Raw genomic sequence first — 57,671 nt, 5'->3', positions numbered from 1 at the left:
ATCTACGAAGCGCCGCGGCAGCTGCTTCGGGCCCTGCCCGGCGTACAGCTCGTGGAGATGGAGCGCTCGCGCAGCCGCGGCATGTGCTGCGGCGCCGGCGGAGGTCTGATGTGGATGGAAGAACGGGCCGGCAAACGGATCAATGAAGCGCGGACCGAACAGGCCCTCAGCACGGATCCGACGATCATCAGCAGCGCCTGTCCTTACTGTTTGACGATGCTGGAGGACGGCGTCAAGCAGCTCGGCGCTGAGGATCGTACGGCGGCAAGGGATATCGCCGAGATCTTAGCAGAGGCGGTGCTGGGATGACGTTGGCAGCCGGGCGGCCGTTATAAGAGCGATCAATAACAGTCAGTGTGAATGATCGAAAGGCGATCAGCCATTAGCAGTCGAACGCGGACTGTTAAACACGGACCGTTGATCCCGACACAGCTGGAGTTATGAGCAGTTGAAATAAAGCATATGGACGTATGCAGTTGGACTTAAAGGAGGTCATGAAGGTGAATCTTCAGCGCACCACGATCCGCAAGGCCTGTATCATCGGCTCAGGCGTGATGGGAGCGGCCATCGCTGCACATCTGGCGAATGCTGGGCTTACTGTGCTGCTGCTGGATCGCGTACCCGAGCGGTTAACGGAGGAGGAGATGCGGCAGGAGCTGACCCTCGCGTCCCCGCAAGTGCGAAACCGATATGCAGCACAAGCCCTGCAGCGCCTTCGGAAGACGCAGCCCGCTCCGCTCTATGATGAATCCTTCATCACCCGCATTCACGCGGGCAATATGGAGGATGATCTCACCAAGATCCAAGATGCCGACTGGATCATCGAAGCCGTCACGGAACGACTGGATGTGAAACAGCAGGTGCTCAGCCAGATCGCCCGCTGGCGGCGGGAGGATGCGATCGTCAGCACGAATACGTCCGGCATCTCGATCGAGGCGATGTCGGCTCATCTGGACCGCTCCTTCCGCGAGCATTTCCTGGGGACGCATTTTTTTAACCCGCCGCGCTACATGAAACTGCTCGAGATCATCCCCGGAAGGCTGACGAAGCCGGAGGCAGTCGCCGCCGTGCGCAGCTTTGCCGAGCAGCGGCTCGGCAAGGGCGTGGTCCTCGCCAAGGATACGCCGAACTTCATCGCCAACCGCATCGGCACCTACGGCCTGCTTATCACCCTGCGCGAGATGATGAAGGCCCGGCTCAGCGTAGAAGAAGTCGATGCGATCACCGGCCCGGCGATGGGCCGGCCGAAGAGCGCCACCTTCCGCACCTTGGATCTGGTCGGTCTCGATACCTTCCTCCATGTAGCGGACAATGTCCGCAGGCACGCCGCTTCGCCGGAAGAACGGGAGGTGTTTACGCCGCCGGAGGTGCTCCACGAGATGGTGAAGCGCGGCTGGCTCGGCGAAAAATCGGGCAGCGGCTTCTACCGCAAGGTCAAAAGCGAGCAAGGCAGCACCATCCTCGCCTTGAATCTTGCTTCCATGGACTATGCCAAGGCGGGCAAGCCTTCTTACCCGGCGCTTGAAGCAGCGAGGGCGGCGAAGGGCGCCGCAGCGAAGATCCGGGCGCTGGTCGAGGGCGGCGACCGGAGCAGTGAGTTCTCCTGGAATGTGCTTAAACACGTACTGCTCTATGCCGCGGAGAAGGCAGGCGAGATCGCCGATTCGATCGTCGAGATCGACCGCGCGATGCGCTGGGGCTTCAACTGGCAGCTCGGCCCCTTTGAGACTTGGGATGCGCTTGGCTTAGCACGCACCGCTGCGCGCATGGAACAAGATGGGCTGGTCCTGCCGAAGTGGGTCCAAGATTGGCTCGCAGCGGGCAACGATTCCTTCTACAAGCAGGAAGGCGGCATGCGTAAAGTGGTGATAAACGGTGCCTGGCGCGAGGAAGAGACGGACAGTACCCATCTTTCTTTGCAGCGTTTCAAGGAGCAGGGCCGCATCATTGAACGCAACAACGGCGCCAGTCTCATCGACATCGGCGACGGCGCGGTCTGTTTGGAATTCCATTCCCCGAACCAGGCCATCGGCGGCGATATCCTGATGATGATCCAGCGAAGCGTGGAGATCGTCGAGGAGCGTTATGAGGCGCTGATCATCGCCAATGAGGCACGGCATTTCTGCGTCGGTGCCAATCTGATGCTGCTCCTGATGGAAGCGCAGGACGAGGAATGGGATGAGATCGATCGCATCATCCGCCTGTTCCAGGATACAATGATGCGGCTGAAATACTGCACAAAACCCGTGATCGCCGCGCCCCACAGCATGACGCTCGGCGGTGGTTTGGAAGTATGCTTGGCGGCAAGCCGCGTCTATGCGGCGGCGGAAACCTACTGCGGACTTGTGGAAGCCGGCGTCGGTCTGATCCCCGCCGGCGGCGGATGCAAGGAGCTGATCCTGCGGCTCAGCGAAACCTTAGCCGATGTACCGGCCGCAGACATGCAGCCCTATGTGAATCGCATCTTCGAGACGATCGGCATGGCCAAGGTATCGACGAGTGCGCATCATGCGAAGCGCTTAGGCCTGCTGCGGGAGCAGGACCGAATCACCGCAAGCCGCGACCGGCAGTTGTATGAAGCGAAGCGCCTGGCTTTGGAGCTGGCTGCATCCGGTTACCTGCCTCCTGAAGCAAGGCCGATCAAAGTCGTTGGCAGGGACGGCAAAGCCGTGCTGCAGCTCGGTGCGAGGCAGCTTCATCTAGGCGGTCAGATCAGCGACCATGACTTGACGATCGCCGATAAGCTGGCCCATGTGCTCGCCGGCGGCGATGTACCGCCGGGCACGCTGGTCAGCGAAGCCTATCTCCTCGACCTCGAGCGCGAAGCCTTCCTCAGTTTGTGCGGTGAGCCGAAGACACAGCAGCGGATGCAGGCGATGCTGGCCACGGGCAAGCCGCTGCGCAATTGACCGGAGAAATGGGGTGTTAGATATGAGAGAAGCTGTCATCGTTGCCGCAACACGCACCGCCGTGGGCAAAGCGCGGCGCGGCAGTCTGGCAGAGACACGAGCGGAAGACCTGGGCAAGGCTGTACTGAAGGCGGTGATCGAGCGGGCGCCGGGGGTAAGCCGCGAGGAGATCGATGACATCATCATCGGCTGTGCGATGCCCGAGGGCGAGCAAGGGCTGAACTTCGCGCGGATCATGGCCCTCTATGCGGGCTTTCCGGTCTCCGTACCGGCGATCACCGTCAACCGCTTCTGCGCATCGGGACTGCAGTCCATCGCTTACGCAGCCGAACGGATCATGAGCGGGGCAGCGGAGATGATCATCGCCGGCGGCGTGGAGAGCATGAGCCACGTACCGATGAGCGGATTCAAGCCCTCCCCCCATCCCCGCATCGTCAGCGAGATGCCAGAAGTGTACATGGGGATGGGCCTTACCGCGGAGAATGTCGCTGAGCAGTTCGGCATCTCGCGGGAAGATCAAGACGCCTTCGCCCTGTCCAGCCATCGGAAGGCAGCCGCGGCTTGGGCAGACGGGAAGTTCCGCGAGGAGATCACCCCGCTTCAGATCGTGCGCAGCGGGATTGGCGAGGACGGAAAGCGCTTCGAGCGAAGCTTCATCTTCCAACAAGATGAAGGATTCCGCACCGACACTTCGCTGGAAGCCCTTGCCCAGCTGCGGCCGGCCTTCAAACAAGGCGGCACGGTCACCGCCGGCAACTCCTCACAGATGAGCGACGGTGCGGCAGCCGTCCTCGTCATGAGCAAAGAGCGCGCGGCGGCCTTAGGGCTTAAACCGCTGGCGACCTTCCACGCCTATGCCCTGGCCGGCGTCAAACCGGAGATCATGGGCGTCGGCCCCGTCGAGGCGATCCCGAAGGCGCTCCGCATGACGGGAATCTCGCCGGATCAGGTTGCGCTGTACGAGATCAATGAAGCCTTCGCTTCCCAATGCCTGCATATCATCCGTGAGCTTCAGCTCGATGAGCAGCGGGTGAACGTCAACGGCGGCGCGATCGCCCTCGGTCATCCTCTTGGCTGCACAGGTACCAAGCTGACGGTCACTCTGCTGCACGAACTTAAGCGGCGCGGCGGCGGTTTCGGCGTCGTCTCCATGTGCATCGGCGGAGGGATGGGGGCAGCCGGCGTATTTGAAGTTCATGCTTGAACAAGAAGGAAGAATGCTGGCGATAAGGTCGATCAGGAAGTCAGCGAATAAGGAGTGATCCATCGATGAGCAATCAGCATAACAAGATGCCCGATAAGAAGATACCCGGCGGCGGCTTTGTGATCGAGGATGCGGACGATCGTGCCGTGGTCTTTCCCGAGGATCTGAGCGAAGAACAGCGGATGATCGGGATGACGACGGATGAATTCATCACCCAGGACGTGCTGACGCATGATGCAGCAATCGAGAGTCTGAATTACGAGCTGACCGTCCAGCTGCTGCGCAAGGCCGGCGAGCTGGGTCTGCTCGCTGCTGATGTGCCTGAGAGCTACGGCGGTCTCGGCCTCGATAAGATCAGCACGACGCTGATCAGCGAGCGCTTGGCCCGCGGCTCCTCCTTCTCCCTGTCCCTCGGCGCCCATGTCGGCATCGGCACCCTGCCCATCGTCTACTTCGGCAGCGATGAACAGAAACGACGTTATCTGCCGAAGCTGGCATCAGGGGAATGGATCGCCGCCTACTGCCTGACAGAACCGTCATCGGGTTCCGATGCCCTCGGCGCGAAGACGACGGCGAAGCTGGCGGAGGACGGTACGCACTACATCGTGACCGGGCAGAAACAATTCATCACCAATGCCGGCTTTGCCGATCTGTTCATCGTCTATGCGAAGGTGGACGGGGAGCGGTTCAGCACCTTCATCATCGAACGGGACCGCGAAGGCGTGATCATCGGACCCGAGGAGAAGAAGATGGGCATCAAGGGTTCCTCCACCTGTCCTCTCATCCTCGATCATGTCCGCGTCCCCGCCGAGAACTTGCTCTGGGAAGCCGGCAAAGGCCATCTCATCGCCTTCAACATCCTCAATATCGGCCGCTTCAAACTCGCTGCCGGCTGCCTCGGTGCCTGCAAGGAGGCGCTTGCCCTTGCGGCGGAATACGCGAACCTGCGCCAGCAGTTCGGTCAGCCGATCGCCTCCTTCCCGCTGATCCGGCGCAAGCTGGCGGATATGAATATCCGCACCTTCGTGCTGGAAAGCATGGTCTATCGGACCGCCGGGCTGCTCGATGCAGCGCTGTCAGCGATCGATTTGAAGGAAGAAGGCAGCGGATTAGCCGCAGCCAAGGCGATCTCCGAATATGCGATCGAATGCTCGATCAACAAGGTATTCGGTTCAGAGGCCTTGGACTATGTCGCCGATGAAGGCGTGCAGATCCACGGCGGATACGGCTATATCCAGGAATACAAGATCGAACGCATCTACCGCGATTCCCGCATCAATCGGATCTTCGAGGGGACGAATGAGATCAACCGCCTGCTCATCCCCGGAACCCTGCTCAAACGCGCGATGAAAGGCGAACTCCCCCTCATGCAGAACCTGCAGAACCTGCAGTCGGAGCTGCTCACATATATGCCCGCCCTCGACTTCGGTGATGAACCGCTGGCGGAAGAAACGCATCTTCTGACGATGGCGAAGAAGATCTTCCTCATGACCGGCGGCCTTGCAGTTCAGCGATATCAGCTGGCTCTAGAACAAGAGCAGGAGATCCTCGCCGACCTCGCCGATATGATGATCGCGATCTACGCCGCTGAAAGCGCTTTGCTGCGGGCGAAGAAGCTGCAAGAGCAAGGCGGTGAAGCGAAAGCTGCCTGCGCTGCTGCCATGGCCTCCGCCTATGTGCATGAATCCTTCGCCGCCGTCGAAGCTCTTGCCAGACGCTGCCTCAGTTCCATGGAGAGCGGGGATGCGCTGCGCACGCAGCTGTCGATCCTGAAGAAATTGAGCCGCAGAAATCCCGTTAATCTCACGCAGTTAAAACGGCAGATTGCAGAACGGGTGGTCAAGGAGGAATCCTATGTCGTGTAGCGGGAGATTTTCGCCCAAGGGGGGACGCCTGTGCATAAGCCTTGGTTAAAGCATTACCCCGCTGAGGTGCCGGTTACTTCCGAATATCCGAGGATGAATCTAGCGAAGTTCCTGCTCCAGACAACGGCCCGGCATCCCGATCATGCGGCGCTTTATTTTCTCGGCAAAACGATGACGTATCGCGAACTGCTCGACGCCTCCTTCCGTTTCGCAAACGCCCTGCGGCGAATCGGCATCACGCGGGGGGAGCGCGTGGCGATCATGCTGCCAAACTGTCCGCAGGCCGTGATCGCCTACTATGGCGCGCTCATGATCGGCGCCGTCGTCGTGCAGACGAATCCGCTCTATATGGAGCGGGAACTGCTCCATCAGCTGAAGGATTCCGGAGCGGTGAGCATCGTCACCCTCGATATCCTGTTCCGCCGCGTCGCGCAAGTGCGGGATCAGACGGATCTGCAGACGATCATCGTCACCTCGATCCAAGACTATCTGCCGTTCCCGAAGAACCTCCTCTACCCTGTCGCTGCCAGAAAGGATGGGATGGACCGCACCGTCACTTATGGAAGCGGCGTGCTGAACATGCAGGAGATGATGGCTTGCGCCTGTCCCGCTCCGATCCTCTGCGAAATTGACGCGGAGCGGGATCTCGCCCTCCTGCAGTACACCGGCGGCACAACGGGCCTGGCCAAGGGCTGCATGCTCACGCATTATAACCTGATAGCCAACACCATGCAGAGCAAGCTGTGGCAATATCGGAATGTGGACGGCCATGAGAAATATTTGGCGGCGCTGCCTTTCATCCATGTATTCGGCATGACCGTTCTGATGAATCTCTCCATCGCTGCCGCAGGCACCCTGTACCTTGTCCCCAAGTTCCAGATCACGGAGATCCTGAGGTTAATCGATGCCCACAAGATCACCGTCTTCCCCGGCGCGCCGACAATGTATGTTGCCTTGATCCATCATCCGCAGCGAAGCAAATACGATCTCTCCTCGATCAAAGTCTGCATCAGCGGCGCAGCCCCCCTGCCCGGCGAGGTACAGACGCAATTCGAGCGATTAACCGGAGGCAGGCTGATCGAAGGTTACGGGCTGACCGAAGCCTCCCCCGTCACCCATGCGAACAACATCTGGGAGAAGCGGAAACTGGGATCGATCGGCATCCCCTTCCCCGACACCGATGCCAAGATCGTTGATCCCGAGAGCGGGGAAGAACTGCCGCCGGGCGAGATCGGCGAGCTCGTCGTCAAAGGTCCGCAAGTGATGGCCGGGTACTGGAACCGTCCCGAAGAGACGGCGCAGGCCCTGCGCGGCGGCTGGCTCTATACCGGGGACATGGCGAAGATGGATGAGGACGGGTTCTTCTATATCCTTGACCGCAAGAAAGATATGATCATCGCCGGCGGTTTTAACATCTACCCTAGGGAAGTAGAGGAAGTGCTGTACGAACACCCGGCGGTCCAAGATGCTGTCGTCGTCGGCATTCCGGACGCCTACAGAGGCGAAACGGTAAAGGCATACATCGTCTGCAAGTCCGATGCCGCGGTCAGTGCAGAGGAGCTTGATGCCTGGTGCCGCACCCGCCTTGCATCCTTCAAAGTGCCGCGGCAGTATGAATTCCGTAAGGAGCTGCCGAAGTCGATCATCGGCAAAGTGCTGCGAAGGAAGCTGTTGGAGGAAGAGATGGGGAAAGCGAAACATGCACAAGGTGGGAACCATGAACCGCGGGGATAGGCAGGAGGCGAAGGATTCCCTGCAGCGCTTAGCTGAGGCTGCGCGAGGCACCTTCTGGGAATACCTCGGCTGCCGTTTCGTCGCCCGCACCGCATCCCGGATCGAGATCGCACTGGACGTGCAGGACCATCATCTGAATCTGCTGGGCATCCTGCACGGCGGCGTCCATGCCGCCTTGCTGGACAACGCCATGGGTCTGGCCGCCATGTCGGCCAGACCCGGGTATAAGGTCGTAACGACGAACCTGAATATCCACTACCTCGCGCCCGTCGGCAAATCCCCCCTTTCCGTCACCGCCGAAGTGATCCACCTGTCGCGCAAGCTGATCACCGTAAGCGGCACCGTTCGCACTGCGGGCACTGAACATGACCTGCTGCTAGCCTGCGGCACGGGTTCATTCCGCATCATCGAATAGGATGAACCCTTGCTACTGTTTTCCCCGCCTGCCTTCCCTCCTTTCTTTTTTGTTTTTCCATAACTCTCATAACCTAACCCCTGCAAACGCGTCCCTTCACTAAACATCTCCTTTCACAAACTCATCCCTTCACCGCCCCCGCCGTCATCCCATCGATAAAATACTTCTGAAACCCGAGGAATAGGATCAGGATCGGAATGATCGAGAAAAAGGATCCGACGATGAGCAGATCGTAGTTGTTGCCGTAGGGGGTGAGCAGGGTCTTCAGCCCGATCGGCAGCGTGTACTTCCGGGCATCGCTGATCACCATGAAGGGCCAAAGGATATTGTTCCAGCTGTTCACGCCGTTCAAGATCGCCATCGCCGCGAAGGAAGGCTTCATCAGAGGCAGAACGATACGCAGGAAGATACCGTATTCCGAGGCGCCGTCCACCCTTCCCGCCGCCGTCAGCTCCCGCGGGATCCCCTGCAGATATTGCCGGAAGAAGAAGATCGTCGCGGCATTCGCCGCCCCCGGCAGGATGATCGCACTGTAGGTGTTCATGAGCCCCATGTGATAGGTCATCGTGTACAGCGGCAGGAGCAGGATCTCGAAGGGCACCATCATGATCATCAGAACACAGATGAAGAGAGTGTTCTTGCCGCGGAATTCATAAGCAGCAAAGCCGTAGGCCACCGCAGCGCTCACCATGAGGGTGATGGCGACTTGCAGGACAGTGAGCAGGACGGAGTTGCCGAACCAGAGGAAATAGGAATGATCCCCCGTGAACAGGTAGATGAAGTTATCGAAGCTCATGATCGAGAGGTCAATATCCAGGTTCAATCCTTGGCGGATCAGCTCTTTTCCGGGTTTGAAGGCGGCGAGGGCAATCGCATAAAAAGGAATCAGGACGATCAAGCACAGGCATGTGAAAAAAACAACCAACAGTACCTTAAGGATGGTCTCACGCTTACGCATCCTTTAGTCCCCCCCTTCGGAACATCCCTGACCAGGTCAGCTGCGTCAGATTGATGATCATCGCAATCGCGAGCAGCACGATGCCGACCGCCGCCGCATAGCCGAGGTCATTGCGCTCGATGCCCTGGCGGTACAGGTAACCGACGATCGTCAGGCCGATGTTCTTCGGTGAATTGTTCCCGTTCCACAGCATCATGCTCTCGATAAACATCGCCAGACCCCCATAGATGCTGATGGTGATGACATAGATCGTGATCGGCTTTAAGAGGGGCAGGGTGATGCGGATCAACTTCTGCCAGGAAGAGGCCCCATCGATCTCTGCCGCCTCGTAGTATTCATCGGGGATATTCTTCAGTCCCGCTAGAAAATACAGCATATTCACGCCGGTCCAGCGCCAAGCAGCGAGCGAAAGCAAGGCGATGAACCCGGTAACCTGTCCCTTAAGAAACTTCACAGGTTCGATGCCGAACCAACCGAGCAGGGTATTCACCAGGGAGGTCTCCATCTCACCGAACATCAAGCGGAAGATCGTACCCGCTACGACGACGGAGGTTAGAGCCGGGAAGAAGAGCGCAGACTTAAAAAACTCCCTGCCGATCATCAAACGATGGTTGATCCATACAGCGATCAGAAGTGGAAAGGGGATGAGGATGACCAGGGTGAGCAGCATATAGACCACACTGTTCGTGACGGCCTTGAGGAAGATCCCGTCCGCGGCCAGCCGCTCATAGTTCGCGGTGCCGATGAACTGTGCCTCCTGCCCGAGCATCGTCTTCTGAAAGCTCATCCCAATCGAGCTGAACATCGGGTACACCCAGAACACAGCGAATACCAGCACGAAGGGCAGGACGAAGACGTAGGTGGCGATCTTCTGCGAATACGCGAAACGCTTCAGCATCATTCGTGCTCCTTTCACAGCGAAGGCTGCCGATGGGGACAGCCACTCGCAGGATTCATCAACCGTTCGTTTAGAGAGCGGTCAGGTGAACCGCCGAAGTTTTATGATGATATGATTATGCCGCCACTTCTCGCCCAGGGGAAGCCCGCGGATCAGCGCAGTTGAAGTTCCTGCTCGATCTGTGCCTGTGCGTCATCCAGCGCTTCTCTTACATCCCGGCCGTCTTCGTAGATCTCATTCAACGTTGTCGTGCCGAAGACGTTATTAATCGTCGGGCTGTACTCCGTTGAGCGGATCAGCTGAATCTCATCCTTGATCTCATTCAGGACATCGAAGGGATTGTTGACAAAATATCTCACGAAGGTGTTGTCCGGATTGTGCGTAATCTCTTCCATCTCCCAAACATCCATGTTCACCGGATCAAAGCCCAGCACATTCCAGATCTCGATATTGGCATCCAGGGACAATTTCGCAAAGGCGAGAAAATCCTTCGCCAGCTCGATATCCGCCGCGTTCTTCGTCACTACGGTGCCCGTGCCCCCTTGCCCCACCGAACGAGGCATGCCCTCTTCAATGACGGGAATCGGCGCGATCGCGATCTTCCCCTCGAGATCCGTCATATAGTTGGTGAAGCGGGACATCATCCAGAGCGGCATCATCGCTGAGGCATACTTGCCCGCCGTATATTCGCCATACGCTTCCTCCGTATCCGGCTGACCGCCGGCGATCGTGGCAATCGCATCTGCTTCCTGCAGATCGCGAAGCACCGTCAGACCGCGGATCATCTCCTCGGAGTTCACCTTCGGCAGCCCCGTTGCATCGACATAGTCCGCTCCCTGCTGGGCCAAAAGCATGGAGACTTGCCAGAGGGCACTGGTGTTGGCCGTACCCAAATAGCTGCCCGTCGCCTCATAGACCTTAATACCTGCTTGCTTGTAATCCTCCCAAGTGACGATATCCCGGTAGTCGACGCCCGCCTGCTCCAGGATCTCCACATTGTAGAAAGCCACGGAAGCGCCTACATGCGTTGGAATGCCGTAATACGTGCCATCCTTGCTGTACAGATCAAGACGCGAGGGCACGATTGTATCCCGATAAGGCTCGATGACATCGTTCAGCGGTACGAGCTGCGGCGTGCCTGCCATGAAATCCGGAAACTTGCCAAGCTCGATATCCGCGATATCCGGCGCCCCCGTTCCGGTCTGGACGGCGATGGATAATTTGTTGTGCATGTCATCATACGGCATCACGGTGACGTTCAGTTTGATCTGGCGCTCGGGATACTCGGCATTCCATTTCGTCAGCATCTTCTCAAAGTGCTGCCCGTGCAGTTCTACGAAGGTCCAGTATTCCATCGTAACTGCATCTTCCCCGGCTCCTCCTTCGATGACGGTGTTCTCCCCTTCCGACAGGTTTGACTGATTCCCGCAACCCCACAGAAAGACGATCATAGACAAAACCAGCCCGCATAACAGCCCTTTGCTCCAAATACGCAGCATCCTGCTCCTCCCCTTCATTTTCACTTCATCCTTTGGATCCTTGATTAGACCCTTTCGCTGATGTACCACCGATGTGATCCATCGTCTGCGTCTACATGATTCATATATTGTCAATATAATTAATGAAACGATGAATTATGCATAAAAAAGAACAACCTCTTCCGAAATCGTCCGAGGTTGTTCCGAGTTTGCCGGCCGCCGGGGCTGACCGGCTTGATTATTTTTTTCTAAGTTGTTTCATCTGTTCGATCATGGCGATCTCGTCCGGAGTTGCTTCTGCAAGGGGCTTTCTAACATAAGTGCCATGCTTTTCATCAATGATGACGAGTTCGCTATGGTTCATGATATAGCTTTTTTCCTTACCCACATAATAAGCCGTAACATTGGGCAGGATCACTCGGCTGGTCTTTCTTTCATACAGTTCGTAATTGCTTTCAGAGGTAGAGATGGCATATCTGTTACCATGGAATAAAGCAATATCATCCCTGCCCGGTCCCTTTGACACGACATACACAAAAACGATCTGCAGAATACTTACGATAAAAAACACAAATACAACCCCGAACATTGCCCATTTTAGAACTGTTTTTGTAAACTTTCTAAACCTTCCTTTTATTGATTTCATAGGCGGACGATTCATTCGACTATCCCCCTACATAAACAGTATTTTTACTTCTCTAATTTAGAGAACGACAAAAAACACTATATATCAAGTTTCCATTAATAACAACTTCATGGATACCACCCCTTTTTATACTATATAATGTTATAATATTCTACAAATTTAATGGTGAAATCTATTATGGTAAAGTTGCAAAAGCAATGCTGGAAAAAATCAAGGCTGATAGCCAAGCAGCGTACCAAAAACCAAACGGTTCCGAAACAGAATTGAAATATCAGCAATTGCTTGAACAATATAACGCTTCAAATCTTCTCGATGAAATCAATATGTACACTGATATTAAACCAATGGTCTTAACCAAAGAATGGTATCGGATTGTGCATTCGTCACCGTCACAGAATGAGATGAAAGCAGGTGCAAGATCGCTGAAAAGAAAGTATTTTAATCACGTAGGTTAAATGGATGCTCTCGAGTCCCGCCAAAGACGAACCGAGAGCATCTTCTTTTTTTGCCATAAGAATAGCCTAATCCTCCGTCAACAGAAGGAATTAGGCTATTGTCGGTGAAAGTATTGTTTGGCCCGAACCTTGAAAGAGTTCGACTTTTCCTTTCAACCCGGGTTAGACGAACGCCTGATTCAGGAGCTGGCATCCTTGACCTTCGTCGGGAGTCAAGAGAACGTGATATTCCTTGGTCCTCCCGGTGTGGGCAAAACCCACTTGGCTGTTGCGATCGCTATGGAGGCGATTGGCAAGGATTGCCGGTCTATTTCGTCGAGATGGTTGATTTGTGGCAACCGATCTCGTCTGCAATTGCCTAAAGGGTCTCCCCTTAATTCACCAGCTATTCCATGTACCAGATGCGGTTCGCCGCCACATCGATGACTTCGATGTGCGCACTCAATGCATCGTATGGAGTCAGCCGGCCGCTTTCCAAATCAAGCGTATACCACCCTCGCTCATAGAGGTGGAGCATAATCTGTCCGTCGGGATCCTGGATCAGCTGAGACAGCCATAAGTCCGTGAACAATCCCAGTTCCGTATCGAACAGATACTCGAAGCGATCTGCCGCCGGATCATACAGCGACCATCGCTCCCTAGGCGGAACGCCCGAATCCTGAGCAGCACCCATAGTGATATCCGCGATATACAGGACTTTGCCGCTATGCAGAGGATACAGCATATAATCCGTGTAGGCATCAAGACTGTTCAGCGGATTGAAACGTCTCGTCTGAAGATTCTCAAGATCCGTCATATAGAGGACGGGGACATAATCCCAACTGTCACCGGTGCTTTCCCACCGCGTGTAGACGATGTGCTGCTGATCGGTAAACAGCAGCTGCGGAACGCCGCATTCTCCTTCTACGCACTCATAGGATCCAAATTGTTCAATGCGGCCGGGCTCCGGATCGGCGAATGAGTCAAATATATAGAGATCATACATGAAGTTCCCGCCTTCATCGGTATACCCGACACTTACTGCCAGCGTGCCGTCTTGATGTGCGTAATCAAAGGAAACGATCCGTTCTTCATCTTTGTAGTTGGGCACTTGCCACACCGTCTTGGTCGTGTCCGTAGGCAAATCATAGATGTGCAGCTCCTGATCCGTCGCATAGGCCAGCTGATCTTCACTGATCCATTCCGGATCGCGGATCTCTTCGACCTCAAAGGTCTTCATGACATTGCCGAAGCGATCAAGCAGGATATATCGATACACGACATGAATGCCGTTATGGGCTTCCATGCCGGCCAAGAGGTAGCCGCCCAGCGGCGAAACATCGAGCACGGCATAGGGAACAACACTGGTAAAATACGCTTCCTTCGTATTCGTCGCCAGATCGATCGCCGTGAACACAAGGGGCTCTGTGGGTTGGATCGCCCATGTCTCCGCAGCCACCAGCGGATACCCCTGCTCGGTGCGGATGCCGTTCAAGGTAAAACTGATCCGTTCCGTCGTCCATTCATCCAGGACCAAAGAGAGCTGTACCTCATAATCATTGAACCACTGCAGCGACCAAGCGATCGTCTGATGATTCATCAGACTTTCATTCAGCTTCTCATAGACGCTTCCGCGGTCCACAGGATGGTTAAAGGTGAAGGTATAGCGATGGGTGCGTCCGTTCATGACATAATGGACCCCTTGATACCCTTGGCGCAGGAGATTCATATAGTCTTCCAAACCAGGGTCGGTATCGGAAGTCACGGAATAGGTGAACGGTTCGATGTATTGGATCGGGATCTCCAGTCCCTCCCCGCCCCGCGGATCTTGGATGCGCACGATCAGATCCTGCGGCGGTGCGTCGAATAATTTTAATACGATCGGCAGTTCTCTGACTTCCACATTGACCTCGCCCGTCGCAAAGGGAACTTCGCGGCCGCTCAGCTTGCGATGGATGCTGATGCCTTGTACGAAGCGGTTGTATTCGTCGATACTCACCTCGGTATCGAGGGGAACGAAGAAGCTGATCTTCACCTGCGGCGAATAGAAGAACAATCGATCCCCGGCATTGTACAGCCAGGTCTTGTATTGATCCTCTTCGATTCGAATGCTGTAGAGCTCGGACTGCATCGCATCGAAGATGCGTTCTGCACCGTCATGGGAGCTTGTCCGATCAGCTGACGGAGAGCCTTGTTCATCTGCCGGCGAAGCGGGTTCACGGCTCAACCATTCATAGATCCGCTCCATCGTATCGATATCGTCTGCATTTAAGATCAGGCTGCATTCATTCAACGGGATCTGCTCTTCGCCTGGTTGGGACATAGGCACTAAGAATAAGTATGAGTGCTGTTTACGGAAAGGATATGGACAGGACTTTTCAACGGTGAATTCGAGGAAGGGTTCCTCGATTGGATGACCTTTAAGGGTTTGTTCGGGCTTGACGATGACCTTATACGTTCCATCCAAGCTGCGGGAGATTCGCGTAACCCGCCCTTGATAGACGAGGGGCGCCTGCTTCACTTCCGATTCCAGATCAATCGGTGCGCATTGGCATTGGAGCGTTGATTTAATTCGGGTGATATCATACATCGTGTAATAATACCAAGCCCCTGCACCCAGCAAGACAAATGCTGCCAGACCTGAGATGATCCACCACTTCCACTCTTGCCAGATCTTCACGTCAAGCCTCCCTTCAACTTCTCATCCGATCCACTGACTGCTATGTACGCGATGTTGATCTTGCGCAGATCGTATGCGGATCGCGCGCGGATCATGTGCTTATCATATGCGCAGATCATGTTCGGATCATATACATGTACAGCTCACGTGATCGATGCGATCACTTGCTTTCAGCTGCTAATCATTACGGCAGATTGCCAACAATCAGCCATAAAATCGCAGTATATTTATTATACCTTTATCCCGATGTGAATGCGAGGTATAAGGTGCGGTGTGCATGGTACGGTGATCAGTTTGGATCTGCCCTTTTACGTGTTTTATTGATTCTCATTAATTCCGTTTCTGCACGTGCTGAGTCGATGCGTATTATTGTCTCATGTATGATTTGTGTTTGCGTGCACTGAGTCAATAAATATTGTCGTCTCACTTGCGACCCTGCCGCTGCACACACCAAATCGGCATTTTTTCAGATTTACAAGCGCAAATCGATTCCTCAAACCGTATGAACAGTACACGTAAAAATTGTAACGGAACTACAGAGCCTTATTTTGATACTTTTAAGCAGATCATGCATGGTAACGGAACTACGATCCGTTATTCTCTATTTTAGGATGGATTTTACATGTAAATCAAGGAAATAAGGAATCACTGTTCCGTTATCTCAGCCATATTGGACTAATTCTCACAAATAGCGCATCCAGGTTCCGTTAGCAATTCCATTCTCAATTCCATTCCTCATTTCATTCCAGGCCCATTCCCAACTCCATTCCCAGTACCGTCTCATTTCTGTTCCCCCGTTCCGTTCTACGATCCCCATCTAATTCAATTTACGACCTACTTAACGGAACATTCCGATCCCTTTAATCAACAAAGCGTACAAAAAACCCCGGCATCTATGCTGCCGGGGGCAAAATATTCATTCCTTCGTATTCCGAATCACCTCGTAGTAGATGTTTGGCAAGGGAACTTGATGCTGACGAGCAGCTTTAACCGCATCCTCATATTCAGGGGATGAATGGACGACGTTCCCATTGCGCAGCGCTTGTTTGACGCGAATCTCTCCGTACTTCGTCGACACGGTCACCCATCTGCGTCCCAGGGCTTGGCGCATCCAATGGCTGCGGCGAACACCCAGAGTCGATGTTTCCGTGAGAAGCAGTGATTCGCATACATCCGCGTCCTGCGGCCGGGCAAGTACAGTGACTAAGATGGCCGGGCGATTCTTCTTCATATAAACAGGTGTGTAATAGACGTCCAGCGCTCCAGCCTCGAAGAGACGCTCCATTAGATAGCCGAACTGTTCCCCGCTGTAATCATCCATCTGCGCTTCCATCACGATGAGCGGTTCGCGGGTTTCCTGTTCCCCATGGGCTTGTCCAGCAGTATGAGTATGCGGCTCTTCCAGCAAAACCGCACGCAGCACATTCGGATGCGCGAAATCCTTCTTGCCCGCCCCATACCCGATGCGTACAACCTGCATGGCTGGCAGCGGACCGAAACGGCTGCATAATGCTTGTAGAATTCCTGCTCCTGTCGGCGTCGTCAGCTCTCCCTCAGCTTGCAGTCCGGACAAAGGAATCCCTTTTAACAATTCGAGGGTTGCCGGCGCGGGGATGGGATACAAGCCGTGGGCGATCTTGATGCGGCCATAGCCTGTCGGTACAGGAGAGGCGATGATCTCATCGATCTCCAGAAGCTCAAGAGCGATGCATACTCCGATGATATCGATGATCGAATCCATCGCACCTACTTCATGAAAATGCACATCCTCAGGCGGCATGCCATGAATCTTGCCCTCGGCTTCAGCGATCACTCGGAAAATCTTCGTGCTGCGCTGCTTCACCCTTGGGGGAAGAGCACTGGCCTCGATCATCGCGATGATGTCAGCAGCCTTGCGATGGACATGGTCATGATGGTGAGCATGCATATGTGCATGGTCATGATGATGGTGTTCATGAGTATGCGTATGTCCATCATGGTGATGTTCATGCGTGTGCGTATGTCCATCATGATGATGCCCATGGCTGTGGTGGTGATGGTGTGATTCCGAAACATCGATCCTCAGATATTTTGCCGAGATCCCCTGCTTTACGACATGCTCAACTTTGATCTCGAAGGGGTCGATGGGCAGCTTATTCAGTTCCGCCGTGATGCGCTCGAGATCAGCCCCAAGATCGACCAGTGCTGCCAAGGTCATGTCGCCGGCGATGCCGGAGTAACAATCAAGATACAATGTCTTCGCCATGTCTTGCCTCCCAAACGAGCTGTTGAATGGACGCAGCATAATACCCGGCGCCGAAGCCGTTGTCGATATTCACCACCGTAACGCCAGCCGCGCATGACGTCATCATCGCCAGCATCGGCGTCAAACCTTGCAGATGGGCTCCATACCCAACGGATGTCGGAACGGCGATCACCGGACGGCGCACCATCCCTCCTACCACACTGGGCAACGCCCCTTCCATGCCCGCTGCTGCGATAACTACATTCGCCTTGCGAATCCGTTCACGCTGCGCGAGCAACCGATCGATCCCAGCAACGCCTACGTCATAGATGCGATCCACCTGACAGCCGAGCCACTCCGCAGTCTCCGCGGCTTCCTCAGCTACCGGAATATCCGATGTTCCGCCGCTTAACACCGCTACCATGCCGGGATATCGCCGGGGAGGTGTTCCATACCGGATAAGACGTGAAACGGGATTATACACCGCATCCGGATACTCCTTCAGGATCGCTTCGGCCAGTCTTTCATCCGCTCTGGTGACCAGTGCTCTGCCATGGTTTGCGGCGATTCTGGCGAATATCGCTGCCGCCTGCTCGGGTGTCTTACCCATGCCATATATGATCTCAGGCGCGCCGGTGCGCGCCTCGCGGTCGATATCTATTTTGCTGAAACCCAGATCTTCAAAACTCATGCGCCTGCTCCGTTCTATCCTAATCCGTTCTAACTTAGTTTCTATACCTTACTGTACCATGGTTATTCCATCATGACCACTGTACCATCGTAATTGGTAATGATTTTCCGCCGCAACTGTTGAACCATTAGAGTAACTGCATGTTTTGAATATTACAGCATACCCGCACTGTATTCCCGCACTGTATTCCCGCATTATAATTCCCGCATTATAATTCCTGCATTATAATTCCCGCATTATAATTCCCGCGTGCATTCCAGCGTGCATTCCGACATTGTAATCTTACACTTAGTATTGTTGCTGCATTACTGCGCTGTCATCGGTTGGGCCTGCTTCCCTAACATTTTGTTCAAATTTCCGCTCTTATAACCGCCGAGATCCAAGGTCACAAAGGTGTAGCCGTATGAAGTAAGAGCATTGATGATCTCTTCACGATGCTCCAACAGCTTCGCCATATCCCCGGCTTCGACCTCGATCCGCGCGATCTGGCCGTGGGTGCGTACGCGCACCTGACGGATGCCCAGGGACATGATGAAACTCTCCGCACGATCGACGCGCGTCAGCTTCTCCTGGGTGATCATCTCGCCGTAAGCGATCCGCGAGGAGAGACAAGCGAAGGAAGGCTTATCCCACGTCGGCAGACCGAGCTGTTTTGAGAGTTCGCGAATCTCGGACTTGTACAGTCCCGCTTCTTGCAGCGGTCCGCGCACTCCCTGCTCGATCGCCGCCTTGTAACCCGGCCGATGCTCGCCCATATCATCTGCGATCAATCCGTAGACGATGTGTTCATAACCTTCCTTCTCCAGATAGACCTGCAGATGTTGGAACAGATTCTGCTTGCAGAAGTAGCAGCGATTCGGAGTATTTTCCTTATAGCCTGGTATATTGAGTTCCGATGTTTGGATAATCCTGTGTTTTGCGCCCAGCTGTTCTGCGATACGAACGGCCTCTTGCATCTCGCGTGTCGGATAGGTCTCCGATGCGGCGGTCACAGCAAGCACGCGCTCTGGCCCAAGCGCATCCAATGCTGCCTTAAGCAGCAGCGTGCTGTCCACCCCTCCGGAGAAAGCCACAACGACCGATTTCATGCTGCGCAAGATGTCTTTGACTTTGTCATATTTCGCCTGCGGCACGGTTTCATCCCCTCTCATTCAATCTGCCGACTGCAGCAACCTGCTGCTAAGCTTCCATGCGCAGCACGTCACCTGTCAGCCGGCAGATCTGATCTCAACACAATTTCCTGCTCCCTGCTCCCTATAATCATCATATTGCATAACAGATGGATACAGTATCGTTATTTGATGTCTTGTCTAAGGTTTCAGCCCATGTTGGCAAGTTAAGATTTCGGCAAGTACCCTTCTTCGTCGAATTCCCACTCATAAGGCTCGCTGATGATCTCGATCTGCGGATGCTGCTTCGCCTCTTCCAGCATATTCACCGAGATCTCGATCTCACCGAGATGCAGGGTATCGCGGATGCGCACAAGGCGGCACTTGGTATAGTCCAAGATGTTGCAAGTCTTAATCGCCGCTTTGATGCAGTCGCGGTCATTGGCCAGCGTTGTCGCCTGCTTGGTTGGGGACACAACGGTGGACGTAAGCCCGTTGGCATAGGTTCCCGGCCAATCCGTCTTATCGACAAGCCGCTGCGTCGTAAAGTCCGCTGTGCCGACGCCGTTGGCATTGCCCTTGGATTCCTCCGTCAAGTCGAGCACCGCGATCTTCGTCACTTCCGGTCCGCCGTAAGCATATGGCGTCGGATAACGGCCGACAACGTTCGGATCAAAGCCGTCGCCGCTGATATTCTTGCCGATGTAATCGATCACGAGCACATCAATCTGATCGAACAGCAGCTTCGGCATGCGGTTCTTCGCTTCGACGAGCAGCGCCTTCTCCCGTTCTTCCATCTCCTCGGGACCGATGACTTCGATGTGGAAGATCTTATCATAGGCATTCTCGACGATGGCGACTCCGAAGATAATCGGCAGCTTAGCCATCATCCGCTTAGCCATGGCCGGCACGTTCTCTGCCATATACTTAAACCCAAGCTGATGGCAGGCCTCCGCGCCCTTCTGCTTACCGAGACCGATCGAGATCATCTTCATCAGTCCGCTCTCGATCTCCCCGCGGAAAGCGGTGTGCGGCTTCACACGGTTGATCACGACGATCGCATCCGCTTCCTCAGCGGCGATCTTGTCACAGTAGACCGGCAGACCGTTCGGCAGGCGGTCCAGCAGCACGACTTCCATCGAGGAGCGCACCGGCACGCCCATCGTCTCTTCCGAGATGCCGAGGTGTTCCAGCACCTTCGCTTGCCCTTCGGCGGTAGCCCCGCCGTGGCTGCCCATGCATGGGACGATGAAGGGTTCTGCTCCCTTCGCCTTCAGCGCATCGATCGTCGTCTTCGTGATCTCATCGATACGCGAGATGCCGCGGCTGCCCACGGCAACGGCGACTTTCTGTCCCGGCTGCACCGCTTGATATTTGGGATGATTCTGAAGCTGCTTCTGCAGCTCACCGAGCGGATCCTCCAGCTGTGTCGCATCGAATTTCTGACGGATGCGCACCATCTTCGGGATCGGAATATCCTTGACTAATTCGTGCAGCAGATCACTCATATCGTCATCGCTCCAAACCCGCCGTCGACGCGCAGAAGGGATCCTGTCACGAAAGAAGAAGCTTTCGAAGAAGCCAGATAGACGACGGCGCCTTGTAATTCTTCCGGTTCGCCGAAACGAGCCATCGGCGTATGGCGCATGATCGATTCGATGCGGCTCTCATCGAGAATCTTGCGGTTCTGTTCCGCCGGGAAGAAGCCCGGGATGATCGCATTCACTCTGACGCGGTGCGGCGCAAATTCACGCGCCAGGTACTGGGTAACGCTGTTCACACCGGCCTTAGATGTCGAGTAAGTGAAGACGCGGGACAGCGGCGGTCCAGACGATACGGAGGAGATATTGATGATCGATCCGCCTTCGCCCTGCTCAATCATTTGCTTGCCGAAGATCTGGCACGCAAGCACGACGCTCTTCAGGTTCGTATCCATGATGCGGTCCCATTCTTCCATATCCAGTTCGAAGAACGGTGTGGAGCTGTTCACGCCGGAGGCGTTGATCAGCGTGTCCACGCGGCCTGTCCACTTCAGCACCTCATCGAGAACGGCCTCGAGATCCGCCTTGCTCGTGGAATCCGCCTGTAAGCAGATCGCTTCGCCGCCGTCTTGTTCGATCTTCTGCTTGACGGCTTCAGCCTTCTCCATATTGCGCCCGACGATGACAACCTTCGAGCCGTATGCCGCCAGAGCAGAGGCCATGGCGCTGCCCAGCACGCCATTGCCGCCGATGACGACAGAAGTTGTTCCTTGCAGATTAAAGAGATCCATGTGACCCACCCTTTCAATTATATAAAAAAACTGCAACTTGACGTCGTCTTAACGCCGCTGATCCCAACGTTCCGAAAATACCAACGTTGTTATTTTATATTATAGATTATCTGTGGCGAAATGTCTGCGTTTTTTTGTGAGAATTTTAACGGTTTTGCAAATATGGTGCGGCTGCTTCGGTGTAAGCCTTTGCACGTTCGCTGATCAACCCGTAGTTTCCGGTCTTCTCCGCCTCGCTCGTCAGATCCGAACCGATGCCTACTGCGAACGCACCGGCCTTGAACCATTCTCCGATATTGTCCAGATTCACGCCGCCCGTCGGCATGATGTTCAGCTGCGGCAGCGGTCCTTTCAGCGTCTTGATGATGCTCGGTTTGAACATGCTGCCCGGGAACAGCTTCACGATGTCTGCACCGCTCTCCATCGCTGCCTGTGCTTCTGCGATCGTAACCACCCCTGGCATCACCGGCACACGGTAACGATGGCACATCTTTACCACTTCCGGTTGGAAAGCCGGACTGACGACGAATTCAGCGCCTTCCAGAATCGCTAATCGCGCCGTTACTTCATCCAATACCGTGCCGACGCCGATGATCGGCCGATGCTCGCTTTGATCTTGGCTGTACTTGTCAACGAGCATGCGGATCGCCTGCAGAGCGCCCGGCGTCGTCATCGTCACTTCGATGATCCGGACTCCGCCGGCGATGGATTGTTCAGCCATTGCTGCAACATCTTCCGTCGATTTCCCCCGCAGCACTGCAACAACTCCGGCTTTGTGGATGTGCTGAATCGTTTGGTATTTTCTCATTCTCCCATTCACCTTTCTACGATAGTTTCTTGACGCATCGCAAGTTCCAGCTGCTCCCAAGTCGGGACGAGTTCCCAATCACCGTGTCCCTGGATGACGAAGGACGCAGAGAGATTCCCCATGCGCACGGCCTCTTCCGGCGAATATCCCTTAACGATTCCTGCCAGCAGTCCAGCGGCGAAGGCGTCCCCGGCTCCAATCGTATCCACAACGTTGTCAATCTTCTCATACGGAACCGCCGTCATACGGCCTTGGTGAATGATGACGTTCGTGTTGTTCACGCCTTTCACCACACTCAAGGCGGAAAGTTCTTTGACCTTCTCAAGCACGCGCTCTTCATCCTGCTCGCCGTACAAGAGCTTCAGCTCATCCATCCCCGGCAGGTAATAATCCGCCTGTTGAGCCAGCGGCAGCAATACCTCGCGCGCTTCTTCGATGGCCCACAGCTTCAAGCGCAGGTTCGGATCGAAACTCACCTTGACACCGTGCTGTTTCGCCATCTCGACGGCACGCTGCACCGTCCTGCGGCAGCTGTCGCTGAGAGCTGGCGTGATGCCCGTAATATGTAGGATGCTCGCTTGTGCGATGAACGATTCATCGAGATCCTCGGGCTTCATCATGCTCGCAGCGGAATTCCGCCGATAATAGAATACCTCTTCACGGCCAGCTGCCTTATGTCGCATCATGAGTCCGGTGTTGGCCGACGGGATGAGGCGGGCTTGACTGACGTCAACATTCTCTCCGCGAATGCGCTTTAGGATATATCTGCCCTGCGGCTCATCGCCCAAGTGACCGAACCAGCTGACACGCACACCCAGTCTGGCCAAGCCAATCGCTACATTGCTCTCCGCCCCGCCAAAGGAGCGATTGACCAGATCGGCAAATTCCAGCGACTGCTCCCTCAGCGGCGTAAACAGTGCCATGGATTCCCCGAAGGTGATGACATCGAAAGTTTTTGCCATGTTTGCAATCCCCCAATCTTGTTCCATCGCGTTCATTGTAGTCCATGTACCGCTGTAAAGTCTATAATCTTTGTATCAGCATTTGTGTCATCATCCAAGGCAAATAAGAACAGTCCCGCTTATTCCGTAGGATAAGCAGGAATGCGCTCTTCGTCGCCATCATGCTGCTGCGATCCTGCACGCCACTTCAGCCTATTGCATCAATATTTTTTCGATCAGGGCGCAAATAAGGGAAGCAATACTTCCTTTATTTTGTGAATGTTGCGGGTATTGTGAAAATAGTGCAATCCAAACTTCCGCTATTTTCCATAAAACACCCGATTTCCCGTCGAACTTGCGTGCCTGGAAGAAATAAGAGAAGTTTGACTTCCACTAATTCGCCAAAATCGCCTCTTTTCGCAGAATAGTGGAGATTTGACTTCCGTTATTTTTGAGATGCTTCAATATGAATCTAGGGTTGGAGCAAGGAGAACCGAGCCAATAGACGCATGCTGAACACAAATAAGCCCACATCTGCCAATTGCCGTTTCCCGGTCACGTTCAGATATGGGCTTCTATCATGTTCATGCAAACGATATTAGCGCAAACGGATCAAGTAGCGTTCGCCGGCCTGAGTGACGAAGTTGCCGCTCGCATCCACAGGCACTTCTCTTCCATCCTCGCGGGTGATGGTCAGTGCTGCTGCGGCCTTGGCCTCGTCTACCATGTCCAACGTACCCGCATCTGCGGCATCGGCCCCTGCGGAACCTGCGCCCAGATAGCGCACACGGCATGCACCGCCTTTGAGCGATGTGATGCGCGCTTCGCTCAGACGCCCGTCCTGCCAAGCGATATCCACTTCGAAAGCCCCGCGGGCGCGAAGGCCGCGCACATAACCCGTACGCCACACGGCGGGCAGCGCCGGCAGCAGATCGATCGAGCCGAGGTGGCTCTGCAGCAGCATCTCCGCGATGCCGGCTGTGCCGCCGAAGTTGCCGTCGATCTGGAACGGCGGATGGGCGTCGAAGAGGTTGGAGTACGTCGACTGGGTCAGCAAAGTTTGTACGTATCGGTGCGCCGATGCGCTGTCGTGCAGGCGCGCGAACAAGCTGATAAGCCATGCACAGCTCCAGCCCGTATGACCGCTGCCATGTTCCAGTCTGCGTTTCAGCGTGTTGCGGGCAGCTTCCATGTATTCCGGCGTTCCCTCATGGATGAGCGTTCCCGGATACAGTCCGATCAGATGGGAAAAATGGCGATGCCCAGGCTCATGCTCAGGAAAGTCCTCGTACCATTCCTGCAGCTGACCATATTGACCAATCTTATAAGGCGGCAAGCGCTTCAGCGCTGCTTCTACTTCTGCGGTAAATTCCGCCTCATCGCCGGATTCGCCGCTTACGATGCGCGCCGCTTCCAGGCAGATCTGGAGCAGCTCGCGGATGATCGAGATATCGCTGGTTGTCGCCATGGATACGCTGCATGGCCGTCCTTCTTCATCGAGGAATTTGTTCTCCGGCGATGTTGCTGGATTCGTTACAAGATAGCCGTTCGGACCTTCCACCAGCCAGTCCAGGCAGAACAGCGCTGCTTCCTTAAGCAGCGGATAGGCGTATTCCTTTAGATACTGTTCTTCCCGCTGGAACAAATACCGTTCCCACAGATGGGTCGCAAGCCATGCTCCGCCCAGCGGCCAGAACGCCCAGCTTGCGTCGCCGGCGGTCGGCGTCGACATCCGCCAAAGGTCGACGTTATGATGCGCCGTCCAACCGCGGGCCCCATAATGGATGGCAGCAGTTCGTCTGCCAGTAACCGCCAGTTCGCCAAGCATCGTTAAGAGCGGTTCATGGCATTCACTCAGGTTGCACACCTCTGCCGGCCAATAGTTCATCTCGGTATTGATATTCGTTGTGTAGTCGCAGTTCCACGGCGGCTGCACGCGGTCGTTCCAGATCCCTTGGAGATTCGCCGGCTGCGTGCCCGGCCGGGAACTACCCATGAGCAAGTATCGCCCGTATTGGAAATATAACTCCTCCAGCGATGCGCATGCCGCGCAAGTATGATCAGCCTCCGTATGATGTTCCCGATACTGCGCCAGCAGCTCATCCGTCGCCAGTGCCGTCACCCGTTCTTCTGCCGAATTCTCTTCAGTCGCTGATTCTTCCTTGTACAGCCGGAGATCCACACGGTTGAACAGTTCCCGATGATCCTGCACATGACGCTCGCGCAGTTCCTCATAAGCATATCCCTCGGCTTGCTTGAGCCACTGAGCACTGCGCACGACGGCCAAGCCGTCCTTCGCATCGGGATGCTGATCGAAGCCGCGGAAATTTGTCGCTGCGGAGAGACGAATCGTCAGCTCTGTAGCCCCGCGTACTTGCAGCATGCCGTCCTCAGTGGAAGCAACCGTGCCTTGTTCCGCTTCCACATGAACTTGTACCGCAAAGCGCAATCCATGATCCTCTTCATAGAAGATCGGATTCGGGTGAGTATTGAAATAATTGTCCGCCACATGGCTCGGACTTTGCCCGGTCATGAGCAGTCCAGCTGCTCCCTTAGCTCCTTCGGTAACTTCCACCACATGGGGATGCGGGGTGCTGAGCCGAATGTTGAGATTCATAGCCTGTTCGCGATCCGCACGAATGCGGACGACCAGCAATTGATCCGGTGCACTCACCAGATACTCCCGCTCATAGCGGACCCCGTTCCATTCATAGGTTACGGCCGCGATCCCGTTCTCGATATCCAGTTCCCGGCGATAGCTGCTGAACGCCGTATCTTCGGATATGCCCTCTATCTCTATGTGCAGGTCGCCAAGCGGCTGATAGGGCTCTACATCCCGGCCCTGCATATGCTGCTCAATCAGCGCCTGTGCTTCCGCATACTTCCCTGCGAAGATCAGCTCGCGGGCTTTGCCGAGATATCTCTGCACTTCATAATTGATCGTATCCCGCGGAAAACCTGCCCAGAGCGTGTCCTCATTTAGCTGAATGCGTTCTTCCTGCACGCCGCCGAACACCATGCCGCCCAGCCGGCCGTTGCCGATCGGCAGTGCTTCTTCCCACTCCTGAGCCGGCTGCTTGTACCACAGCTTCCAACTCCGGCTAGCTGATGTCAATCTACTCATCTTGTCCCTCCTAGTTCGCGTGATATCGTATTCACGTAATCCAATGAGAAAGAGAGCCTGGTCAAGGCTCTCCTGTATCATAGTTCGCGAGCGGAATATGGACAACCCGGTCTTCTGCAACAGATATCAGATATTATTAGTGATTGTGTCGTTTGTGTCAGGGGTGGTGTCGGGCTGCTGAGCACGGGCTCCCTCCGCCACACCTGCGTTACGCTTCTATGCGAATTTCGGAAAACACTTTAAACGCGCGTCCCCCTACGCCAACACACTGCCCACGCAAATGCTAATGCTGCTAATAACGTTGTCATTGGTTGGATGACTTCTGTTTGTTCTGCCGGTAGGCGGAAGGTGCGGTTCCCGTATATCTTTTGAATTTGCTGTGGAAATAATCCACGTTCGTGTAACCGACACGTTCGGCCACTTGGTAGACCCTCAACCCTTCTTCGAGCAGCTGTTTTGCCTTCTCGATGCGCACCTTATCCAAATATGTGTTGAAGTATTCCCCGGTTTGGTTCTTGAACATCTTGCCGAGATATGCGCTGTTATAATTGAAGACTTCAGCCAGGGACTCCAGCTTAAGGTTCTCGTGATAATTGCGGTGGATGAGATCGATCATCCGCTTCACCAGCGTATCGCTGCCCATCGCATCGAGGCGGCCCGCGATCTCGAGGAGCCGCTCTTCGATCGCCGCGAACAGCTGATGGATCGAGTCGTAATGATACAAGTTAACGATCCAGCACGCTGCTTCTTGGTGTTCCGTCCGCAGGTCTTCATGCTGCTGTACCAGCCGATTCATGATGGAATGAATCATCTGCATGCATGCCGTCTTCACGTCGTGCTCTGACAGATCGAAGCGCATCATCTCAAGCAGCAATTGGCCTAAGAGATTATGGATGCTCTCCTTGCTGGCAACATCAATCGCATAATACAGCTTCTCCGCATAGATATCGATATCGAATGCCTCTTCCAGCGTTTCGCCTTCGATCATATCCACAAGTTCCGGCGCTGTTTCCCTGCTCAGGATGCATCTCGTCTGTGCGAAGAACTTACGCTTAAGAAGCTCAAAAGCATCCTCATAGGAACGGTGAATATCAACGAAACGATACACGGTCCGACCGATGGCTGCGTAGAATTTAAAGTTTTGGTCCTTCCATACATTGGAGATCTCTTCGTAGAGTCTAGCCAGCTGTGTGATGGAGGGATAGTTGCCGCGGAGCAGGAGGCCGATCTGCAGGTCGCGCATGAAGACAACGCCCCATTCGTTCTCTTCCGCCCATTCTTCAAGGGTTTGTCTTGCCTTGCTCAATACGTCGACCTGATGTTCGCTGTCGAATTGGATGAGGAGGAGCAGTACTTGATACTGTTTCCATACTAAGTCCAATTCTTAGGCACGTGATGATAGACTCCCTGTGAATTCACCGCCGCCGGTCAGCACGGACTGGATCAGGGCTTCGCGCTGCCTTTGTGATGAATGCCCCGATTGCCGGGCTAATTCACGTTCACGATCAAGGTCCTTCTTAATCTCGACGAGATAATCGATGAGCTCGTCCTCATCGACAGGCTTCAGGATGTAGCCTTCGACCTTGCATTTGATTGCTTTTTTGGCATAGTCGAAGTCTGCATAACCGCTCAAGATCAGGAGTTTGGGAGTCCAGTTCTTACTGCGGATCGTCTCGATGAGCTGCAGTCCGTCCATGCCGGGCATACGTATATCGACGATAAGGAGATCCGGGCGCATGCGATCATATTGTTCAAGAGCATCCAAGCCGTCCTTCGCTGCATAGACCACTTGGAAGCCGTAATCCTCCCAATCGATCAATGTGCTCAGACCCTCCCGGATCAATGGTTCGTCATCTACGATCAGCACTTTGTACATCAATCGTTTGAACCCCCGTTATATTTTAGATATTAGCCACTTATTAGACCTTACCTTTATGTTATAGGAATTGTCCTCGTTAAGCAATTTTTATCGAGGGGATTAGAAAGGTTTATCGTTCACTGCAAGTCCAAAGGGTTGTGCCGTAAGAATCATGCCGCAAGAATGCCGTGCGAGCGCAACATAAGGCAGAATCGTTCTAACAATGAGTTCCATATAGAAGTTCCATCTATAAAAAACTCAGGATTTGCAACTAATAATGCAGGTATCCTTCGTTTCGAATGCAATGATACAATCAAGCCAACATGGTGTGAAAGGAGCATTCTGCGACATGTCAAGCCAAAAGCAAACCTATGAATATCCGTTTCAGAATCCGGACCTCCCCCTGGAAACAAGAGTAAACGACCTGGTGTCACGGTTGACGCGCGATGAGAAAATCAATCTGATGTGCCAATACCAAGATGAAGTCAGCCGCCTGGGCATTCCCAAATATAAACATGGTACCGAAGCAGCCCATGGTGTCGCTTGGCTGGGCGAAGCGACCACCTTCCCGCAGCCGATCGGCCTTGCCTGCACTTGGGACAAGGACCTGCTTCATCGCATCGGTGAAGTCATCGGTACGGAGGCGCGCGGTTTCTATCGCAAAGACCCCGCGGTCAATGGACTGACCATCTGGACACCGACGGTGGATATGGAACGCGATCCGCGCTGGGGACGTACAGAGGAAGCGTACGGTGAGGATCCGCAGCTCGCTGGACAACTGGCAGCCTCCCTCGTCCGCGGCATGCAGGGCGACCACCCCTTCTACCTGCGTACGGCAGCTACGCTGAAGCATTTTATCGGCAATAACAATGAAATCAAACGCGGCGAGTGCTCGGTCAGCATCGATCCGCGCAATATGCATGAGTACTACCTAAAAGCCTTCGAAATCCCCTTCGTAGAGGGCGGCGCTCAATCGATGATGACCGCTTATAACGCGGTGAACGGCGTCCCTGCGAACCTGAACCCTGACGTGATCGGGATCGTCAAGCAGCAATGGGGCATGAACGGCTTCGTCGTCAGCGACGCCGGCGATGTGCTGGGAACGGTCGATGAACATCAGTACTATGAAACTTACAAAGAAGCTGTCGCCCATACGATCAAGAGCGGCATCGACAGCATCACCGATGATCATGAGAAATCCAAACAAGCGATCCGCGACGCACTGGAGGAAGGACTGCTCACGGAAAACGATCTCGACATCGCGCTGCGCAACACCTTCCGTGTACGCTTCCGCTTGGGCGAATTCGATCCGGAGGACCGCAATCCATATGCACAGATTCAAGAGTCCGTGATCCTTGCTCCGGAACATGCGGAAGTCTCCTATGAAGCAGCATGCAAGAACGCCGTGCTGCTGAAGAACAGTTCGAACCTGCTGCCGCTGAAGGCGGATAAGCTGAAGAAGGTGGCCGTCGTCGGACCGCTGGCAGGCGTCGTCTACCGCGACTGGTACAGCGGCACCCTGCCGTATGCCGTTACGATTAACAGCGCTGTCGCGGAGAAGATGAACAATAACGTGCTTTATCACAACGGCTGTGACGTCGTGAAGCTGAAGCATGTGGCAAGCGGACGCTATGTACGCTTGGATGAAGAGGGCAAGCTGCTCGTCGATGCGGCATCTCCAGAACAGGCAGCGGAGCTGGAAGTCACCGATTGGGGCTGGAGAAGCCATACGATGCGCGCTCTGCAGAACGGCAAGTATGTCACCACCGATGACAAGCATCTGTCAGCAACAGCGGATGAGATCTACGGCTGGTTCACCAAGGAAGTCCTGATCTTGGACAAGGATGAGGAGAACAATCAACTGAAGATCAACACATGGAACGAGCATGCTGTAAGGCTGGACGAGGACGCCCGCGTTGCAGAAACCCAGGAATCCGGTTTCGAGCAGGCAGATCTCTTCGAACAGGAGATCCTTGTCGATGGTCTGGCTGAAGCTGTGGAAGCTGCCCGCTCTTCGGACGCAGCCATCGTCGTTGTCGGCAACCATCCGCTGATCAACGGCAAGGAGACCATGGATCGTCCGGATATCACGCTGCCTGAATCCCAATTGCGCTTGATTCAAGAAGTGCACAAAGTGAACTCGAACACCGTGGTCGTGATCGTCGGCAGCTATCCTTTCGCGATTAACTGGGTGGACGAGCATGTCCCAGCGATCTTGTATACTTCCCATGCAGGACAAGAACTGGGCAATGCCGTCGCCGATGTGCTGTTCGGGGATTACAACCCGGCAGGCCGCCTGAACTTCACTTGGTACCGCTCCGTCGATCAACTGCCTGACTTTATGGACTATGACATCATCAAGGGCAAGCGGACTTACCAATACTTCGACGGCGACGTTCTCTACCCGTTCGGCCACGGCCTGAGCTATTCGGAGTTCACCTACAGCAATCTCCGCATCGAACAGGATCGCATCCCGGCGGACAGCACCGTAACGATCCATGTCGATGTAACGAATAACAGCGATGTTGCAGGCGATGAGGTTGTGCAGCTCTATGTCCGCGCAGATCAGTCCCGCGTCGTTCGGCCGCTGAAACAGCTCCTCGGTTTCGAACGGGTATCGATTGAAGCGCGCGAGACGGTGACCGTCAGCTTCACGCTGAAAGCAGGCGATCTTGCCATCTGGGATGTTACTCGTGAGAAATATGTGGTTGAGAACGGTACCTATACTCTGATGATCGGCGCATCCAGCAGCGATATCCGTCTGACGGACAAGATTCGCATCGATGGAGAGACGATCCCGCCGCGCGATCTGACGAAGGTAACCTATGCCTTCAACTATGACGATTACGAAGGCGTATACCTCGATGAATGCAAGGAAGGCAGAAGCTGCATCAGCGGCATCGACACGGGGGATTGGATCAGCTTCCACGATGTTGATTTCGGCGAGGGCGTCGCATCCTTCGAAGTGCGTGCAGCAAGCGTCGAGGGGGGCACCATCGAGATTCGTCTCGGCGATCCGGAGGGCACCCTTATCGGCGAATGCCCTGTGTCTGCAACAGGCGAAGAGCAGAAGTGGCATACCTTCACCTGCAGCGTGACCGGCGCTGCCGGAAGCAGCCATAAGGTTTACTTGACATTCAAGGGCAATATGAATCTAAGCTGGTTCCGTTTCATCCGTTAATGATCGGCTCATGATTCGTCAACGGGCGTGCAGACATCTTAGAGGGCCACAAGACGATAAATTGAACGTATACAAGTCGTAAAGTGACAAAGACCAACCATGCCCCGCTAGACTCGAGCTGGTTGGTCTTTTCTTTACTGGTCGGTCATATTGCTTAGGCCCTTATGGCTTACGTTCCTGGAGTCTGCTCCGAAGTTGTTCGATCTCTTGGTCACTGGGTTCCTCCCCGCCATAGCGAGCTTGTTCATAGAGCAGCACAAGCTCCTTAGTAATCCAACCCTGTCCTTGCCGCCAGCGATTCGCATCATCCTGCAATTCTCTTGGCGTAAGCGACGGCCGGAAGCGATAACCGTCTTGGATGGCACGTATAACGGATTCGCGATAAAGGCAGCGGATTCGCTCCTGATTATTTGACAAGCTGATCCATCTGATCCGCGGCTCCCTCTCAAAGAAGGTCCGCAAGCGTTCCCCCAACTGCTTGCGGAGGTCGTTCCATTCGACCAGCCGTGTCACTTCATCCTCATAATCAAGTGCTGCCGCTTGTTCCAGTTCATCGGTAAACAGACGTCCCTTGAACCACTGATACAAATACCTTAGTCCGCTGATCAAAGCTTCTCCGATCTTATACAGCATGAACAAACCGATGACAACAGCGAGGACAAGTGCGATGGACATCGCGATCTGCTCAAGGATGACCCAGAACAGCGCAGGTTCCTGCTCTTCCATAGGCAGCATCTCTTGCAGGTTAGGATTCATCGGCGGCTGCTGTGCAGGTTCTCCGCCGATGCCCAAGGACAGGAACCAGACGACGATACGTAGGATCATATTCCACAATGCCTGCAGCCCTTCAGCTAGCTGCTTAAAACCTGCGACCAGCAGGATGAAGCCGGCGAACAGGATGATGAGCAGGCGGTTTTTCCACAGGATCGATCGGGTTACAACTCGCTGCTGTTCCTCTTGCAAGGATTCGCGATTCAAGGCATATTGATTCATCATAAACAGCGAAACCGCCAGAGCGAACATCGCGAACCAACTGGTTAAAGAGGCGATCGGCGCCATCTCGACAGAGAATCGAATGACGACGGACAGAGCAAAATACAGCATAATGCTGACGACGTAATACGTATTCGTCAGGACAAACTGGATCGGCGCCGCCGCATAGAGACCGCCTCTCACCAGCGCAAGCCAGACGGCGGGCAGACTGATCGCCGCTGCCGCCGACAGTCCGAACACCGCCCAGGCGTACAAAGCGGAGATGAACATGAACAGCAGATGGCGCAAGCTGAGCGGCTGACGCGACCAGATCCTGCGCAGCAAACAGCCGAGGACATAGAATAATGCGAAGCTGATGATCCAGATCCAGAACATTCGATCGGGGATCACATAGAGATGGACGAACAGCAGAACGGGCATCGCCAGCAGCGTCTCTAGCAGCCATGCCAGGACAGGGCGCAAGATAACTTGATAAACCAGCTTCATAGGATCACCTCTGCTCTGCTGATCTGTGCGTCATCCTGCTTGGGACCTATATCTTCATGTTCCCCGCCGCGGAGATCGTTGTCTTCCCTATTGGCCGCCACCTTGCGGACCGATGGGGCAAGGCTTAACACCGTGACAGAGTTGCCGGCCCGTTCTAACTTCTCTTTCAATTGATAGAACTTATCATTCATATAAGCGGTGATAAGCACGATGTCCAAGTTCGAACTCGCCGCACGGATCTCCTGTTCCAGCAGGACGTCAAAGGGGACGCTCCGTGCGATCTCCATGCGGGCCATCCGGTCGAGAATGTATTCATAATGCCCCTTACCCCCGGCTGCCGCGATGCGAATCGGCTCCTTCTCCCCGTTGGCAGCATAGCCGTTGGAAGCAAATCCCGCTTCCATCCCGGCATGGATCGCTTCGCGAATCATGCCTGCGGCATAAGAGATTCCCCGCTCGATCATCTCGACATCCGAAACCTGATTCCACATCTTCTCGTGATCCTGAACATTCAGCAAGACCATCAATCGGCGGTCTGCCGTGAAGTCGTGTTGATTCACCTGCAGCTTGCCGCTTCTCGCCGTGGCCTTCCAGTTGATATCACGCTGCGGATCGCCGTATTGGTATTCCCGTACACCGGCGAGCATGAAGGGATCGCTGACGATCCAGCGCCGCACGGTCACATCCCCTTGCCAGCTGTGGGAAGGAAGTTCCTCCCGTCCCGGCAGCAGCGGCTTCGGATAGACGATGAGCTGCTCCTTCAAGCTAAGTCTTCGATAGTTCGTGAAGATGCCGAACAGATCTCCCACGGTGAGTGTAGCGGAGTCAAGGGGATAGACACCTCTTCGCGCGCATGTGAGCTTATGACGGCGGATGACCTGTGTATAGGGCATCAAGCTGAAGAAACTGCGATGGTTCTGGAACAGTTCCCCTTCTCGGATCATATGGCCTTGCTGCCGGGCGAACTTCAGATTCGCGCTGAGGGAGGATTCCAACCGCACCCAAGGGACAGGTATGGCCTTGCGATTCGAGATGCGCTCCACCATTTCCACTTGATCGCCCTCATAACAGGTTGTGACTTGGAAATACCGCTGGTAACCGAGCTTCCAGAGCCCTGTCTTACGGAAGAACAAACCTTGTGCGATGATTAAGACAACCACGATGAAGATCAGCCACGTGATGTTCATCGCATCATCCCTGCGAATCCTTGAGCAGATGTTCTTCCGAAGGTACTGTTGTCTCCTGCAGGATCGCATCGATCAAGCGACCGCCGCTGTCCTGCCCCTCATATCGCAGTGCGCTTCGCAGCACCAGTCTGTGCGCCAGCACCGGCTTAGCCATCGCTTTGATATCATCCGGCGTGACATAATCGCGTCCGCGAAGGATCGCATGGACTTGAGAAGCGCGAAGCAAGGCTTGACTTCCTCTCGGGCTGACGCCGATCATCACATCGTCGTGCGAGCGGGTCCGCTCCACGATCGTAAGCAGATATCGAAGCACATCATCATGCACGGATACCTTGGCATAGGTCTCCTGCGCCTCGATGATCTGTTCTGCGTTTGCAACCGGTTGCAATTCTTCCAGCGGATTGGACTCCTTGAAACGGCGGAGGATCGCCAGTCCTTCTTCCTGAGTCGGATATCCCATCCTCACTTTGAACAGGAAACGATCGAGCTGCGCTTCCGGCAGCGGAAAGGTGCCCTGACTTTCGATTGGATTCTGTGTGGCGATCACCAGGAACGGCCGCGCTAAGCGATGCGTCTCGCCGTCGATGCTCACCTGTCTCTCCTCCATGCATTCAAGCAGGCTGGACTGGGTGCGCGGCGTTGCGCGGTTGATCTCATCCGCGAGCAGGATGTTGGTAAACAGCGGTCCTGCGCGAAAGACAAATTCTGAAGACTTTTGGTCATAATAATGAATGCCGCTCAGGTCGCTTGGCAGAAGATCCGGCGTAAACTGCACCCGTTTGAAACTGCAGTCCAAGGAACGCGCCATCGCTTTGGCGAGCATCGTCTTGCCTGTGCCGGGAACGTCCTCCAATAGCACATGCCCCGAGGTGATCAAGGCGATGAATAACAGATCGATGATTTCCTCTTTGCCGATGATTACTTGATTGACATTGGTGCGGATGCGTTCGGCGAGCGAGCGGATGTGCTCATAGGTCATCTTATCTTCCTCCCGATTCGATTCTGCGAATACTGATCCATACGATGCAAAATAATGAAGTTAGAGCTGCAGTGCAGATTTTCTGGTATGGATTCCCGCTTCCATTATAACGAATCCTGTGAAATTTGGGCTATAACATTCGAGAGTTACAGCAAATTCAACGGGAAATCAGATGGATCTACAAAAATTATATGATTTTTATACAAATCTTTTGGGTGGCTGAAAACGTTTCAGAACCTTAACATGAAAGCATAAGAAATCCCTAAAAAAGGAGGGCGAAATGTGAAAAAGTTAAACGGAAGTCACGCATCATCGTTGGAACTGCAGCAAGTGCGTAGAAACAGTTTCTGGAAGACAGCTCTCCAACAGCGTTGGCTGTACCTGATGTCCGTTCCATTTATTATCTATGTTTTTATCTTCAATTACTTACCGCTGTGGGGATGGACATATGCATTCCAAAACTACAAACCTCACCTGGGCTTCTTCGAACAGGAATGGGTTGGGTTCGAACACTTCATCCGTCTTTTCTCCGATGAGAAGTTCTATCAAGTACTTAGAAACACGCTTGCGATGAGTTTCCTCGGACTGATCGCGGGCTTCACGATACCGATTATTTTCGCATTATTGCTGAACGAGGTGCGGTTCTCATTCTTCAAACGCTTCGTGCAAACCGTATCCTACCTGCCCCACTTCGTATCGTGGGTCGTCGTCGCCAGCTTGGTGACCACGATGATGTCGATCGACGGTGGCGTGATCAACGAGCTGTTGATGACGCTGGGAATCATCGATGCCCCGATTAACTTCATGGGCAAGGGAGAATGGTTCTGGTATATCTTGACAGCAGTCGACCAATGGAAAGAGATGGGTTGGAACGCCATTATCTACTTGGCAGCGATGGCCGGCATCGACCAAGAGCTGTACGAAGCAGCAAGAGTCGATGGCGCGGGGCGTTTTCGCATGATGTGGCATATTACCCTGCCGGGTATTCGTACGACCATCGTTGTTCTCTTAATCATGGCAATCGGTCATTTGACCACGATTGGTTTTGAGAAACAGTTCCTCTTAGGGAATAACCTGACCAAAGAATATTCCGACGTCTTGGATCTGTACGCTCTGAACTACGGGATCAATATGGGCCGCTACTCATTCGGTACCGCGATCGGCGTCTTTAACTCCGTCGTGAGCATCACTCTGCTGTTGGTCGCCAACGGTATCATGAAACGAACGACGAAGGAAAGCATCATGTGATGAAGGAGGACTTATGATGGCACGAACCAACAATCGGGTGTTCAGCAGAATGTCGCCCGGCGAGATCGCATTCGAGATCAGCAACACGATCTTCATGATCTGCGTTGTCATCGCCACGCTGTACCCATTCTTGCACGTGTTGGCCCTTTCCTTGAACGATTCGTTGGATACGGTCAAAGGCGGCATTCACATCTGGCCGAGAGAGTTTACGCTGGAGAACTATAAGACGATCTTCAGCTATGACACCTTGCTGATCGGCGCAAGGAACTCCGTCTTAAGGACGATCATCGGGACCGTGCTCAGCGTCTTCGCTTGTTCGATGATCGCTTACACTTTAAGCCGCAGAGACTTCCAGCTGCGCAGATTCTTATCGGTATTCTTAGCGATGACCATGTATCTAAGCGCCGGTCTCATCCCTGGATATATGCTGATCCGCCATCTTGGCCTGATCAATACATTCTGGGTTTACATCCTACCGGGAATCGTATCCGCATGGAACGTATTCATCATCCGTTCCTTCATGGACGGTCTGCCTTATGTGCTGCAGGAGTCCGCCAAACTCGACGGTGCGAATGACTTTACGATCTACTGGCGAATCATCATGCCGCTCTGCAAGCCGGTGCTTGCAACGGTCGCCCTGTTCGTCGCCGTCGGCCAATGGAACTCCTGGTTCGATAACTACCTGTATAACTCGATGAACACGCAGCTGACGACGCTTCAGTATGAACTGCAGAAGATTCTGCAGAGTACAACCGTCGGGCAGAGCGCACCGCGCGGCCAAAGCGTCCTTGAGAACATGGCCCGCGTATCGCCGCAATCCGTTAAGATGGCGATCACCATCGTTGTTACAGTTCCGATTCTGCTCGTCTATCCGTTCCTGCAGAAGTACTTCGTCAAAGGCATGACCCTTGGAGCGGTTAAGGCTTAATTAACGCTTAATCGTTAAAGCTTCGTCTAACATTGGTATAACCAGCTGCTTACCGCGGCTGACTCAAGCTGCAGTAAGCAGATGTTATACAAATACACTATCACAAAGGGGAGGTATACCGAATGAAGAAAACGACACGATTAGTCGCTATTTTCTTCATCATCGCATCGTTGCTCACATTAGCAGCATGCGGCTCCAGCAACAACGGGGGTAACACTAGCCCTGGCAACAGCAGCACAAACACAGAACAAGGAACCGGCGGCGATGGTGCGCTTGATCCGATCACGTTCTCTTGGTTCAGTGCAGACCCGGTTTCGAACTGGAACAACATGCAGGACAAAGTTGGACAAGAGATCACACGCCGTACAGGTGTAACGCTGCAAGCTCAATTCGCGATGGACCAGAACGCGATTCCGCTGATGATTGCAAGCGGTGACTATCCGGATCTGATCTCGCCGAAGGGTGACGCAGCGAAGCTGGTTGACGCCGGCGCACTGCTCGACCTTCGCCCGCTGCTCGAAGAGCACGGTCAGAACATCCTGAAGGTATACGGCGATTACATCGATCGTCTGCGTTGGAGCAAGGACGATGACGCGATCTATATCCTGCCGTCATTGAACGCCGTTGACCACCAGTACATGGATATCGGCGGTGCATTCCATATCCAGCACGAAGCTCTGAAAGCAACTGGTTATCCAGAACTAAAAACGGTTAAGGATTACGAAGAAACGATCAAGAAGTTCCTTGAAGAAAATCCTACGACGCAAGACGGTCAGAAGCGCATCGGGATCACATTCCTGGCTGACGGCTGGCGGATCTTGATCGGTGTAACGAACCCGGCATTCCTGACAACCGGTGCACCGGACGACGGTGAAGTATACATCGATCCAGAAACATATGAGGTGACTTACCACTACAGACGTCCTGTAGAGAAAGAATACTTCCGCTGGCTGAACCATATCAACAACATTGGTCTGCTTGATCCGGAAGCCTTCACACAGAAGGAAGACCAATACAAAGCCAAAATCGCTACAGGCCGCGTAGTCGGGGTTATCGACCAAGACTGGGGCTTCCAAGACGCGGTTAACTCGCTGAAAGCTGAAGGCAAATTCGAGCAAACCTACGCGCACTTCCCAATCACGCTGACTGAGGAATACAAGGATCATCAGCTGCAATCCTCCGGATTCATGGGCGGTTGGGGTACTGGAATCTCTGTCAACTGCAAGGACCCAGTAAGAGCGATCAAATTCCTCGACTTCCTGGCATCTGAAGAAGGACAAATCCTGATCAACTGGGGAATCGAGGACGAGCATTACTACTATGATGAAGAAGGCGTACGCCGCATCTTCCCTGAAGTACAGGAACGCAAGAACAACGATGCAAACGCCTTTGCTAAGGAAACTGGTATTGGCTTCTATCACATCTCTGCCCGCTACGGCGACGGCGTGAAGGATTCCACCGGCAACTACTACACGACGACATGGCCGGAACAAGTTATCGACAACTATCACAAAGTCGAGAAAGAAACGCTGGCTCATTACGGTGTAGACAGATGGATCGAGCTGTGGCCGCAGCCAGACGAGTTCCCGGTTAAGGCTTGGGGTGCAGCATGGGATATTCCGGTACCGAGCGATTCGGAATACGCCATCTTGGCAAAACGCATGGAAGAGATCACATGGCAGCGGATTCCGCAGATCATCCTTGCTGATCCGTCCGAATTCGACGCGCTGTGGGATGCTTACATGCAAGAGCTGATCAACAACGGCGTTGAGAAGATGGAAGACGAATTCGAGCAATATGTGAAGGAACGCGTTGAACTCTGGGGCGGTAAAGTAGACTAAGTCCTTAGTTCAACAAGCCCTTAATAAGAAATGAGGTTGTTCCCCGTGAGGGAGAACAACCTCAATCCCAACAACCTCCTGCAAGTTGCAGGAGGTTGTTTTTGTGTTGTGTCTGCACTGTTGCCCGCTGAGACGACAGATACTGTCGTTTCAGTCCGTGCGACGAGCATTCCGCATGTTGAGTCGACAGATACTGTCGTTTCAACCGCGCGGCAGGCATTCTGCCCGCTGAGTCAACAGATACTGTCGTTACAATCCGCGCGGCGGGCGTTCTACCCGCTGAGTCAACAGATACTGTCGTCTCAGTCTCTGCGGCGGGCGTTCTACCCGCTGAGTCAACAGATACTGTCGTTACAATCCGCGCGGCAAGCTTCTGACGACTGAATCAACAGCTGTTGTCGTTTCAGATCGTGCAGACAATGTAAGTTCAGCAACATTCTGCTAATCGGATCACTTAATCACAGCTTTGCCTTGCTTTATGCCTGAATCATCGGCTGCGTCCGAGCCAAAGGAATGCTGAAGCGAACGATCGTCCCCTCCCCTTCTCTGCTCTCGATCTCTAAACCGGACTCTTTCCCGTACAACATCTGCAAACGATGATGAACATTGCTTAAGCCGATGCGATGGCTTTCGTCATCCTCTGGAGCATAGAGGCTGTGCATAATCTCCTGGAGCCGCTCCTCACTGATGCCGATGCCGTCATCCCGCACTTCCACGACCAGCTTGCCATCCTTTAACACTGCCAGCACCTTCACTTGCAGCGGTTTATCGGATTCCTTTCCTTCGATTCCATGAACTACGGCATTTTCAACTAAGGGTTGGATGATGAGCGGCGGCATAAGCTGCTTCTCAGCTTCCGGATCGACGGTCAATTCGTAGACCAGCCGATCGCGGTGACGGAAGATTTGAATCTCCAGGTAACTGCGAACCATATCGATCTCGTCTTTTAGCGGAATATGGTTGCCTTGCGTCTCCAGGCTTTTCCTCATCAGGCGGCCAAGCATCTTCACAACGCCGGCGATCTCCTTCTGCCCTTTAATATGCGCCTGCATGCGTATCGATTCCAAGGCATTAAACAGGAAATGCGGGTTGATCTGACTGGCCAGCATCTTGAGTTTGATCTCCTGTTGTTTGAGTTCAAGCTGTTCTTTCTGCCGGTTGGTGCGCTTGACCTCTTCGATGAGTTCTTTGATGCTGCGAATCATGAAGTTATATTGTCTCGATAACTGACCGATCTCGTCATTGCCGTCGATATCCAGCATCGTGTCCAAGTCGCCGATCGCCGCACGGCCGATCTGCTGTCTCAGCGTCATGAGGCGCTTCGTGAGCAGCAAGGATACCCAATAGATAAGGACAAATGAGAACAACACACTCGCCACGATGATCGTCAGTCCCAGACGTATGAATCGGTTCGCGCCCGCCACGATATCTCCGACGGAATAAACGGAGATGACCCTCAGCCCATTGACGCTGGCTTCAGGACGGATGGGTTCTACGGTGATCCTCACCAGTTCATCATCCATTCGCGTCTCGATCGTGCCGTACTCCGGCAGGTCCACATGCGGGAAGATCTCATCCAAGGTCAGCGTGCTCCAACTCGGCACATTGGAGGCGACGACCTGATCGTTGTCGTCGACGATCACCGTCTGCTGCGATTCGCTGCTAAGTACAGAATGAAGCTGTTCTTTGCTCACCGTGATAACGAGGACGTTCGTATATTTGTAATTATTGAATTCGATCAAACGGACTAAACTGAGGAATTTCTCGTTCCGCTTCGTCTCATCGGGAAGGTAGTGCCAACTGATAATCCCGCGGTTGCGCATCGCCTCTTGATACCAAGGCTGCGAGATGATCTCTTTGGTTGCTGGGAAGAACTCCCAGTTGGAGATGATCGTCTCATTTTGCGTATACATGCGGATATTTTCGATCTCATTGCTATAGCTGATATAGCGTTCGATATCGGGATAGTTCTGATAAGCCACGACGAGCTGATAGCGGGACTGATAGTCCGTGCTGAGGATATTTTTCAATCGTTCGTCTACCAGCAAGTTCCGCGAAACATCAATCGGTACTTTTAGAATCTCAAGGGTGTTCTTCTGGATCCGGTCCATCGCTTCTTCCGTTTGCTTCATCGCATCTTTTAACGCGATCTGGCGCAGTTCGTTCGTCAGGAAGACACCGACGAAGGTCACCGGAAGGAAGACGACGACGATGAAGGAGATGATCAATTTGTTCCGCAATTTGATATTGTTGAATTTTCGTCTTAAAGTCTTATAAAGTTGTTTCACGGATGGCACCACCATGTTCTTATTCGGTACAGTAATAATATATCATAAAAGTAACTCCTCCTTGTCCTGAGTAGAACCATATGGATCTGGGATGTACCTTACATAGACAGAGAGAACAATCCATTCTATAATAGAGAAAAGTTTCACCAGAGAATCATTTGCCATCGAATTGCAGAGCCGCTCTTCATGCATGGATCTGCTTTGTTTTGTTAAGCGGTTGTTATCTGATCATAGTATGAATCATCATTGAACAGGGAATCTGAGCTCTAAACTTGCATCATTCGAAGCAAGGAGGTGTGCAGCAGGATGGAGCAATGGGCAGCTTGGTTTATCGAAGCCATGAACGAACCGGATCCTTCTTGGGCTTGGATCGCTTGGCTGGGCATACCAGCTTGGTTGATCTTTCTGACCGTCTATCAACATACCTCCTCACGCTTGGTGCTCAAGATGTATCGCAGGACGTTGAACCTGATCCTGCATAATTTTATTATCTACATCCTGTTCCAAGCTGTATTGGCATGGCTTGTGCATATCGGTCTTCCGGCGAAGCTTCCCGTACTCATCCTGCCCCTCCTGATCATCGCCGCCTGTTCCGCATGGCTCATCGTGATTTTCTGGCTCGCTTACGGCGTGACGAATAAGCGGCTCCATCCCGCTTGGCCTGCAATCGTACATTTTGCCGCTCTCAGTACGCTGCTTCTGCTGAGCAGTTACCCCCATCTTGAGGCAAGCGAGCAAGGTTCCTTGACCTTGATCCAGTATTTCATCAATGTGCCCGGGGCGGTATGTCTATCAACGCTGATCTCACTGCAGCTCTATCTCCGGAGCGGAATCTGGCTGGCTGCCAAAGGACAAGCAGAGATCGATGCGGCGCAGCAATCCCTGCCCCGCTTGAAACTCATCGGACCGCTCAATCGCCATCAGCTGATCTTAGCCAATCTCACCGAACCGGGCACCTATTACCTGCATGAACTTACGACGGATCGGTATTACCGCTATGAACTGATCGATGATGCCCGTTCGAAGCGATCCAAGCGAGCGGCAAGGCATCGTTCAGCTGAGGAGCAGCGGCGTGACGGATCCACGGCAAACGAAACGCCAACAGAGCGAGCACAGGCGATTCAATCTCGGGAGATTCAAGTGCAGGATGCGGAACTGGAGATCGCCTCGGCGGCGGAGCTTCCTCCCCGCAGGGAGCGGCACCGCAGCTGGTGGCGGAGAAGGATATTATAGAAGAGAAGCCAGTAAACGTGGGAAGATGTATGGGGATCCCTGCGTTTACTGGCTTTTGTTGATAATCTTTGTTTTTTAAGATGTTTGCCTTGCAGTCCGAATCGTTGCGTTACAATGTAAGATACAACTACGCGCTGTAGAACAGCATTGTTTATCGACTCAGACAGCAGCACCTCAGCCATCATACAGCGCTTCAGCTATCATGCCGCAGCTTTGCACTCACTTCAAGATCAGCTTCGTGCGGCTGCAGCCTTCCTTCGTCTTCGTGACTTCCAAGACCGCCGGGAAGGCTTCCTTCAGCTCCGCGACGTGCGAGATGACGCCGATCATGCGGCCGGCGGCCTGGAGATCGATCAGCGCGGCGATCGCCTTGTGCAAGGCTTCTTCGTCCAAGGAACCAAAGCCCTCGTCGATGAACATCATCTCGATCGACACCCCGCCTTGATGGGACTGGATTACATCCGTCATGCCGAGCGCCAAGGCTAAAGAGGCGTTGAATTTCTCGCCGCCGGAGAGGGACTTCACATCGCGGTTCTGTCCGGTGTATGCGTCATAGACATCCAAGCCTAAACCGCTCTGCCGGCCTCGTGCTTCCAGACGATCACTGCGCATCAGCCTGTATTGGCCGTTGGACAGCTGTTCGAGCCGCACATTGGCCGCGTGCAGGATCTGCTCTAGATAATCGATCAAAATATAGCGCTCAAAGGACATCCTGCGTGGATTATCCCCTTTGATCATCTGATACAACTCCTGAACCTTGCCATGCTCCCGCTCAAGCTCACTGGTGCGGGCAGCCGCTTGTTCGATCGTCGCCGCCCATTTCACCGTCTCCTCTGCATAGCGCTGAGCATTCTGCCGTGCATAGGTGATCTTCTCTAAGCGCTGTTTCGCCTCAGCGATCCCCTGCTCCAATGCCCCCAGCTCAATCGGCTCACGCCCCTGCAACGCATGATCCAGCTCAGACAGCTGACCCTGCAGAAGCATCAGATTCCGGCGATGTTCCTGCAGCTGCTCCAGACCTGCCTTACGCTCCGCTTCCGGCATCTTCGCTTGCCGGTACGCATCTGCTCCCGCGAAGCCCGCCTTGGCAAGCTCCTCTGCGAAGCGCTGCAGCGCCTGCGCCTCCTTATCCACCGCTTCTGACAGCTGCTTCTCAACGCTTGCCAGCTGCGCTGCCGCTTCAACTTGCCGCTTCTCCGCCTCCTGCAACCGAGCCTGCGCTTGCTGCCATGCGGTCAGCCGCTCCTGCAGCCGCTTCTCCAGATCGGCGATCCCCTTCTCGACTTGCCCAGGATCGCGCATCGTCTCGGGGATTCGCTGCCATTCGCTCTCCCACAGCGCTTGCTGCTTGCTGTACTGCAGCGCGGTTTCCTGCAAGTGCGCAGCGACGCCATCCCGCTCCCTTTGTTTCTGGTCCAGCTGCTGTTCTATCCCTTGCCGCTGACGCCGCAGTTCCCCCAGCTGCTGTGCCTTATTCCTCAACAGCTCGGTCTTAGATGACAGTTCCTTGCCTTCTGCGATCACCGCTTGCAGCTGCTCTTCCAGCCCCTGCGGTGCGATTCCATATTCATCAAGCAGCTCTGCCCGATTCTGCCAAGTACCGCGGGCGGCGGCGACCTGGGCAGCAGCGGCATGCACCTCCTGTTCGGCCTGCCGCAGCTGTTCCTTCAGGTGCATCAGCGCTTCGCGGGACATCAGATCCTCTTGCAGCACGGCCTTCTGCGGATGATCGAGACTGCCGCATACTGGACACGGTTTGCCGTCCTGCAAGTGCATAGCCAATAGACCTGCTTGTCCCTCGATCCAAGCCGCCTCCATCCGATCGTGTTCCCGGCTTATCTCCTCCAGCTTCTCCTGACCGGCCTTCTCCTGCTTCTCATATTCCGCCATCTGCTGCTCCAGCTGAATGAGCTCCTTCAGCATCCTGGCTTTATGCCGCAGCCGCTCAAGTTCCAACTCATGGGCCGGCAGCTGGGATGTTTCCTCTTCCAGATGCTGGATCTGCTCATCCAATTCCTGTTTAGCAGCTCTCATGCGCGTGATCCGCTTCTCGAGCTCAGCCAACTGTCCCTCCAAGGCTGACTTCTCCGCCTGCAGATTGTCCGCTTCCCGCTTGAGCTTCCCAAGCTTCTGCACGGACGGAAGCAGTTCACGCATGCGATTCAGCTCAAGCTCAAGCTGTTTCCTCTCCTCCGCACGAGCCTCCTCCAACTTATAAGCGTGTTCAGCAGCTTGCCGCTCTAGTTCCAATTTCGCAAGGCTTTGTTCCTGTGCTTGCCGCATCTGTTTCTTCGCTTGAACGTCGCTGGCTGCCATCGCTGCATGATCTTCATAAGGAGTGATCCGTACCGCAAGATCCGCCATGTTCAATCGCCGCTCGAGTTCGACCATCTCCTCATCCCGGCTTCGCAATTCCTCGATACGTTCCCGGATCCGCTCCCGCTGCTTGAACTTCAGATTCAACTCTTCTGCCGCTCGATATTCTTGCTCGATACGTGCTAATCGCTGCGACTCTTCCTCATGCTGCAGCTGCAATGTCTCTACTTGCATTGTATAGTAAGCCTGTTCCTGCTTGATGCCTTCGATCAGCTGCTGCGGGCTGTAAACGTCCTGCTTAAGCGTCGCGGCAAGCGCGCTGTCCTCCCGCAGCGGAAAGCTGTCCGCAGCATGCTGCATATGTACCTGCAGCCTGGAAGCTGCTTCCTGTACTTCTTCTCTCAGCCGCCGGCTTTTCTCATAGAACTTCTCCTCCAGCTTCTGATAACGCTCCGTGCGGAAGATCCGGCGCAGGATCTCTTCTTTGTTCTCCGTATCGGAGGTAAGCAGCTTGCGGAATTCTCCTTGCGGGAGCATCACGATCTGAATGAATTGTTCTCTGGTCAAACCGATGATCGATTCGATCTTCGCATTCACATCGCTGACGGTGAATCTCGCACAGGGCACCTCTTCACCGCTGGTCGTCTCATAGAGTTCAACCTTCGCACCGGTCTCATGCTTGTTGTTGCCTTTGCGGTGAGCCATCTGCCGGAACACGCGATAGGTGCGCTTTCCTGCAGCGAAGCTGAAGTCCACCGAAGTATGCGTATCCTCGTCTGCGAAGTGGCTTCGAAGCAAGCGGAAATCCGCCCGGTCCTCACCGCTGGCAGAACCGTACAAAGCATAGGTGATCGCGTCGAAGATCGTCGTTTTCCCCGAGCCCGTCATCCCCGAGATGACGAACAGCCGCCGGTCGCCAAGTTGCGTAAAGTCGATCTCTTCTTGCTGCCTGTAAGGACCGAAAGCCGTCATCCGCAGGCGAAGTGGTCTCATGCCCGTTCCCCCTCCTCGCGGAGCAGTTCATCATAGGTCACTGCGAAGATGCTCCTCAGTTCATCATCTAATTCCCTGCCTAATACCTCTTTATAGAAACCTTCAAACAATGCCGCCGGATCCGACTCCCGCTTCACCTTGGACATTCCCTTCTGTATACCGGATTCACCGTCTGACGGTATGCGGATCTGCCGTTCCACATGCATCGCATTAGGATAGACCGCACGGATCTTCTCCATCGGGAACAGCACCGGATGCTCATCGGTCAACGTCACGAACACATAATCTTCATTTACCGGGTGGGATTGAATCTCTTCCAGAGACGCCGTGACCCTGCGCAGATCGCGCCGCGGTGTCAGCGTGCGCTTCTCAACCTTGACCGCGCCATTCGCATCAAGCTCCACCATGTAATACCCCTTGACATGATGTTCTTCCGATATCGAATATTTCAGCGGCGACCCCGCATAACGGATCCTCTCCGTGAGCACGTGGTGCGCCTGATGGAGGTGGCCCAACGCCGTATAATGAAACGGCGCAAAATATTCCGCATGCACCTGTTCGGCTCCGCCCACGGAAAGCGGACGTTCCGAGTCGCTGGTGTTCTCCGACGGCTCTCCTCCCGGAGTTACGAAGGCATGTCCAACAAGCACATGGCGCGCCTTCGGATCGAGCCCCTCAGCGATGCTGCTAAGCACTGCGCGCAATGCATCATCATGGGTGCGTATCGACTCGTCATCCCACAGATACCTCACCCAGGCCGGGTCTGCATACGGCACTAAGTACACATGTACTTCACCGGCATCATCGTGCAGCACGACGGGCTTGATCTCCCGTTTCAGCTGACCAGCAAGATGCAGGCCCTGTCCTTCCATGATTCGTGTGGCAAAATCCAAGCGATCAGGACTGTCATGATTGCCGGCGATCGCCAGTACCGGTGTCGCAAAATCGATGACGACCCTCTCCAGCCATTCGTCCAGCAGTTCCACCGCCTCTGCAGGCGGTACTGCTCGATCGTAGATATCCCCCGCGATGATCACCGCATCAGGCCGCTCCTGTTCGATGGTTTTCAGCAGTTGTTCCAAGACATAACGCTGATCTTCCGTCATATAGACGCCTTGCACGATTTTTCCCAGATGCCAATCAGCTGTATGTATGAATTTCATTCCCGTTTCCTCGCTTTCAACCGAATCTGTCCTAATTAAATTATACATGAATCACCCCTGAATGAGCGGACTCGCTTCTTAACCTCATATTGGGAATCGATCGCCCCAAAATCGTGCAAAAGTTTCCAACAAAAAACTGCTCCAGGACCGAGCCCGTGAAGCCCGTGAACCTAAGAGCAGTCCTAATGAACCAACTCCATCAACCTAATCAACTAACTCCATCAACCTTTTGAACAAAAACATCAATCGAATGCACCAACCTCAGCCCATGACCAACTTCAACTTCGTGAACCTGCTTCAGATCCCGCCGCCGTCTTCGTGGATCATTCGTTTCTCCGAGCGCACCGTCTGATACAGGCTCTTCAGCCCCAAAGTGGCGATCAATGCCGCAAACAGCAACACGACGATGAACGGATCGGGATCGATGAAGATCTTCACCAGCATATAAGAGAAGACCAGCGACACCAATGGGGAAACCAGCCATACCTTGAGGATCTTCGCGATGATGTTACGCTGCCAGATGCGAAACCCATGTTCTGCGATGCCGATGCCCATGATCGCTGTCGTCGTGACCTGGGTGAGCGGCACCGGAATGCCGTAGATCGAAGCGATGGTCACCAGCAGTCCGCCGGTTCCGGAGATATACGAGCCTTGCAGAAGGGAGAGATTCGTGATCTTCTTGCCGTTCGTCTCCACAACGCGGCCGCCGAGCAGGATTGCCCCCAAGGCGACGAACAGTCCGCCCCAGAAGATGCCGGATTCCGCATCAAGCAGGCCCGCACCGACGAGGGGACCGACGGCATTGGCGACATTGTTCATCCCTGCTGAGAAGGCTTCGAACACACCCATGAGGATGACGAGCGCCATCAGAAACTTCTTCCAGCGTCCGTTGCCGATGCCCCGCCAGCGATGGTCCTTATGCTCCAAGCGGCGGATGAACCATCCCCCGATCCAAGCCAGCAGCAAGGCAGCGATCGGTACGATGAACCAGAAGGAGACGATCGTCAGTACATTGCTCACGTACAGCTTCTGATATGCGACCCCTACACCAACTACGGCGCCCACGGTCACTTCACTGGTGGAGAGCGGGATGCCGAGGAGATTCGCGATGAACAGGGTCAACGTTGCCGATAACAAGATGATGATGACCAGCTGCACGGACAACAGCTCCGAGGGTACGATCCCTTCACCCAGGGTTTTCACCACTTCACCGCCGCCGAGATAAGCCCCTGCGAAGACGCCGACGGCCGCCAAGCAAAGGGCGATGCGCCTATACGGCACCGCGCCGCTGCCATAGGCGACGCCCATCGTCGCTGCTGCTCCGCTGGCACCGATATTCATCGCAAAAAACAAAGCTATCACGACAGCTGCTGCCGGTAATAACAACTGGATCGCATCCCTTCTTCAGAACATATCCGACCACGATCTTCACGAGCCTCTGAGGACGCTTTAGACGATGTGGTATGTATCGAGATTTTAATCCCAAGTATTTATGTATGAATTATAGGATAAAGGCGATCCACCGTCAACATTTATTTCTAGCTTTTATTTATTTTATCAGAAACCCTTATAGTAAGATACTGGAATTTTGGGTTTTTGTCACAAAAAAACGCCGGCTTAATCAGCCGGCAGTTTGCAGTCTTGGTGTTATGCTCTTCTGAGCACACGCTTGAAGAAGTTCACCTTGCCTTTGCCTTCACATTCCACACATGATACGCTTCCACTTCCTGAACAAGCGGAACATTTCTGATGACCTAATGCAATACCTTCACCCGAGCAATCCTTACAACTCACCATACCCGAACCAGAACAGAACTTGCACCTCATGGATCTAACCTCCCAAACATTATTCGATGCCTTCATCTTCTTCCGGTTCTGCATCAGATTGCCAGATCGCTTGGTCCATCTAAACTTAATCCATCGTTAATAAAGAAAATATCCTCTTAATAATGCATATGGCATAACTTTATCAATATGTCAAGGAGATTCTGCATCCCGATTCTGCATCTCACCCTGTCCATCCCAGCAGTGCATGGTATAATATTGATTAAAAGAATGGAAAGGGTGAGACGAGTGAAATATAGGAGAGTAGGAAACAGCGGTCTGAAGGTCAGTGAGATCTCCCTCGGCAGCTGGCTGACATATGGCACAGCGATCGAGAAGGAGGCAGCGGACGCCTGTGTGCGAACCGCCTTCGAGTGCGGCATCAATTTCTTCGATACGGCGAATGTCTATAACCGCGGTGAAGGTGAGATCGCCATGGGGCAGGCTCTAAAACCCTATCCCCGTTCCAGCTATGTATTAGCTTCGAAGGTGTATTTTCCAATGGGTGACGGCCCCAACGACCGCGGGCTATCGCGCAAGCATATCATCGAGCAGTGCGAAGCCAGTCTCAAACGCCTCGGTACGGATTATCTGGATATTTATTTCTGCCATCGCTATGATGATGAGACGTCACTGGAAGAGACGCTCCGCGCTTTGGATGATTTGGTCGCACAGGGGAAGGTCCTCTATGCCGGCACAAGCGAATGGACGGCGGCACAGATCGTCGATGCTGTACATATCGCCGATAAACGCAATCTGCGTCCAATCGTTGTGAACCAGCCGATCTATAACATGTTCGAACGATATATCGAGAACGAGATCCTGCCGATGTGTGAAGCACGCGGCATCGGACAAGTCGTCTTCTCGCCGCTGGCGCAAGGCGTGCTCACGGGCAAATACAAGCTCGGCCGCGACATTCCGGCGGACAGCCGTGCCGCAAGCGAGACGGGCAGCAAGGGGATCAAGCGCTATATGCAGCGCTCGGTGCTCGAAGCCGTAAGTGAGCTCGAGAAGCTTGCCCAGGAAGCCGGAATGAAGCTGTCCCAGCTCGCCCTCGCCTGGGTGCTTCGCCATCCGGGTGTCAGCTCAGCGATCATCGGCGCGACCAAGCCGGAACAGATCCGCGAGAATGTCAAGGCAGTGGAGATCACCTTAACCCCTGATCTCCTCGAAGCCATCGAAGGGATCCTGGCGAAGGTGACGGACTATACGCCGCGCAGATACTTCTGATGTGAACCATGAACTAAGGCCATCTCCTGAGATTCGCATTTCTTAGGAGATGGCCTTTTGGTCGTTTCTTGTGCTCGTGTTTATGCTGTTCCTTCCCGCTGAATCGCCGTCTGAGCGAGCAGCTGCACCGTCATATCATCCATCGGCGGATTATGCAGCCCTGCGCGTACATCCCGGTAATAGCGCTGCAGCGGATTGCTCAGCGCCAAGCTGTGCGCGCCGACGACGCGCATCGCCAGGTCGACGACGACGATGGCGGCATTGGTGACTGCCATCTTCACCGCGCTGAGTTCCGGCTTCATCGCCTTGCGCGCTGCTTCATCGGCTTCATCCCAGCGGCGGGCGACCGCATACAGGAACTCCCGGCTGCGCATCAGCTCCAGCTCCATCTCGCCGATCTTCGTCTGCACATTCGGCAGCTCGATGATCGGGCCGCGCAGGCTGTTCGGCGCGTATGACCGCGCGAACTGGACAGCGTAGCTCTGCGCCGCCTGCGCGATGCCCAGATAACAAGCGGGGATATGCAGCAGCCATCCCGCCGCTTGCCGGCTGCCCCGTTCCAGCCATTCCACGAGATGATCTTCCGGTACACGCACCTCTTCCAGGACCAGGTCATGGCTGCCCGTCCCGCGCATCGCCGCGCTGTCCCAGGTTTCTTCGATCCTGAGGCCGGCAGCCGACCTCGGCACCAGGACGCTGGCTGCCCGATCCGTCGATTCCACAGTCAGATTCACGAGGAAATAATCCAGCACCGGCGCCATCGTCGTGAAGGTCTTGCGACCGCTCAGCACCCAGCTGCCGTCAGTATCGCGAACGGCCTTCGTCTGGAAGCTGCCGCCCCTAGTCGGGCTCCCCGTTGCCGGTTCGGTGGCCGCACTGTTGATCAGCGCACCCTTCATCACGTCTTCACACAACATGCGAAAGATCTTCTCGTCCCAGCTGTTCTTCTCAGCGAGATTCTTCATGATCCCCACATGCCAGCCGATGGCCAGGGCTGTGGAACCATCCCCCGTTGCCAGGATCTCCTGCAGGCGAACCATCTCGTACAGACTGATCTCCTTGCCCCCATAGGCGCGGGGAACCGTCAACGCCGTATACCCCGTACGGCGCAGATCCTCTATATGTTCATGAACGAAGGAACCTTCCCGATCATAGCGCTCCGCTTGCTCCCTAAACTTAGAAGCCAGCTCCCGCATCAATTGCAGCCGTTCCTCCGGCGAATCCAACTCCATGAAATTCATCGCATTCTAACCTCCCTCTCCACATTATAAATTCAAGAGGTCAGAATGTCATCGTTCAGCAGATGCCCGGCATTTCTCTCAGCTGCGAGGTTCGATATGAATATGGGTCTCGGCGACGCCGTGTTCTTGATTCATGCGCATCTCGATCTCCTCCGTGATGAGATGGCTCTCCCTAACATTCATGTCCTCATCCGCCAGATAGATCGTCGCGTCGACGAAGATCTGGTTCCCGTACATCCGCGCCCGGACATTCTTAATCGAACGAACCCCCGGCGTGCTTCTGATCGTCTCCCGGTATCGCTCCAGCAGCTGCTCGTCGAAACCGTCGGTCAAATCGTGGGAACTGTCGCGAAAGATCTCCCAAGCGGTCTTGCAGATGAGCAGGCCGACGATCAATGCCGTGAAGGGATCGAGCCAAGGCAGGCCGAACTGCGATCCGGAGATGCCGATGAAGGCGCCGAAGCTCACCCAGGCATCGGACCGGTTGTCCATTGCAGCTGCCCGCACCGCCAGGCTGTTCGTTCGCTTCGCTATCCGCAGATTATATAGATAAACCACATAGATTAAGATGCCGCAACCCAGCGCCGTCCAAGCCGTTACCATATCCGGCACTTCAATCGAGCGGTGATCGGCGATCTCACCGATCGTGCTGATGATGACCTGCAAGCCCACCAGGGCAATGATAAAAGAAGCTACCAACGAAGCCACGGTCTCTGCGCGGGAATGCCCGTACCTGTGATCTTCATCCGGCGGCTTGCGAGCGATGCGCAGTCCGATGAGGATCGCGGCAGAGGCGAGCACATCCGTGGAATTGTTAAATCCATCGGCAAGAAGGGCATTGGAATGATAGACATAAGCGATGGCGATCTTCACCGCCGCCATTAGAATATAGGCTGATATGCTCAGCCAGACCGCACGTTCACCAACTCTGCTTCGTTCTTGGGTCTCCACTCGTGCATGACCTCCTTTATACGCCTTCCATCATACACTGGAAAAATCAAGTGGGTCTAGTGAAACATTATTGCCTTGCCGAACCATTCTAGACCCGGACAAAAAGAGTTGTAGCGATGAAATTATACAAATAAAAAAATCAGACATCCTGGTGCGATGTCTGACTCGATCCATTTCTATCGGTTAAGGCCAAGTACCGTACGCGGTGTATAGAAGTTCTGTGTGTAGTATGGTGTGCCGTCGCTGGCTAGATAGACACCAACTCCAAGTCTCTCATAGGAACCGAGCAGGCTCTCCCGATGACCGCTCTTCGAATTCATCCAGCCGGCATGAACCTCCAGAGCATCCCGCTGCCCGTAGGCGATATTCTCTGCAGCCGTACTGTAGAGGATTCCTTCACTCTTCATACGGTCAAAAGGGGATCGTCCCGCTAAATCCGTATGACTGAAAAAGGCTTGCACAGCCATGTTCTTGCTGTGCTTGCGAGCGGCAGACGCAGCCCTGTCATCCCAAGTGAAAGGTTCAAGACCATGCATCACCCTGCTGACATTGGCCAGCTCGAAGACCTGCCGTTCGAAACTCTTGGTTAACTCATCGCTGGCTTGACCATAGAATCCCCTCAGCTGCTCTTCAACACGTCGATCGATGAGCTGAACTGCCAGGATCCGATGATCTTCATGCTTATCATAATAAAAAGTAAGATAGTAGTCCTTCTGCTGATAGACTGACTGTTCATCATGATCCGCCGCCTGCATATACCGCGTATTGCCCTTCAGGATGTACTCCAGCGGCTCCCCGTACGCCTTTACGACATCCTGATAGGTTGAATCAGGACCGATGCCCTGCGGTGTTTGCCAATTCCGTGCGTTTGTCAAGAGACCTACCACTTTGCCGCTTTGTATGCCGACTTGCACGTAATGCTCATAGTCATCGTTGTATATATACCATTCAAAGCCGTATTGGCTGATCACTTTCAGATTAGGTTGGCCAAGCCGATCAAGCACCGTTTGTTCTGAATCATGCATCATGACCCCGCTCACGGCGATATCCTTTAACTCCTGACTGCTGATGGTACACGCAGCAGAAGCCGTCAATGGACGCGGTGCCGCCTCGACGCCCGCCTGAACGAGTCGATAGATGAAGGTCACCGCTTCGGCACGGCTGAGCGGATCGCCGGCTCGAAACCCTGCAAGAGACGCCGATGTCTTGCCGCGGGCCAGCCCTTCATCTAACAGGTATTGGATCGCTCCATGCTTCGTACAATTCAGCCCCATCACGCTGACGAGGAGTTCCGCAGCCTCGCCGCGATTCACCGTCTGTGTGCGGCGGTCTGCCTTCACTGCCCAATTCATCTTCTCAGCAAACAGATAATCCCGTTGATCCCATGCGGACCCGGCAGGTACTCGCAGCCTCTTGTACTCCTTGTCATAGTCGGTACCCGGTATGAAGGCCCGTATGAGCATCGCGGTGAGCTCCGCTTGCGTCACTAAGCGGTCCGGGGCAGCGTGTCCATTCGGCAGACCGCTGAGGATCCCGCGTCCCGCAGCCCAAGTGATCGTCTCATAGGCCCAATGTTTAGGAGATAAATCGGGGAATCCAGAGGCTCTCATTTGCTCTGCAGCTTGGATCGACAGGGGAAGCTGCAGCAGGATCGCACACAGCGCGATCATCGCCCAGAATCTACTCCATCGGCGCATCCATATGACCTCCATCTTGCTATTTGTCCAGATCTGCAAGGTTCTTTCATCGCATGGTTACATCATATCTACATAATGTTACTTCATTATTGGTCATATAGTTGCGCTGGCGGGGAGAATTTCATCGTCCATACCTTCTGCCTGTCACTTTACCTTAATGCGGACGGGTATTCACTTCCAAGATCCACACCGTGCCCCGTTTGTCGATGCCGAAGTCATACCCCAGTTGTCCGATGCCGGGATAGCGCTGTTCGAGGAGTTTCGTACAAGTGCGAGCGACGCCGGTCATCGTCAGCCTTTTGTCCGCCGCTAACTTGGGGAAGGCTGACTTCAGCGCCCTGCGCCCCGACATCAACTCTCCGCCTTGGGCAAGATTCGTCACGAACAACCCCGGCCGCGCCAGCCGCGCTACGAAAGCCGTGATATGCCAGTGGCCCGAGGGCCGCTTGACGATCTTCACCCGATAATCGACGCGGCGTCCATTAACAGTAGCAAGATCAATCCCCTGCTGGATCATATACTGTCGCCTCCGTCGTATGCGGTTGATATAGCGGAGCAAGCTGCCCCAGGATGGATGCATGATCTCTTGGAATCGATAATGAGTCAAGTACCTGCCGTCCCCGGTTCGAGCGATCTTGATGACGCCTCCCCCGCCGGTTCCCACGTATGGCTTGGCTACGACGAAGCGAAATCGTTGCAGCATCTCGCGTAACGCCGATTCGCTGAAAGGCCGCATGTACGGGATATGTCTGGCCACACCGCGATGTCTTCTAAGCACATCGAATTTTTTCCACTTGCTGGCGATCATACGCATGCGTCAGCCCTCCAATCTAGTTCGTTGATACAACAATATGCGTCTCTCATCGTGAACTTTTGGACGGGTAACAGAATTGGGCCGAGCCGGCAGCAACAAAAAAGCTCCTTTCACCGACAGCTTTCGCTGCATCGGCAAAAAGAGCTTAATGAATAGGGTGTTAGAATTTAAATCCATATGTATCGTCATTTATATACCTATAAGTACCTTCAAGATAAACGAGGCCTTCGACTTAACGCCTAACTTGCTGTTGATCTTCCCGACATAGACGCGCACCGTATGCTCGCTGATCCCGACGATGTCCGCGATCTGCCGATAGTCGAGATCCATGAGCCAGTACTTGGCGACTTCCTTCTCGCGGTTGCTCAGGTTGTAGTGACCTAAGCTGCGTTCGATGGATTCCTCCATCAGCCACTCGATCTCTTTCAGATCATATTTCCGCACTTCTGTCTGTAGGTAAGAAGCCAGCGTCTCAAGGAAAGGAATCAAGAACAAGTAGGGAATCTTATGCCCGCTTGCGAACATCAGATAAGTCAACGGCTCATCCTTGGAAGAATAGATCGGGATACAGATGCTTACCCAGCTGCTGAAAATCTTAAGATAATGATGCATTCCCATCAGGCAAGTAGGCCGCTTCAGGTAGATCGAAGCCGAGATCGCGTTCGTACCGGCACTGCTGATCCCCATCGATGAGCCAACGCCGATATTGAATCTGCTGTCGGCCTCATTGACCGATTCCTCATCCCCGTCGATGTACTGAACCACGCCGTTGTGGTCCGCCAGCATGATGAGGTAAGGGAAATGGAAGGAATTCGTGTAAAGCGACTTCTTCCTGATCATCAATTGGATCAGGTTCTTGTTCCGCTCCAGGAAACTATCCAGAAGTCCTCCCTGGAGCCGGTACCGCACGCCTTCCGCCTGTTTGGAGATCCCTTCCAGGCTTGATCGCTCATGCAGTTGAATAAGTTCCGTGTCAGACACACTGTACTTACCCATCAGCATTCGATCATTAACCGTTCGATTAAACATGTCCATCACTACCTTATGTCATAGGATAAACTGTTTCCCGAGAATGCGCTTTCATACCGATAGGCCTCACAAGCGACAACACAACACCATGACTGTAATAAATTGGTCAAGTTTTTAATTCCAGTTTTTCCCTACAATAATTATAATATATTTAGATATAATTTCAATAGGTTTTATCAAAATGTTGGGAATGTTGTAGATTTATATCGATTTTCGCGATGATCAGCCTATTTTTATAGGAATTCCAAACTTAAATAAACAGGCCTAGATACCAAGTAAAAATCGTCTCATGCAGCATCAAGGAAACACATGCCCCAATCGCGATGAACGGTCCAAAAGGGATCGCGGTCGACGCCAGCTTGCGGGACCAAAGTAAAATAACGCCAACCAAGAATCCAATCAGCGAAGATAAGAAGATGCAGAGCAAGATCATCTGCAATCCCCCGGCCAGCCCGATCCACGCCATCAACTTCACATCTCCGCCGCCCATGGCATTCGGCTTGCCCATCCAGCGGCCGATCACGGATACGAGGAGCAGCATGCCGCCCCCAATGGCAAATCCGGACAAGTACTCCCACATCGGCAAAGGATGATACAAGATACGGTAGATCAGCGTCAGCACGATCATCGGATAGATGATCTTATTCGGGATGATCTGGTATCTCAGATCGCTGATCGTGATGATGATCATCACCGAGATGAATACATAAGCAAACAGCAATTCCGGCAAGTCCTGGATCAGATGGGGCAGTGCCGCATATCCGATCCCTGTTGCCAGTTCTCCGAGCAGATACAGCGGTGAGATCGGCTCGCCGCAGGTTCTGCAGCGCCCCCGCTGGAACAGCCAGCTGACCACAGGGATGAGATCCTTCGCCGAAAGCCGTCTGCCGCAGGATGGACAGGATGAGGGCGGGCTCACCACGGATTGCCCTGCCGGCAGACGGATTCCTACTACGTTGAAGAATGAGCCGAACAGCAAACCGAGGAAGAATAGACCGATCGTGACGGGAATCAACCGCGATCGTCCTTCATGCCGGTTTGTTTCAGGATCTCATTGAACCAATGAGAGAGTTGACGGAAACCGTCCACGGACAGCTGGATCGCTTGCTGATTCTGGTCCGATGCCCACTCGATCTCGAATGTATTATCCTGCTGGGTGCAAGTTGCTTTATAAGTGCGAACTTCTCCATTGATTTCCTCGGACCAATTGCATACATAGCTGAAAGTGAAACCATTCATTGGCATATTACCACCTCTAACCTCATGTTCTTGGGATTGTTTAGGATATTGGATGACATTTGCGGTTTTGCGTTCTTCCTCTTCTCTGCGTTTGCGTTCTTCCTCTTCTTTGCGCTTACGCTCTTCTTCTTCGCGGCGCAGCCGTTCCTCTTCCTCGCGGCGTTTACGTTCCTCTTCTTCCTTCTTGCGCGCCTCTTCCTCTAACCGCTTGCGCTCTTCCTCTTCTTTGCGCTTGCGTTCTTCCTCTTCTTTGCGCTTACGCTCTTCTTCTTCGCGGCGCAGCCGTTCCTCTTCCTCGCGGCGTTTACGTTCCTCTTCTTCCTTCTTGCGCGCCTCTTCCTCTAACCGCTTGCGCTCCTCTTCTTCTCTGCGCTTGCGTTCTTCCTCTTCTTTGCGCTTACGCTCTTCTTCTTCGCGGCGCAGCCGTTCCTCTTCCTCACGGCGTTTGCGTTCTTCCTCTTCCTTCTTGCGCGCCTCTTCCTCTAACCGCTTGCGCTCCTCTTCTTCTCTGCGCTTGCGTTCTTCCTCTTCCTTCTTGCGCGCCTCTTCCTCTAATCGCTTG

The 57,671-nt window shown here is 54.0% G+C and carries 41 protein-coding genes and 2 pseudogenes (1 of these 43 running past the window's edge); 14 read left to right on the top strand and 29 right to left on the bottom strand.

What is annotated here, in order from left to right:
- From PRECH8_RS00215 to PRECH8_RS00190, 6 genes are all read left to right on the top strand, one after another.
- Window positions 1-309, top strand: the final stretch of a protein-coding gene (locus PRECH8_RS00215) for a heterodisulfide reductase-related iron-sulfur binding cluster (protein WP_200965042.1). The gene continues 1,836 nt to the left of window position 1, outside the view; the window shows 309 of its 2,145 coding nt (coding positions 1,837-2,145); its start codon lies beyond the left edge, outside the window; it ends in the stop codon at window positions 307-309.
- A gap of 191 nt (window positions 310-500) precedes the next feature.
- On the top strand, window positions 501-2,909 hold the full coding sequence (locus PRECH8_RS00210) for a 3-hydroxyacyl-CoA dehydrogenase/enoyl-CoA hydratase family protein (protein WP_276569074.1): 2,409 nt from the start codon (window positions 501-503) through the stop codon (window positions 2,907-2,909).
- A 22-nt stretch (window positions 2,910-2,931) separates the two neighbouring features.
- Window positions 2,932-4,113, top strand: coding sequence for an acetyl-CoA C-acyltransferase (locus PRECH8_RS00205; protein ID WP_200965041.1), 1,182 nt, complete (start codon window positions 2,932-2,934; stop codon window positions 4,111-4,113).
- Between the two features lie 65 nt (window positions 4,114-4,178).
- Entirely contained in the window at window positions 4,179-5,978 is a 1,800-nt protein-coding gene (locus PRECH8_RS00200) for an acyl-CoA dehydrogenase FadE (protein ID WP_242457347.1), read from the top strand.
- A gap of 30 nt (window positions 5,979-6,008) precedes the next feature.
- On the top strand, window positions 6,009-7,712 hold the full coding sequence (locus PRECH8_RS00195) for an AMP-binding protein (protein WP_242457346.1): 1,704 nt from the start codon (window positions 6,009-6,011) through the stop codon (window positions 7,710-7,712).
- Window positions 7,696-8,127 (top strand): PaaI family thioesterase, encoded by a 432-nt coding sequence (locus PRECH8_RS00190; RefSeq protein WP_200965040.1) that lies wholly within the window; start codon window positions 7,696-7,698, stop codon window positions 8,125-8,127. The genes PRECH8_RS00195 and PRECH8_RS00190 overlap by 17 nt, the downstream gene beginning before the upstream one ends.
- A 121-nt stretch (window positions 8,128-8,248) precedes the next feature.
- Here the strand turns inward: PRECH8_RS00190 and PRECH8_RS00185 are convergent, their stop codons facing one another.
- The 4 genes from PRECH8_RS00185 to PRECH8_RS00170 form a co-directional block, all read right to left on the bottom strand.
- A complete protein-coding gene (locus PRECH8_RS00185; protein ID WP_200965039.1) occupies window positions 8,249-9,085 on the bottom strand; it encodes a carbohydrate ABC transporter permease in 837 nt (278 codons plus the stop codon).
- The gene (locus PRECH8_RS00180) at window positions 9,078-9,983 is read right to left on the bottom strand and encodes a carbohydrate ABC transporter permease (protein ID WP_200965038.1); all 906 of its coding nucleotides are present in this window, start codon (window positions 9,981-9,983) and stop codon (window positions 9,078-9,080) included. Before PRECH8_RS00180 ends, PRECH8_RS00185 begins: the two co-directional genes overlap by 8 nt.
- A 152-nt stretch (window positions 9,984-10,135) precedes the next feature.
- On the bottom strand, window positions 10,136-11,482 hold the full coding sequence (locus PRECH8_RS00175; RefSeq protein WP_200965037.1) for an extracellular solute-binding protein: 1,347 nt from the start codon (window positions 11,480-11,482) through the stop codon (window positions 10,136-10,138).
- Window positions 11,483-11,699: 217 nt separating this feature from the next.
- A complete protein-coding gene (locus PRECH8_RS00170) occupies window positions 11,700-12,122 on the bottom strand; it encodes a hypothetical protein (protein WP_200965036.1) in 423 nt (140 codons plus the stop codon).
- A 182-nt stretch (window positions 12,123-12,304) separates the two neighbouring features.
- On the opposite strand from PRECH8_RS00170, the gene PRECH8_RS00165 reads away from it, so the two are divergent.
- Together PRECH8_RS00165 and PRECH8_RS00160 are read left to right on the top strand one after the other, a co-directional pair.
- Entirely contained in the window at window positions 12,305-12,562 is a 258-nt protein-coding gene (locus PRECH8_RS00165; RefSeq protein ID WP_200965035.1) for a hypothetical protein, read from the top strand.
- Between the two features lie 123 nt (window positions 12,563-12,685).
- Window positions 12,686-12,853: pseudogene (locus PRECH8_RS00160) on the top strand (ATP-binding protein); the annotation flags it as partial.
- A 94-nt stretch (window positions 12,854-12,947) separates the two neighbouring features.
- Here PRECH8_RS00160 and PRECH8_RS00155 read toward each other — a convergent pair.
- The 11 genes from PRECH8_RS00155 to PRECH8_RS00105 all read right to left on the bottom strand — a co-directional run bounded on the left by PRECH8_RS00155 (window position 12,948) and on the right by PRECH8_RS00105 (window position 28,266).
- On the bottom strand, window positions 12,948-15,221 hold the full coding sequence (locus PRECH8_RS00155) for a hypothetical protein (protein ID WP_200965034.1): 2,274 nt from the start codon (window positions 15,219-15,221) through the stop codon (window positions 12,948-12,950).
- A 916-nt stretch (window positions 15,222-16,137) separates the two neighbouring features.
- Window positions 16,138-17,466, bottom strand: a complete 1,329-nt coding sequence (gene larC, locus PRECH8_RS00150) for a nickel pincer cofactor biosynthesis protein LarC (protein WP_200965033.1) — start codon at window positions 17,464-17,466, stop codon at window positions 16,138-16,140.
- On the bottom strand, window positions 17,444-18,136 hold the full coding sequence (gene larB, locus PRECH8_RS00145; RefSeq protein WP_200965032.1) for a nickel pincer cofactor biosynthesis protein LarB: 693 nt from the start codon (window positions 18,134-18,136) through the stop codon (window positions 17,444-17,446). The genes larC and larB overlap by 23 nt, the downstream gene beginning before the upstream one ends.
- Before the next feature lie 305 nt (window positions 18,137-18,441).
- Entirely contained in the window at window positions 18,442-19,287 is an 846-nt protein-coding gene (gene larE, locus PRECH8_RS00140) for an ATP-dependent sacrificial sulfur transferase LarE (protein WP_242457345.1), read from the bottom strand.
- A 185-nt stretch (window positions 19,288-19,472) separates the two neighbouring features.
- Window positions 19,473-20,753 (bottom strand): nickel pincer cofactor-dependent isomerase, group 22, encoded by a 1,281-nt coding sequence (locus PRECH8_RS00135; RefSeq protein ID WP_200965031.1) that lies wholly within the window; start codon window positions 20,751-20,753, stop codon window positions 19,473-19,475.
- On the bottom strand, window positions 20,750-21,517 hold the full coding sequence (locus PRECH8_RS00130) for an SDR family oxidoreductase (RefSeq protein WP_200965030.1): 768 nt from the start codon (window positions 21,515-21,517) through the stop codon (window positions 20,750-20,752). Before PRECH8_RS00130 ends, PRECH8_RS00135 begins: the two co-directional genes overlap by 4 nt.
- A 145-nt stretch (window positions 21,518-21,662) precedes the next feature.
- Entirely contained in the window at window positions 21,663-22,325 is a 663-nt protein-coding gene (locus PRECH8_RS00125; RefSeq protein ID WP_200965029.1) for a bifunctional 2-keto-4-hydroxyglutarate aldolase/2-keto-3-deoxy-6-phosphogluconate aldolase, read from the bottom strand.
- Window positions 22,326-22,333: 8 nt separating this feature from the next.
- Window positions 22,334-23,287, bottom strand: coding sequence for a sugar kinase (locus PRECH8_RS00120; protein WP_242457344.1), 954 nt, complete (start codon window positions 23,285-23,287; stop codon window positions 22,334-22,336).
- A 577-nt stretch (window positions 23,288-23,864) separates the two neighbouring features.
- Window positions 23,865-26,390: a glycoside hydrolase family 95 protein gene (locus PRECH8_RS00115; RefSeq protein WP_200965027.1), complete on the bottom strand. Its 2,526-nt coding sequence runs from the start codon at window positions 26,388-26,390 to the stop codon at window positions 23,865-23,867.
- Between the two features lie 304 nt (window positions 26,391-26,694).
- The gene (locus tag PRECH8_RS00110; RefSeq protein ID WP_200965026.1) at window positions 26,695-27,771 is read right to left on the bottom strand and encodes a helix-turn-helix domain-containing protein; all 1,077 of its coding nucleotides are present in this window, start codon (window positions 27,769-27,771) and stop codon (window positions 26,695-26,697) included.
- 3 nt (window positions 27,772-27,774) lie between these two features.
- Window positions 27,775-28,266 carry a response regulator gene (locus PRECH8_RS00105; protein ID WP_200965025.1) on the bottom strand — a complete coding sequence of 164 codons (492 nt, stop codon included), beginning with the start codon at window positions 28,264-28,266 and terminating at the stop codon, window positions 27,775-27,777.
- Between the two features lie 331 nt (window positions 28,267-28,597).
- Between PRECH8_RS00105 and PRECH8_RS00100 the strand changes: the two genes are divergently transcribed.
- Window positions 28,598-31,429, top strand: a complete 2,832-nt coding sequence (locus PRECH8_RS00100) for a glycoside hydrolase family 3 protein (RefSeq protein WP_200965024.1) — start codon at window positions 28,598-28,600, stop codon at window positions 31,427-31,429.
- 162 nt (window positions 31,430-31,591) lie between these two features.
- On the opposite strand, the gene PRECH8_RS00095 is transcribed toward PRECH8_RS00100, so the two are convergent.
- The 3 genes from PRECH8_RS00095 to PRECH8_RS00085 are packed head-to-tail and all read right to left on the bottom strand — an operon-like array spanning window position 31,592 to window position 35,074.
- Window positions 31,592-32,908 carry a DUF4129 domain-containing protein gene (locus PRECH8_RS00095; protein ID WP_200965023.1) on the bottom strand — a complete coding sequence of 439 codons (1,317 nt, stop codon included), beginning with the start codon at window positions 32,906-32,908 and terminating at the stop codon, window positions 31,592-31,594.
- Window positions 32,905-34,095: a DUF58 domain-containing protein gene (locus PRECH8_RS00090; protein ID WP_200965022.1), complete on the bottom strand. Its 1,191-nt coding sequence runs from the start codon at window positions 34,093-34,095 to the stop codon at window positions 32,905-32,907. The genes PRECH8_RS00095 and PRECH8_RS00090 overlap by 4 nt, the downstream gene beginning before the upstream one ends.
- A gap of 4 nt (window positions 34,096-34,099) precedes the next feature.
- Entirely contained in the window at window positions 34,100-35,074 is a 975-nt protein-coding gene (locus PRECH8_RS00085) for an AAA family ATPase (protein WP_200965021.1), read from the bottom strand.
- A gap of 315 nt (window positions 35,075-35,389) precedes the next feature.
- On the opposite strand from PRECH8_RS00085, the gene PRECH8_RS00080 reads away from it, so the two are divergent.
- From PRECH8_RS00080 to PRECH8_RS00070, 3 genes are all read left to right on the top strand, one after another.
- On the top strand, window positions 35,390-36,322 hold the full coding sequence (locus tag PRECH8_RS00080) for an ABC transporter permease (protein WP_242457360.1): 933 nt from the start codon (window positions 35,390-35,392) through the stop codon (window positions 36,320-36,322).
- A 49-nt stretch (window positions 36,323-36,371) separates the two neighbouring features.
- Window positions 36,372-37,250: a carbohydrate ABC transporter permease gene (locus PRECH8_RS00075; RefSeq protein ID WP_242457359.1), complete on the top strand. Its 879-nt coding sequence runs from the start codon at window positions 36,372-36,374 to the stop codon at window positions 37,248-37,250.
- 122 nt (window positions 37,251-37,372) lie between these two features.
- On the top strand, window positions 37,373-39,091 hold the full coding sequence (locus PRECH8_RS00070; RefSeq protein WP_200965019.1) for an ABC transporter substrate-binding protein: 1,719 nt from the start codon (window positions 37,373-37,375) through the stop codon (window positions 39,089-39,091).
- A 476-nt stretch (window positions 39,092-39,567) separates the two neighbouring features.
- Here the strand turns inward: PRECH8_RS00070 and PRECH8_RS00065 are convergent, their stop codons facing one another.
- On the bottom strand, window positions 39,568-41,379 hold the full coding sequence (locus PRECH8_RS00065) for a cache domain-containing sensor histidine kinase (protein ID WP_200965018.1): 1,812 nt from the start codon (window positions 41,377-41,379) through the stop codon (window positions 39,568-39,570).
- Window positions 41,380-41,685: 306 nt separating this feature from the next.
- Between PRECH8_RS00065 and PRECH8_RS00060 the strand changes: the two genes are divergently transcribed.
- On the top strand, window positions 41,686-42,612 hold the full coding sequence (locus PRECH8_RS00060; protein ID WP_200965017.1) for a hypothetical protein: 927 nt from the start codon (window positions 41,686-41,688) through the stop codon (window positions 42,610-42,612).
- Between the two features lie 219 nt (window positions 42,613-42,831).
- Here PRECH8_RS00060 and PRECH8_RS00055 read toward each other — a convergent pair whose 3' ends face one another.
- From PRECH8_RS00055 to cysP, 3 genes are all read right to left on the bottom strand, one after another.
- The gene (locus PRECH8_RS00055) at window positions 42,832-45,921 is read right to left on the bottom strand and encodes an AAA family ATPase (protein WP_200965016.1); all 3,090 of its coding nucleotides are present in this window, start codon (window positions 45,919-45,921) and stop codon (window positions 42,832-42,834) included.
- Window positions 45,918-47,084 carry an exonuclease SbcCD subunit D gene (locus PRECH8_RS00050; RefSeq protein WP_200965015.1) on the bottom strand — a complete coding sequence of 389 codons (1,167 nt, stop codon included), beginning with the start codon at window positions 47,082-47,084 and terminating at the stop codon, window positions 45,918-45,920. The genes PRECH8_RS00055 and PRECH8_RS00050 overlap by 4 nt, the downstream gene beginning before the upstream one ends.
- Window positions 47,085-47,381: 297 nt before the next feature.
- Window positions 47,382-48,470, bottom strand: a complete 1,089-nt coding sequence (gene cysP / locus PRECH8_RS00045) for a sulfate permease (RefSeq protein WP_276569073.1) — start codon at window positions 48,468-48,470, stop codon at window positions 47,382-47,384.
- Window positions 48,471-49,157: 687 nt separating this feature from the next.
- Here cysP and PRECH8_RS00040 point away from each other — a divergent pair.
- Window positions 49,158-50,138 (top strand): aldo/keto reductase family protein, encoded by a 981-nt coding sequence (locus PRECH8_RS00040; RefSeq protein ID WP_200965014.1) that lies wholly within the window; start codon window positions 49,158-49,160, stop codon window positions 50,136-50,138.
- Window positions 50,139-50,218: 80 nt separating this feature from the next.
- On the opposite strand, the gene PRECH8_RS00035 is transcribed toward PRECH8_RS00040, so the two are convergent.
- The 7 genes and pseudogenes from PRECH8_RS00035 to PRECH8_RS00005 all read right to left on the bottom strand — a co-directional run.
- The gene (locus tag PRECH8_RS00035) at window positions 50,219-51,379 is read right to left on the bottom strand and encodes an acyl-CoA dehydrogenase family protein (RefSeq protein ID WP_200965013.1); all 1,161 of its coding nucleotides are present in this window, start codon (window positions 51,377-51,379) and stop codon (window positions 50,219-50,221) included.
- Window positions 51,380-51,457: 78 nt separating this feature from the next.
- Window positions 51,458-52,330 carry a cation diffusion facilitator family transporter gene (locus tag PRECH8_RS00030; protein ID WP_242457343.1) on the bottom strand — a complete coding sequence of 291 codons (873 nt, stop codon included), beginning with the start codon at window positions 52,328-52,330 and terminating at the stop codon, window positions 51,458-51,460.
- Window positions 52,331-52,506: 176 nt separating this feature from the next.
- Window positions 52,507-54,027 carry a CAP-associated domain-containing protein gene (locus tag PRECH8_RS00025; RefSeq protein WP_200965012.1) on the bottom strand — a complete coding sequence of 507 codons (1,521 nt, stop codon included), beginning with the start codon at window positions 54,025-54,027 and terminating at the stop codon, window positions 52,507-52,509.
- Window positions 54,028-54,181: 154 nt separating this feature from the next.
- Window positions 54,182-54,841, bottom strand: a complete 660-nt coding sequence (locus tag PRECH8_RS00020) for a YheC/YheD family protein (protein WP_200965011.1) — start codon at window positions 54,839-54,841, stop codon at window positions 54,182-54,184.
- Window positions 54,842-55,030: 189 nt separating this feature from the next.
- The gene (locus PRECH8_RS00015) at window positions 55,031-55,870 is read right to left on the bottom strand and encodes a helix-turn-helix transcriptional regulator (RefSeq protein ID WP_200965010.1); all 840 of its coding nucleotides are present in this window, start codon (window positions 55,868-55,870) and stop codon (window positions 55,031-55,033) included.
- 250 nt (window positions 55,871-56,120) lie between these two features.
- Window positions 56,121-56,885 carry a prepilin peptidase gene (locus PRECH8_RS00010; RefSeq protein WP_200965009.1) on the bottom strand — a complete coding sequence of 255 codons (765 nt, stop codon included), beginning with the start codon at window positions 56,883-56,885 and terminating at the stop codon, window positions 56,121-56,123.
- Window positions 56,882-57,671: pseudogene (locus tag PRECH8_RS00005) on the bottom strand (hypothetical protein); the annotation flags it as partial. The pseudogene PRECH8_RS00005 and the gene PRECH8_RS00010, both read right to left, overlap by 4 nt.

This window comes from Insulibacter thermoxylanivorax (genome assembly GCF_015472005.1).
GTDB classification, from domain to species: domain Bacteria; phylum Bacillota; class Bacilli; order Paenibacillales; family DA-C8; genus Insulibacter; species Insulibacter thermoxylanivorax.
The sequence above is the reverse complement of the archived record's forward strand: the minus strand, read 5'-3'. Positions and strand labels throughout refer to the sequence as shown.

Excerpts from the sequence above, each read along its gene's own strand:
- PRECH8_RS00070 (WP_200965019.1), top strand. The coding sequence starts at position 37,373 with ATGAAGAAAACGACACGATTAGTCGCTATTTTCTTCATCATCGCATCG.
- PRECH8_RS00025 (WP_200965012.1), bottom strand. The coding sequence starts at position 54,027 with ATGCGCCGATGGAGTAGATTCTGGGCGATGATCGCGCTGTGTGCGATC.
- PRECH8_RS00050 (WP_200965015.1), bottom strand. The coding sequence starts at position 47,084 with ATGAAATTCATACATACAGCTGATTGGCATCTGGGAAAAATCGTGCAA.
- PRECH8_RS00085 (WP_200965021.1), bottom strand. The coding sequence starts at position 35,074 with ATGACCTATGAGCACATCCGCTCGCTCGCCGAACGCATCCGCACCAAT.
- PRECH8_RS00175 (WP_200965037.1), bottom strand. The coding sequence starts at position 11,482 with ATGCTGCGTATTTGGAGCAAAGGGCTGTTATGCGGGCTGGTTTTGTCT.
- PRECH8_RS00185 (WP_200965039.1), bottom strand. The coding sequence starts at position 9,085 with ATGCGTAAGCGTGAGACCATCCTTAAGGTACTGTTGGTTGTTTTTTTC.
- larC (WP_200965033.1), bottom strand. The coding sequence starts at position 17,466 with ATGGCGAAGACATTGTATCTTGATTGTTACTCCGGCATCGCCGGCGAC.
- PRECH8_RS00165 (WP_200965035.1), top strand. The coding sequence starts at position 12,305 with ATGCTGGAAAAAATCAAGGCTGATAGCCAAGCAGCGTACCAAAAACCA.
- PRECH8_RS00020 (WP_200965011.1), bottom strand. The coding sequence starts at position 54,841 with ATGCGTATGATCGCCAGCAAGTGGAAAAAATTCGATGTGCTTAGAAGA.
- PRECH8_RS00125 (WP_200965029.1), bottom strand. The coding sequence starts at position 22,325 with ATGAGAAAATACCAAACGATTCAGCACATCCACAAAGCCGGAGTTGTT.
- PRECH8_RS00095 (WP_200965023.1), bottom strand. The coding sequence starts at position 32,908 with ATGAAGCTGGTTTATCAAGTTATCTTGCGCCCTGTCCTGGCATGGCTG.
- PRECH8_RS00090 (WP_200965022.1), bottom strand. The coding sequence starts at position 34,095 with ATGAACATCACGTGGCTGATCTTCATCGTGGTTGTCTTAATCATCGCA.
- PRECH8_RS00015 (WP_200965010.1), bottom strand. The coding sequence starts at position 55,870 with ATGTTTAATCGAACGGTTAATGATCGAATGCTGATGGGTAAGTACAGT.
- PRECH8_RS00075 (WP_242457359.1), top strand. The coding sequence starts at position 36,372 with ATGTCGCCCGGCGAGATCGCATTCGAGATCAGCAACACGATCTTCATG.
- PRECH8_RS00190 (WP_200965040.1), top strand. The coding sequence starts at position 7,696 with ATGAACCGCGGGGATAGGCAGGAGGCGAAGGATTCCCTGCAGCGCTTA.
- PRECH8_RS00200 (WP_242457347.1), top strand. The coding sequence starts at position 4,179 with ATGAGCAATCAGCATAACAAGATGCCCGATAAGAAGATACCCGGCGGC.
- PRECH8_RS00135 (WP_200965031.1), bottom strand. The coding sequence starts at position 20,753 with ATGAGTGATCTGCTGCACGAATTAGTCAAGGATATTCCGATCCCGAAG.
- PRECH8_RS00055 (WP_200965016.1), bottom strand. The coding sequence starts at position 45,921 with ATGAGACCACTTCGCCTGCGGATGACGGCTTTCGGTCCTTACAGGCAG.
- larB (WP_200965032.1), bottom strand. The coding sequence starts at position 18,136 with ATGAGTTTTGAAGATCTGGGTTTCAGCAAAATAGATATCGACCGCGAG.
- PRECH8_RS00035 (WP_200965013.1), bottom strand. The coding sequence starts at position 51,379 with ATGAATTTCATGGAGTTGGATTCGCCGGAGGAACGGCTGCAATTGATG.
- PRECH8_RS00130 (WP_200965030.1), bottom strand. The coding sequence starts at position 21,517 with ATGGATCTCTTTAATCTGCAAGGAACAACTTCTGTCGTCATCGGCGGC.
- larE (WP_242457345.1), bottom strand. The coding sequence starts at position 19,287 with ATGAGAGGGGATGAAACCGTGCCGCAGGCGAAATATGACAAAGTCAAA.
- PRECH8_RS00060 (WP_200965017.1), top strand. The coding sequence starts at position 41,686 with ATGGAGCAATGGGCAGCTTGGTTTATCGAAGCCATGAACGAACCGGAT.
- PRECH8_RS00120 (WP_242457344.1), bottom strand. The coding sequence starts at position 23,287 with ATGGCAAAAACTTTCGATGTCATCACCTTCGGGGAATCCATGGCACTG.
- PRECH8_RS00180 (WP_200965038.1), bottom strand. The coding sequence starts at position 9,983 with ATGCTGAAGCGTTTCGCGTATTCGCAGAAGATCGCCACCTACGTCTTC.
- PRECH8_RS00105 (WP_200965025.1), bottom strand. The coding sequence starts at position 28,266 with ATGTACAAAGTGCTGATCGTAGATGACGAACCATTGATCCGGGAGGGT.
- PRECH8_RS00205 (WP_200965041.1), top strand. The coding sequence starts at position 2,932 with ATGAGAGAAGCTGTCATCGTTGCCGCAACACGCACCGCCGTGGGCAAA.
- PRECH8_RS00115 (WP_200965027.1), bottom strand. The coding sequence starts at position 26,390 with ATGAGTAGATTGACATCAGCTAGCCGGAGTTGGAAGCTGTGGTACAAG.
- PRECH8_RS00100 (WP_200965024.1), top strand. The coding sequence starts at position 28,598 with ATGTCAAGCCAAAAGCAAACCTATGAATATCCGTTTCAGAATCCGGAC.
- PRECH8_RS00170 (WP_200965036.1), bottom strand. The coding sequence starts at position 12,122 with ATGAATCGTCCGCCTATGAAATCAATAAAAGGAAGGTTTAGAAAGTTT.